This window comes from Corallococcus sp. EGB (assembly GCF_019968905.1).
GTDB lineage: Bacteria > Myxococcota > Myxococcia > Myxococcales > Myxococcaceae > Corallococcus.
The window spans coordinates 3934849-3992519 of the sequence record NZ_CP079946.1 but is presented as its reverse complement, the minus strand read 5'-3'; the positions used below and the strand labels follow the sequence as shown (position 1 = coordinate 3992519).

General features: G+C 66.6%; 52 protein-coding genes. 15 read left to right on the top strand and 37 right to left on the bottom strand.

The window, feature by feature from the left end; genetic code table 11:
• Positions 1-18 precede the first annotated feature (18 nt).
• The 5 genes from KYK13_RS16855 to KYK13_RS16835 form a co-directional block, all read right to left on the bottom strand.
• Positions 19-2421, bottom strand: a complete 2403-nt coding sequence (locus KYK13_RS16855; protein ID WP_223645545.1) for a fibronectin type III domain-containing protein — start codon at positions 2419-2421, stop codon at positions 19-21.
• Between the two features lie 3 nt (positions 2422-2424).
• Positions 2425-2613: a hypothetical protein gene (locus KYK13_RS16850; RefSeq protein WP_223645544.1), complete on the bottom strand. Its 189-nt coding sequence runs from the start codon at positions 2611-2613 to the stop codon at positions 2425-2427.
• A gap of 231 nt (positions 2614-2844) precedes the next feature.
• Positions 2845-3228, bottom strand: coding sequence for a phage tail protein (locus KYK13_RS16845; protein ID WP_223645543.1), 384 nt, complete (start codon positions 3226-3228; stop codon positions 2845-2847).
• 34 nt (positions 3229-3262) lie between these two features.
• Positions 3263-3688 (bottom strand): phage tail tube protein, encoded by a 426-nt coding sequence (locus KYK13_RS16840; protein WP_223645542.1) that lies wholly within the window; start codon positions 3686-3688, stop codon positions 3263-3265.
• 14 nt (positions 3689-3702) lie between these two features.
• The gene (locus tag KYK13_RS16835; RefSeq protein WP_223645541.1) at positions 3703-4101 is read right to left on the bottom strand and encodes a hypothetical protein; all 399 of its coding nucleotides are present in this window, start codon (positions 4099-4101) and stop codon (positions 3703-3705) included.
• A 120-nt stretch (positions 4102-4221) separates the two neighbouring features.
• Between KYK13_RS16835 and KYK13_RS16830 the strand changes: the two genes are divergently transcribed.
• A complete protein-coding gene (locus KYK13_RS16830) occupies positions 4222-5451 on the top strand; it encodes a serine/threonine-protein kinase (protein WP_223645540.1) in 1230 nt (409 codons plus the stop codon).
• 81 nt (positions 5452-5532) lie between these two features.
• Here KYK13_RS16830 and KYK13_RS16825 read toward each other — a convergent pair whose 3' ends face one another.
• Positions 5533-5928: a minor capsid protein gene (locus KYK13_RS16825; RefSeq protein ID WP_370645423.1), complete on the bottom strand. Its 396-nt coding sequence runs from the start codon at positions 5926-5928 to the stop codon at positions 5533-5535.
• Between the two features lie 80 nt (positions 5929-6008).
• Between KYK13_RS16825 and KYK13_RS16820 the strand changes: the two genes are divergently transcribed.
• From KYK13_RS16820 to KYK13_RS16810, 3 genes are read left to right on the top strand one after another with little or no spacing between them, the layout of a single operon-like run.
• On the top strand, positions 6009-6323 hold the full coding sequence (locus KYK13_RS16820) for an IS66 family insertion sequence element accessory protein TnpB (protein WP_223644095.1): 315 nt from the start codon (positions 6009-6011) through the stop codon (positions 6321-6323).
• A 4-nt stretch (positions 6324-6327) separates the two neighbouring features.
• The gene (tnpB, locus tag KYK13_RS16815) at positions 6328-6693 is read left to right on the top strand and encodes an IS66 family insertion sequence element accessory protein TnpB (protein WP_223644096.1); all 366 of its coding nucleotides are present in this window, start codon (positions 6328-6330) and stop codon (positions 6691-6693) included.
• A 46-nt stretch (positions 6694-6739) separates the two neighbouring features.
• Positions 6740-8260, top strand: coding sequence for an IS66 family transposase (locus tag KYK13_RS16810; protein ID WP_223644097.1), 1521 nt, complete (start codon positions 6740-6742; stop codon positions 8258-8260).
• 113 nt (positions 8261-8373) lie between these two features.
• On the opposite strand, the gene KYK13_RS16805 is transcribed toward KYK13_RS16810, so the two are convergent.
• From KYK13_RS16805 to KYK13_RS16750, 12 genes are all read right to left on the bottom strand, one after another.
• Positions 8374-8697, bottom strand: a complete 324-nt coding sequence (locus KYK13_RS16805; RefSeq protein ID WP_223645537.1) for a hypothetical protein — start codon at positions 8695-8697, stop codon at positions 8374-8376.
• Positions 8697-9356 (bottom strand): hypothetical protein, encoded by a 660-nt coding sequence (locus KYK13_RS16800; RefSeq protein ID WP_223645535.1) that lies wholly within the window; start codon positions 9354-9356, stop codon positions 8697-8699. The genes KYK13_RS16805 and KYK13_RS16800 overlap by 1 nt, the downstream gene beginning before the upstream one ends.
• A 4-nt stretch (positions 9357-9360) precedes the next feature.
• On the bottom strand, positions 9361-9795 hold the full coding sequence (locus KYK13_RS16795) for a hypothetical protein (protein WP_223645533.1): 435 nt from the start codon (positions 9793-9795) through the stop codon (positions 9361-9363).
• A 32-nt stretch (positions 9796-9827) separates the two neighbouring features.
• The gene (locus KYK13_RS16790; RefSeq protein ID WP_223645531.1) at positions 9828-11048 is read right to left on the bottom strand and encodes a phage major capsid protein; all 1221 of its coding nucleotides are present in this window, start codon (positions 11046-11048) and stop codon (positions 9828-9830) included.
• Positions 11045-11731 (bottom strand): HK97 family phage prohead protease, encoded by a 687-nt coding sequence (locus KYK13_RS16785; protein WP_223645529.1) that lies wholly within the window; start codon positions 11729-11731, stop codon positions 11045-11047. Before KYK13_RS16785 ends, KYK13_RS16790 begins: the two co-directional genes overlap by 4 nt.
• A gap of 78 nt (positions 11732-11809) precedes the next feature.
• A complete protein-coding gene (locus KYK13_RS16780; protein WP_223645527.1) occupies positions 11810-13132 on the bottom strand; it encodes a hypothetical protein in 1323 nt (440 codons plus the stop codon).
• A 175-nt stretch (positions 13133-13307) separates the two neighbouring features.
• Positions 13308-14606, bottom strand: coding sequence for a phage portal protein (locus tag KYK13_RS16775; protein ID WP_223645525.1), 1299 nt, complete (start codon positions 14604-14606; stop codon positions 13308-13310).
• Positions 14607-14617: 11 nt separating this feature from the next.
• Complete coding sequence (locus KYK13_RS16770; RefSeq protein ID WP_223645524.1) at positions 14618-15493, bottom strand: hypothetical protein; 876 nt, start codon at positions 15491-15493, stop codon at positions 14618-14620.
• A gap of 9 nt (positions 15494-15502) precedes the next feature.
• Complete coding sequence (locus KYK13_RS16765; protein WP_223645523.1) at positions 15503-16027, bottom strand: terminase large subunit domain-containing protein; 525 nt, start codon at positions 16025-16027, stop codon at positions 15503-15505.
• Positions 16017-16472, bottom strand: a complete 456-nt coding sequence (locus KYK13_RS16760) for a hypothetical protein (protein ID WP_223645522.1) — start codon at positions 16470-16472, stop codon at positions 16017-16019. The genes KYK13_RS16765 and KYK13_RS16760 overlap by 11 nt, the downstream gene beginning before the upstream one ends.
• Positions 16473-16635: 163 nt before the next feature.
• Complete coding sequence (locus KYK13_RS16755) at positions 16636-16947, bottom strand: hypothetical protein (RefSeq protein WP_223645521.1); 312 nt, start codon at positions 16945-16947, stop codon at positions 16636-16638.
• A complete protein-coding gene (locus KYK13_RS16750; RefSeq protein WP_223646635.1) occupies positions 16947-17612 on the bottom strand; it encodes a sigma-70 family RNA polymerase sigma factor in 666 nt (221 codons plus the stop codon). Before KYK13_RS16750 ends, KYK13_RS16755 begins: the two co-directional genes overlap by 1 nt.
• A gap of 780 nt (positions 17613-18392) precedes the next feature.
• Between KYK13_RS16750 and KYK13_RS16745 the strand changes: the two genes are divergently transcribed.
• Positions 18393-20735, top strand: a complete 2343-nt coding sequence (locus KYK13_RS16745) for a virulence-associated E family protein (protein ID WP_223645520.1) — start codon at positions 18393-18395, stop codon at positions 20733-20735.
• 245 nt (positions 20736-20980) lie between these two features.
• Here KYK13_RS16745 and KYK13_RS16740 read toward each other — a convergent pair whose 3' ends face one another.
• The 3 genes from KYK13_RS16740 to KYK13_RS16730 are packed head-to-tail and all read right to left on the bottom strand — an operon-like array spanning position 20981 to position 23210.
• Positions 20981-22480 (bottom strand): IS66 family transposase, encoded by a 1500-nt coding sequence (locus KYK13_RS16740; protein WP_223645519.1) that lies wholly within the window; start codon positions 22478-22480, stop codon positions 20981-20983.
• 46 nt (positions 22481-22526) lie between these two features.
• Positions 22527-22892: an IS66 family insertion sequence element accessory protein TnpB gene (gene tnpB / locus KYK13_RS16735; RefSeq protein ID WP_223645518.1), complete on the bottom strand. Its 366-nt coding sequence runs from the start codon at positions 22890-22892 to the stop codon at positions 22527-22529.
• Between the two features lie 3 nt (positions 22893-22895).
• Positions 22896-23210 (bottom strand): IS66 family insertion sequence element accessory protein TnpB, encoded by a 315-nt coding sequence (locus KYK13_RS16730; RefSeq protein ID WP_223644095.1) that lies wholly within the window; start codon positions 23208-23210, stop codon positions 22896-22898.
• A gap of 867 nt (positions 23211-24077) precedes the next feature.
• Here KYK13_RS16730 and KYK13_RS16725 point away from each other — a divergent pair.
• Both KYK13_RS16725 and KYK13_RS16720 read left to right on the top strand, forming a co-directional pair.
• The gene (locus KYK13_RS16725; protein ID WP_223645516.1) at positions 24078-25391 is read left to right on the top strand and encodes a PD-(D/E)XK nuclease family protein; all 1314 of its coding nucleotides are present in this window, start codon (positions 24078-24080) and stop codon (positions 25389-25391) included.
• 2 nt (positions 25392-25393) lie between these two features.
• Positions 25394-27385 carry a helicase gene (locus KYK13_RS16720; protein ID WP_223645514.1) on the top strand — a complete coding sequence of 664 codons (1992 nt, stop codon included), beginning with the start codon at positions 25394-25396 and terminating at the stop codon, positions 27383-27385.
• Here the strand turns inward: KYK13_RS16720 and KYK13_RS16715 are convergent.
• Positions 27270-28361, bottom strand: coding sequence for a hypothetical protein (locus tag KYK13_RS16715; protein WP_223645513.1), 1092 nt, complete (start codon positions 28359-28361; stop codon positions 27270-27272). The two genes, KYK13_RS16720 and KYK13_RS16715, sit on opposite strands and share 116 nt — an antisense overlap.
• Positions 28362-28639: 278 nt before the next feature.
• Between KYK13_RS16715 and KYK13_RS16710 the strand changes: the two genes are divergently transcribed.
• The 4 genes from KYK13_RS16710 (at position 28640) to KYK13_RS16695 (ending at position 32775) form a co-directional block, all read left to right on the top strand.
• Positions 28640-29170, top strand: coding sequence for a hypothetical protein (locus tag KYK13_RS16710; RefSeq protein ID WP_223645512.1), 531 nt, complete (start codon positions 28640-28642; stop codon positions 29168-29170).
• 86 nt (positions 29171-29256) lie between these two features.
• Positions 29257-31260: a DNA polymerase gene (locus KYK13_RS16705; protein ID WP_223645511.1), complete on the top strand. Its 2004-nt coding sequence runs from the start codon at positions 29257-29259 to the stop codon at positions 31258-31260.
• 98 nt (positions 31261-31358) lie between these two features.
• Positions 31359-32162, top strand: coding sequence for a hypothetical protein (locus tag KYK13_RS16700; protein WP_223645510.1), 804 nt, complete (start codon positions 31359-31361; stop codon positions 32160-32162).
• Between the two features lie 67 nt (positions 32163-32229).
• The gene (locus KYK13_RS16695; RefSeq protein ID WP_223645509.1) at positions 32230-32775 is read left to right on the top strand and encodes a hypothetical protein; all 546 of its coding nucleotides are present in this window, start codon (positions 32230-32232) and stop codon (positions 32773-32775) included.
• 162 nt (positions 32776-32937) lie between these two features.
• On the opposite strand, the gene KYK13_RS16690 is transcribed toward KYK13_RS16695, so the two are convergent.
• Together KYK13_RS16690 and KYK13_RS16685 are read right to left on the bottom strand one after the other, a co-directional pair.
• The gene (locus tag KYK13_RS16690; protein ID WP_223645507.1) at positions 32938-34089 is read right to left on the bottom strand and encodes a site-specific integrase; all 1152 of its coding nucleotides are present in this window, start codon (positions 34087-34089) and stop codon (positions 32938-32940) included.
• A 277-nt stretch (positions 34090-34366) separates the two neighbouring features.
• Complete coding sequence (locus tag KYK13_RS16685; protein ID WP_370645378.1) at positions 34367-35020, bottom strand: hypothetical protein; 654 nt, start codon at positions 35018-35020, stop codon at positions 34367-34369.
• Positions 35021-35250: 230 nt separating this feature from the next.
• Between KYK13_RS16685 and KYK13_RS16680 the strand changes: the two genes are divergently transcribed.
• Positions 35251-36285: an urea transporter gene (locus KYK13_RS16680; protein ID WP_223645503.1), complete on the top strand. Its 1035-nt coding sequence runs from the start codon at positions 35251-35253 to the stop codon at positions 36283-36285.
• A 4-nt stretch (positions 36286-36289) separates the two neighbouring features.
• Here the strand turns inward: KYK13_RS16680 and ureG are convergent, their stop codons facing one another.
• The 8 genes from ureG to serC all read right to left on the bottom strand — a co-directional run bounded on the left by ureG (position 36290) and on the right by serC (position 43479).
• Positions 36290-37024 (bottom strand): urease accessory protein UreG, encoded by a 735-nt coding sequence (gene ureG, locus KYK13_RS16675; RefSeq protein WP_223645501.1) that lies wholly within the window; start codon positions 37022-37024, stop codon positions 36290-36292.
• A gap of 8 nt (positions 37025-37032) precedes the next feature.
• A complete protein-coding gene (locus KYK13_RS16670; RefSeq protein WP_223645500.1) occupies positions 37033-37695 on the bottom strand; it encodes an urease accessory protein UreF in 663 nt (220 codons plus the stop codon).
• A 9-nt stretch (positions 37696-37704) separates the two neighbouring features.
• On the bottom strand, positions 37705-39420 hold the full coding sequence (gene ureC, locus KYK13_RS16665) for an urease subunit alpha (protein ID WP_223645499.1): 1716 nt from the start codon (positions 39418-39420) through the stop codon (positions 37705-37707).
• On the bottom strand, positions 39417-40181 hold the full coding sequence (gene ureA / locus KYK13_RS16660) for an urease subunit gamma (protein WP_223645498.1): 765 nt from the start codon (positions 40179-40181) through the stop codon (positions 39417-39419). The genes ureC and ureA overlap by 4 nt, the downstream gene beginning before the upstream one ends.
• 183 nt (positions 40182-40364) lie before the next feature.
• Positions 40365-41228 (bottom strand): urease accessory protein UreD, encoded by an 864-nt coding sequence (locus KYK13_RS16655; protein WP_223645497.1) that lies wholly within the window; start codon positions 41226-41228, stop codon positions 40365-40367.
• Between the two features lie 236 nt (positions 41229-41464).
• Positions 41465-41800, bottom strand: coding sequence for a hypothetical protein (locus tag KYK13_RS16650; RefSeq protein WP_223645496.1), 336 nt, complete (start codon positions 41798-41800; stop codon positions 41465-41467).
• A 186-nt stretch (positions 41801-41986) separates the two neighbouring features.
• A complete protein-coding gene (locus tag KYK13_RS16645) occupies positions 41987-42202 on the bottom strand; it encodes a hypothetical protein (protein ID WP_223645495.1) in 216 nt (71 codons plus the stop codon).
• 188 nt (positions 42203-42390) lie between these two features.
• Entirely contained in the window at positions 42391-43479 is a 1089-nt protein-coding gene (gene serC, locus KYK13_RS16640) for a 3-phosphoserine/phosphohydroxythreonine transaminase (RefSeq protein ID WP_223645494.1), read from the bottom strand.
• Between the two features lie 472 nt (positions 43480-43951).
• On the opposite strand from serC, the gene KYK13_RS16635 reads away from it, so the two are divergent.
• Positions 43952-44173, top strand: coding sequence for a hypothetical protein (locus tag KYK13_RS16635; protein ID WP_223645493.1), 222 nt, complete (start codon positions 43952-43954; stop codon positions 44171-44173).
• Between the two features lie 472 nt (positions 44174-44645).
• Here KYK13_RS16635 and KYK13_RS16630 read toward each other — a convergent pair whose 3' ends face one another.
• The 3 genes from KYK13_RS16630 to KYK13_RS16620 form a co-directional block, all read right to left on the bottom strand.
• On the bottom strand, positions 44646-45230 hold the full coding sequence (locus KYK13_RS16630) for a superoxide dismutase (RefSeq protein ID WP_223645492.1): 585 nt from the start codon (positions 45228-45230) through the stop codon (positions 44646-44648).
• Positions 45231-45273: 43 nt separating this feature from the next.
• On the bottom strand, positions 45274-45774 hold the full coding sequence (locus KYK13_RS16625; RefSeq protein WP_223645491.1) for a flavin reductase family protein: 501 nt from the start codon (positions 45772-45774) through the stop codon (positions 45274-45276).
• A 136-nt stretch (positions 45775-45910) separates the two neighbouring features.
• Positions 45911-47800, bottom strand: a complete 1890-nt coding sequence (locus tag KYK13_RS16620; RefSeq protein WP_223645490.1) for a hypothetical protein — start codon at positions 47798-47800, stop codon at positions 45911-45913.
• 302 nt (positions 47801-48102) lie between these two features.
• Between KYK13_RS16620 and KYK13_RS16615 the strand changes: the two genes are divergently transcribed.
• The gene (locus KYK13_RS16615; protein WP_223645489.1) at positions 48103-48477 is read left to right on the top strand and encodes a DUF1622 domain-containing protein; all 375 of its coding nucleotides are present in this window, start codon (positions 48103-48105) and stop codon (positions 48475-48477) included.
• A 220-nt stretch (positions 48478-48697) separates the two neighbouring features.
• Positions 48698-51019 carry a PAS domain S-box protein gene (locus KYK13_RS16610; RefSeq protein ID WP_223645488.1) on the top strand — a complete coding sequence of 774 codons (2322 nt, stop codon included), beginning with the start codon at positions 48698-48700 and terminating at the stop codon, positions 51017-51019.
• A gap of 48 nt (positions 51020-51067) precedes the next feature.
• Here KYK13_RS16610 and KYK13_RS16605 read toward each other — a convergent pair whose 3' ends face one another.
• Together KYK13_RS16605 and KYK13_RS16600 are read right to left on the bottom strand one after the other, a co-directional pair.
• A complete protein-coding gene (locus KYK13_RS16605; protein WP_223645486.1) occupies positions 51068-51424 on the bottom strand; it encodes a hypothetical protein in 357 nt (118 codons plus the stop codon).
• Entirely contained in the window at positions 51421-57519 is a 6099-nt protein-coding gene (locus KYK13_RS16600; protein ID WP_223645484.1) for an RHS repeat-associated core domain-containing protein, read from the bottom strand. Before KYK13_RS16600 ends, KYK13_RS16605 begins: the two co-directional genes overlap by 4 nt.
• Positions 57520-57671 lie beyond the last annotated feature (152 nt).

The window sequence follows — 57671 nt, the reverse complement described above, 5'->3', positions numbered from 1 at the left end:
TTCCCGCCGTGGCGCGCGCTACCCCTCCGCCCGGAAGCGCACCGCGTCCAGGCTCACCCAGGCCGTGCCCGTGGGCAGGCTGAAAACCTGGAGGCCTCCGTCCACGTTGAGCTGCGCCATGCCGAAGCCGTGGCTGGTGGGAAGCGCGAGAATCCGGTTGGTGCTGGGCCGGTAGCCAACCGGGAATCGGTACGCGTTCACGTAGCCCACCGTCCCAGGCCTCAGCAGACCGCGCGCCGCCACCTCGTTGTCTGCGCCCTTGTAGAAACCCAGCGGCCACGCCGCCGCGTCCCAGGCCGTCCACCCATTCGTGAGGTCCGAAATCTGCCCGGTGCGGATGGCCGCCCATGGCTCGACGAGTCCGCCCACGCGCTCCAACCGCACCGAATCGACGTAAACCCACGGCGCGCCCTGGGTGACGAGGGCCACGAGGCGCACCTGGACGTAGCGCGTGCTGGCCGGCGCGGTGTGGAAGCCCGTGAGGCGCTCCCAACCACTCGCGGAGAGGGCCTGCGTGGTGCTCGCGGTGGCCAGGACGTTGAAGGCCCCGTCGTACCAGACGAGCTGCACGGAGAGGCCCGCGCCCAGCTGCGTGGACTTCGCCAGGGCATCCACGCTGTACCTGTCCCCCGGCCGGGCTGTCATGGCCTGCGAGTCCAGCCGCGTGCCGTTCGCCACCAGCCGGACGGCACGCGCGCCTGTGTACGCGTCCGTCGTCACCTGCGCGTGCGCGCCCCAGAGGCCCACGCCCATCGTCCAGGCGTCTGGCGGCAGCTCCTCGAAGGATTGCGCCTCGAAGTCGGGGTTGGGAGGTGACTCGCCGAAGGCCACGCTGGGCTGCATGGCGGCGGGCGTGACGTAGCCCGTCGTCACCGCCACTTCCGCCGAGGGAGCGCCCAGGTTGCCCGAGGCGTCCCGGCCCACCACCCGGCAGAAGTACGTGGCACCGGGGCGCAGCTCGGACAGCTGGAAGCGCGTGGCCGAGGCGCGGCCCTGGAAGGTGGACTCCGAGGGCTGGAAGCCCGGCGCGCGCGAGGCATGCACCTCGTACTCGTCCCAGGCCGGGCCCGAGACGGCGGGCGTCCACGTCAGGCTGAAGCCCGCCACGCCCGGCACCGCCCGTACCGCCTGCGGAGCGGCCGGGCCCGTGAAGGGCGCGCTGGGGGCGACTCCGGGCCGGCTGTCCCGCTCCAACCACTCGCGCACGGAGGTGGACGGCTGCCCGCGCAGCACCAACCGCATGCGCGCCGTGCCGTCCGTAGCGCACTGGTGCTCCAGTTCCTGCACCGCCAGCCGCTGCGCCGTGTCCAGGCGCACGCCGTCCGGCTCCACGAGCACCAGGTCCGCGAGTTCCAGGCCCGGGTGCGGGTCCACCAGCAGCGACACCGTCAGGGGCGAGACGGAGAGGTCCGCGATGGCCGCGTCCGCGAGTCGCTGGGCCTCGGCCTGGGTGTCGATGTTGCCGGTGGAGTCCTCCGTCAGCTGCATCCAGCGGCGGCCCACCTGGGCACGCGCCGTGGGGTTGCTGGCCGTCACTTTCTTACGCTTCGCCACGCCCGAGGCGTCCAAGTCAAACTTGTCGCTGTAGACGACTTCCACGTCCGTGCGGATGTCCGCCAGCTGCCGCGTCACCGCGTCGAGGTTGCCGTACTCGTCCGGGCCATAGGCCCAGTTCTCCTCCACCTGGAGGCGGTTGGGCGCCGCCAAGGTGAGCGCGAAGGCCCCGGCCGCTGGCTGCCAGCGCATGCGGCAGTCCCATCCAATCTGCTGCGCGAGGGCTCGCGCCGCGTCCAGCACCGGCTCCACCTTCTGCACGTACCGGCCGCGCTGCGACATGGGGTCCACGGGCGTGAAGAGGGCGAAGGAGGAGAGGCCGTTGTCGTCCAAGAGGGACTGGATGATGGACTGCACGGCCACGCCCGCCGTGTCGTTGCCGTATTCGCGCTCCACCTCGATGAAGGTGTCCTGCAACAGGCCGCCCAAGTCGCGGCCCACGACGCGCAGCTCCTCGGGCCCTGCGTCCACCTCGTCAATGCGGCCCCAGAAGACCTCGAAGAAGTCCTCCTCCTTCGGAGCCATGGCCAGCGGTGCGAGGCCGAGTTCCACACGGAAGGAGGCGCCCTCCACCAGCAGCGGCGCGAAGCCACCCGAAGCGGATGTGTTGGCGAGGGACTGCACCACCAGCGGAGAGAGGGAGAGGCGCGCCCCAGCGGCGCCGCTGCGCACCAGGGACACCTCGGCCTCGGCCACGGGCGCGTCCAGCTTCTCGTTGATGCGCACGCCCAGCACCCAGTCGAAGCCCAGGAGGGTGCGCAGGTTTCGCCACTCCCCTGCCCCGTCGCGTACCCAGACGCGCGGGTGGGTGGAGTAGCCGGAAGGACTGCCCAGGAGGGCCGCCTGGAAGGAAGTGAGAGGCCTCATGCGTCAACGCTCCTGCAACTGGAAGTCGAACTCCTGCCCGAGGACGACGACTCCGCCCTCCCACCACTGCACCGCGCGCCCCGTGCCCACCCGGCCCAGCACCGGCAGCGGCTCGTAGAGGGCGGCGCCCGAGGCCCGGTGGTACGGGTACGACGCGCCGAAGGGCTCCCCAGCGGCGTGCCAGGGCGCCACCCACGACGCGGGCACCACCTCGGGAGGCCATGCGTCACCTCTTGCGCTTCCTGAAAACGGTTGTCGTCGTCGTTGGGCCGGCATGGGAGGCAGGGCCAGGGGCGCGCGAGGCGCGCACCTCCTCGGCCTCCAGCGCGCAGTGGGCCAGGAGGTGGACGACGTCCTCCCAGTCCCAGCCGCGCACCGCCTCGGGCGACTGGCCCGTCAGCTTCACCACCCCGTGCAACGCCCTCAGCTCGGGGTGGCCTCGGAGTTTCCCTTCGCGTCCTCCAGCGTCGGGCCCGCGAAGGCCTGGGCGAGCGCCCCCTGAATCTCCTCCAGCCAGGGCTCGTTCTTCACCTCGGCCACGTCGCCCTCAGCGAAGACGCGCGTGGCCGTGCCCGGGTGGTAGAGGCAGGCCACCGCGATGCGGGCAATCATCATCATCCCGGCGGACTCGTTGACGGGCTGCCTGTCCGGGCCCAGCTCGCCAGCGGCGCGCGCGGCGGAGAGGACGTCCAGCTTCTCGCCCAGCGTGGGACGGCAGACGTCGAAGTCCGCGCCGTCCAGGGTGACGCGCTGGTGGAGTGTGCGGCGGGTGCCCAGGGGCTTTCGGTGCGTGGTGGGTGCGGTCATGGTGGTGCCTCGGGTGTGAGTGGAAGGGGCCCGGCTACACAGGGACGGGTGCGCCCTGGCCGGAGAGGGTGGCGGAGAAGGTGACGACGTCCGAAGCGCTGCGGCCCTCCTCGTAGGACGTCACCTTCACCGGGTAGCGGTAGCCCTGCTCACCCGTGGGCGCCGTCTCGTCCTCGATGAGGGTGAAGAACACCGTGGCGTCGCTCTCGAAGCCGACGCGCAGCACCTGCTGGGGCGCGCTGCCCTTGAAGACGTGTCCCGACAGGGGAATGGAGAAGGACTTCCAGGTGCCCTTGGTGCGCTTGTAGCCGTCACCGCCGAAGTAGTTGGCGTCCACGGTGTCCTTCGCGCGGTTGACGGGTGCCTCCAGGACGCCGTCCAGCGCGTCCGCCTCCACGGGCGCGGTGTCCGTGGCGCGGATGTAGAGCTTGTCGAAGAAGGCCTCTCGGGGTTCGGGCATGGGTGCGACTCCAGTCATTGGGAGGGGAAGCGCTGCGCCAGGAAGTCCTTCAGGACGGCGGCCACGCGGCGGCGGCCAGTGCCTCGGGCGCGGCGGAAGGACTTGCGGAGGAAGTGCGGGGGCGACTGAAAGACTTTCGCGCCCCAGTGCCAACCCTCATGAATGGGGCCAGCGGCCGGGTGCTCGTAGCCCGCCGTCCACGTCGTGGAGAGGCGCGCCATGTTGTGGAGGGGGCCGCTCAGGAAGGCGGAGTCGCGCAGTCCTCCGTCCTCCACCGGCACGAGGAAGAGGGAGTAGTCCAGGGCGCGGCGGGCGATGTCCCGGCATGGGGCATCCAGCGCGCGCAACACCTCGACGGGCGAGCGGCGCAGGCGCTCCAGATTCAGGACATCGACTTTGACTCGAAGAGGCATTCACCTCTTCAATGGGGGCAAGGCGCGGGCTTGGCCTGGGACGTATAGGGCTTAGCCCTTACCCGCAGGCAGGCGCCATTAATCCAAATTAATCCAAGCGAAGAAGGAAACAGGATTCCAATGCCATTGAAATTCCCTGCCGAATGGCGTTTTGAGTCAGGACCAAACACCCCCAAAGTGCCTCCAGATCTCGTCAGTGAACTCCATACTCTGGCGATCGACATCGCCAATCAGCATGAATTCCCAAAGAGCATCATCGAATCCTTCAAAGCACGATTCGGGAGCCCATCCATCAGCTCATCGACAGACTGGGCAATTTCGGACCTAGACTCAGCAATGACCGAAAAATCGCCCAACGCGCCCGCCTTCATCGCATCGTTTTGGCAAGGACTGGAGGACGCACAAGCCGAGCAACTGGACATCCCCACGCCAAAGCAAGTCAATGCAATTCTAAGGAAGCACAAAGTGCCGTTCGAAATCCGACCCCCAAAAATCATAGCCACCGACGAATCACTAATCTTCGACACCAATGAATCCAAAACAACAGACAACCAAGACGGTCAATCCATCCACGCATACAAACTAGGAGAACGCATAGGCCAAGGCGGCTTTGGCTCAGTCTATATCGCAACAAGAAAGACCAGCATTGGCGAGTTTGAGTTCGCAATTAAAATCCTAGATCCAAGTCCACTCGGAGAGAACGACCCCGAGAAACTTCGCATCCGATTCCGACGCGAAATCAAATCAATACAAAAACTTCAGCATCGCGGAATCGTTCCATACTTCGATGCCGGCCTCGACCCAGGCGGACGACCGTACCTCGTGATGCCTCGCATTCACGGCAAAAACATTCGAGACGCAGCCATGTCAAAACCGTTCCGGACGCGAGTCAAACTGATGTCCGATGTTCTACTGGCCGTCGACTATGCCCACCAAAACAAAGTACTCCACAGAGACATAAAGCCGAGCAACATCATCGTCCGAAGCTCCGACGAACAGCCCATTATTGTTGACTTTGGAGCCTCCTACATTCTTGACAATCTCGATCGCGAATCAATCACCACAAGAAATATTGGTTCCCAAGGCTACATTCCTCCAGAAGTAATCGCGCTCCCTAAGACGCGAAACACGCTTCACGACATCTACTCCTGCGCCGTAATAACCTACGAAATCATCTCGGGACAGCTACCAAATCCTATTGAATACAGACCGCTGGCCTTAATCAACCCAGGCCTTGAACTACTTGACCCTGTGCTCATCCGGGCTCTGGGGCCTTCATCCAAGAGGCATCAATCAGCACTTGATCTTCGAGAGCACCTAAACTCCGTGATCAAGAAGCTAGAAGTCTAAACGAAAGTTCACGATTCTCGATCGGCAGGTAGCGGCCGTGGCCGGAAATTCGGCCTCAGCAGCAGACCAGACGACCGGGGCTCATGGTCTCTGGCTTAGACATCCGATCAGAAGGTTAATCATCCAGCAGTGTCGGTCCGCTCCATCCGTCCCCAGGTAGGCCGGTGCGCTCTCCTCCTCCGCGCGCACCACGGCGTAAGGGACGAGGGCCGACTGGTTGAGGGCCGCGAAGACGGCATGGGCGAGCTGCTGTCCGCCCTCGAAGTCCTCGCGCGCCGAGCGGACTCTCACCTGACAGCCCGGCGAGAGGTACGCCGCGCGCTCCTGGCCCACGTAGGGCTGGGGCCCCGCGCCGCCCGTCACCACCAGCGCCACGGCTCGGTTCGGCACGCCGCCGTCTGCCTCAGGCATGGGCGCCGTGAAGAGGTTGGCGTCTGGAGCAGGAGGACGCACCAGCCCAAGGCCCGCGCCCTCCAGCAGCTCCGCCGTAACCGTCCGGCCAACGACGTGCCGTGAGGGATTGCCGGGGTAGCGGGGCGCGGCGGACGCTGCTGGGCATGGCGAAGCAGGTGGAGAAGCCGGAGTGGGCGCGCATCGCGGAGGCCTTTGAGGCGAGCGGGCAGACGCAGCGGGAGTTCGCGTTGGCGCACGGCATGCGGCTGAGCACGTTGCAGTCGTGGGTGTACCGGCATCGGCGGTCCGCTCCATCGCGAGCGGAAGCCGTGCGGCTGTTGCCGGTGCGAGTGGCGAGCGCCCCCGCGGCGCCGGAGTCCCTGCTGGAGGTGGTGGCCACGAGCGGAGCGCGGGTGCGATTCGCGGTAGGCACCGACGTCGGTTACGTGGCCCGGCTCGTCGCCGCGTTGGGGCGCTGAAGCGATGTTCGCCCTGCCTGCGTCGGTGCGCGTGGTGCTGGCGATGGAGCCGGTGGACATGCGCAAGTCGATTGACGGCCTCATGGCGCTGGTGCGCACGGCGTGGGGCGAGGACGTCTACTCGGGGCACCTCTTCGCCTTCGTCTCCAGGCGAGGCGACCGCATCAAGGTGCTGACGTGGAGCCGGGGCGGCTTCGTGCTTCTCTACAAGCGGCTGGAGACGGGCCGCTTCCGGCTGCCGCCGGTGGACGCGGGCGCGCAGGCAGTGACGCTGGACGCCACGCAGTTGGCGATGCTGCTGGACGGCATCGACGTGGCCCAGGTGAGGCGCCAGCCCGCCTGGGCACCTCCCGGGCGTACGGGCAGCTGACGTGCCCGGCTCGGGACGCGGCGTGGCGCAGGCGTGTTGAGGTTGGGTGCCGCGCGAACTCCCTCAGGACCACTTCTGCCCCTGGCGTGAGGAAGCCGAGGAGCTCAAGGCCGAGGTGAGCCGCATTGGCGGGGAGGTGGACGCCCTCAAGGGGCAGCTTGCGGCCCTGCAGCGCCACGTCTTCGGCAAGAGGGCGGAGAAGCTGCCGACGGTGGCGGCTGAGTTGCGAGGGGACGCGGATTCGACGGCGGCCCAGGCCGAGGCCGCGAAAGAGAAGCGGCAAGAGAGAGCCGCCCGCAAGGCCGAGGGGGCCCCGGCGCGGGAGATTCGCCACGCGGTGCCGGCCGAGGAGCGCCACTGCCCGGCGTGCGGCAGCGAGGACTTGAGGCCCCTGGGCAAGGGCAAAACCTCGGTGGTGTACGAGTACGTGCCCGCCCGCTTCGAGAAGCAGGTGCACGTGCAGGAGGTGCTGGCGTGCGCGTGCGGCCGGGGCGTCGTCACCGCCCCGCCTCCGGCCCGGGTGGTGGACAGGGGCGAGTACGGCCCGGGCTTCCTCTCCCACGTGGTGACGTCGAAGTGCGCGGACGCCATGCCGCTGCACCGACTCGCCCAGCGGGTGGAGAGAAGCGGCGTGCCCATGAGTCGCAGCACCCTGACGGACCTCTTCCACCAGGCCGCCTCGGTGCTGCTGCCTCTTTCGCAGCACCTCCTGCAGTGCATTGCGTCCGCGGACGTGGTGTGGGCCGACGAGACGCCCATGCGCGTGCTGGACGTGAAGAAGACACGCCAGGGCTACCTCTGGACTTTCCTCACCCAGACGCCCGAAGGGCAGTGGCTCCTGGGCTACCGCTTCAGCCTCGGCCGGGCCAGCACGACGCCCAAGGACGTGCTGGGCGGCACCCGGGGCGCCCTCGTCGTGGATGCCTATACCGGCTACAACGCGGTGACGCTGCCCGAAGGGCGCGTCCGCGTCGGGTGTTGGGCGCATGTGCGGCGCCGCTTCTTCGAGGCGCTCCCCACCGCGCCCGAGGCCCGCGAGGCCTTGGACTTCATTCTGGCCCTCTACCGGGTGGAGGCGCTGGCCCGCGACGCGGGCGTCGTGCGCACGGACGCGCACCAAGCGCTGCGCCAGCAGCAGAGCCTCCCCGTCCTCTCGGCGCTGCGTGCGTGGATGGAAGCGCAGACTTCGCGCCATCTGCCCAAGGGGCCCATGGGCCAGGCCCTCTCCTACGCGCTGAAGCAGTGGGACGCCCTGACGCGCTTCTCTTCCGACGCGCGTCTGCCCTTGGACAACAACCGCTCCGAGGCGGCGCTGCGCAAGGCCGCCCTGGGCCGGAAGAATTTCCTCTTCGTCGGCCACGAGGCCGCAGGGCAGAACCTCGCCGGCCTCTACGCTCTCGTCGCCACCTGCGAGGCCAACCAGGTCAATCCCGAGGCGTACCTCGCGGATGTCCTGCTGCGGGTGCAGACGCACCCGAATGCGCGCATCGGTGAGTTGCTACCTCACGAGTGGAAGCGGCGACGCGCCGCTGACCCGCCCGAGTCACCCCTCCAGCCCAGTCCCTGACCAACTCGCTCCTCGCGGCGCCCGCTGAGCACGGTCGTGGTCCGTCTTCAATCCTTCCGGCACGTCACTGGCCGGACGGTTACGCTCCGCCAGCTCCGAAGCGATGTCCCGCATCAGAACCACACCTTCCGGAAGCGCACGGTCCCGGAGCCATCCACGAATTCGTCCACCGCCACCGGACGCCGAGCACGGTTGAAGTCCGCCACGTCCTCGCCCGGCAGCCAGACGCGGTGTTGCAGCGTCAAAGGCGCGTCCGTGTAGACGACGTGCGCGGACAGGTGCTCGTTGCCGTTGGCGTCGCGGATGAGGCGCCGCGAGGGCTGCACGCGCGCCCGTGCCGTCCCCACGGGCCCGAGCGCTGGCTTCCCGTGTGCGTCGCGGCCCGTCAGCACCGCGAAGGCAATGGACTGACGGAAGGTGTCCGAGGGCGACGCCATCAGCTCACCCGATGAATGACGTAGGGCGCGAGCAACGCCTGCGCGACACCGGGGATGGGGCTCTTCCCCTCTGCCTTCGCAGCGAAGTAGCTCACGGACCAATCGCCAATCGACTCACTGGCCACCATCGCGTCCACGCCGCGCGAGCGGTACAGCTGCACCGCCGTGAGGATGGCGGCCTCCTGCACGTCCTCCGGGAGCGTCACCACGCGCGAGGCGTCCAGGGCCCGCTGCCCCGGCGTCACGAAGCCCCCGTCGTAGACGACGCGGAGGCCGTCCTCGCTGCCCTGGAAGCTGTCCACTGTCTCCACCACCAGCCCGCCCGAGCGCGCCGTCATCCGCCACACGCCGTGCTTGCGGTACAGCATGCCGGCGTCCGCCAGCCTCCCATGGCTCTCGTACTCCTCGGCCGGCACGAAGGCCCCACCCTCCCAGACGCCCACCACCAGGACGACGGGCGGGCGCTCCAGGAGAAGCAGCGGGCGTCCGTAACCGGCCGGGTACTCCACGAGGCCCTGGCCGTACTCGAAGACTCGGCCGCAGTAGCCGGCAACAGCCCGGCTCGCCGCCGTGACGAGGGACTCCAGGCGCGGCGTCACCGCCACGCCCAGGTCCTCCGCCACGGTGGCGGCAAGGCAGAGGTCCGCAGGGTTCGCCATGGCCTCACACCGGCAGCGTCAGCGCGCCGCCGAAGACAACGAAGGCGCACGCCTGGAGGCTGGGCGTCGTCCCGCCCGTCAGCGCCGTGGCCTCTGCCACGCGGATGAACTGCTTCGCCGCGCCGAGGTCCACGTCTTTCTCCGCGAAGGCGTTGGGCGCCGTCAGCTGCACGGAGGCCGAGCCCGGCCCGGCTGGCACGTAGTCCGCCCAAGCGTCGGAGGCGCCGTTGTCGCTGGAGTGCTGGAGCTTCACCTCGTAGCCCTGCGCGGTGGGGCCGCCCGTCACCGCGCCCGTGGCCGCGACGAGGACGCAGCTCTCCCCGAGGGTGAGCCTGTCGTAGCCCGAGCCCTGGCGAGCCCCGGCAGGCAGCGCGGCAGGAGGGGTGCCCAGCCGGACCGCGACGTAGGCGCCAATCTGGCCAATGTGTGGAGCGCTCATGGTGTCCTTCCTTTCGTGGGGCACTGCCCCAATCAGTTGCTGCCCCAGCTCAAGTCCTTCACCACCACGCCCGCCTGCCGGTGCCGCATGGCCAGGTCGTGCTTGGTGATGGCCCGCAGCACCGTCTGGTCCGTGGAGATGCCGGACACCAGCTGGCCGCCGCGCGTGAAGGCCCCGTTGGGGAAGACTTCGATTTCCAGCGCCATGGACTCGCCGATGAGCACCTCGGACATGTCCACGAGGTAGAGCTCCGAACGGGCGTTGCCCGCGCCGAGCGTCTCGGGAATCTGGTTGGAGATGAAGAAGGGCAGGCCGCGCAGCGTCCCGCGCTCCACCATCTCCCGCTCCAGGGCGTTGTAGCCCTCGCCGCCAGGGCCCACCGCATCCAGGATGGCAGTCTCCGCGCCCGGGGCCATCAGCCACACGGGCTGCACCATGGGCACGTTGGCCTTCTTCAGCTTGCGCTTCGCCTTGTTCAGCTCCTTCTTCATCTCCAGCAGCGTGGGCGAGCCCGCCGTGGCCACCGTCTCCGCGTAGACGTGGGCCGTGTCCAACTGGTTGCGGATGCCCCGGGGCTCCAGCTGCGTGCCGCTGCCCCGGAGGAAGGCCGCGTCCTCCCGCAGCGCCATGACGTTGAGCAAGTCGTTGCGGATGAACTCCTCCGCGTTGATGGAGGCGTTGCGGATGAGGTCGTTGGGCACCGCCGTCAGCGCCGTGAGCTTCTTCTCCGAGAGGGAGACGGAGTCCGTGCCCGGCTCGGACTCCTGAATGGCGGACGTCTCGCCGCCGTAGAAGGCCGTGCCCGTGCTGGACTGCCTGTCGAAGGTGAGGGACGCGCCGATGGGAATCACCCGCGCCCCGGCCTGCCGCACCACGGCCTTGTTGCGCAAAAGCTCGATGAACTCGGACGCGAACTGGGGATGCACCAGGGAACCGAGGCCGGAGTAATTGCCCTGGGAGAGGGCCTTACTCACCACCTCGTCGCCCCAGCCCTTCAGCACGTCCACCACGTTTCGGCCTTCCATGCGCGCGACGGCCTTCGCCTTCACGAAGCGGATGAGGTTCAGGCCCGTGCCCTCCGTCATGTGCTTGCCGGTAATCGGCGCGCGGCGGGGCTCCTCGGGCGCCGCATCCGCCTTCGGGGCCAGGAGTGGGGCGTACCCGTCCCGGTGTCCCTTGGACCGCTCCACCAACTGCGAGGCCACCAGCGGGCCCAGCGTCTTCGCCATCTCTTTCATCTCTTCGGGGGTCATGCTTTCTCCTGGAGGTGCTGCAAGAGGGCCCGCGCCGTGTGAGCGGCAAGGGCGTGGGTGTCTGACTCGGACAAGGAGGGAGGTGCAGCAGGTGGCGCGGCCTTGCGCTTCTTCCGGGCCTTGCGGCCCAGGGCCTTCACCACCGCCTGGGCGATGTCGCGGATGAGGGTGGCGCGCTCGTCGGCGTGCTTCTTCATCCGAACCGCGCGCTGGTTCCCGGGAATCGTGACGACGGAGATTTCGAGAAGCTCCTGCTCGTCGCAGTCGAAGCCGCCGCGCTCGTTCTCGTGGTAGCGCAGCATGCGGTAGCGCACGCTCACCGCGTTAAGGATGCCCTTCTCCACCTTGCGCTCGACGCGCCGGGCAAACTCGTCGTCCTGGTCGAACGCGATGTCCACCAGGAGGGCGTCGCTCTGGACGTAGGCGCGGCCCTTGCCGATGGGGAGAACGTCCGTGCGGCCCGCACCGAACATCCCACCGGAACCGTCGTCGTGCATGTAGAGGACGACGGGGTTCGCGGCGTAGGCGTCCAGCCGCCAGCCCTGGACGGACAGGCGGTCGTTGTAGCGGTCGAAGTCAGCGTCGTTGGCGCGGAAGGTGAAGACCTTCGGACGCCCCTCAACGGGGGACGGGGCGTCCTTCCGTGCGACGAGGCGACGGGTTCTTTGAAGAGGCTTGTGCATTCACCTCTTCAATGGGGGCAACCTCCGCAACTGGCCGACAAAAAATCCGATATGCTCAGACAATCCAACAAGGAACAACTACTGGTTCTTGGCGATTGGGGGAGCCCCCTCAGCAGCCGGCCTTGCCGCGGAGAAGGTTGCAATATTCTGAGCCTTCAATGTATTATGTATCTCAAGCTGCCATGTATAGAAAGACATAATCATATCGTCAGACAGACCTGACGGGAGAAATATTTTCGCAACCCGCTGTGAGTCATAAATCCCCAAGACACCAACGGCCTGACCTCCATAGGCTGCCCCCCGAGTCTCAAAGGCGCGTGCCCACTGCCCAAACGACTCCTGCCATTGAGCGTCGCCGCGAGATGTTCGCATTGACTCGCAAATCTTCGCAATCTTCAGGTATTCCCCGATCGCAAAATTCGCCTGCGCATCGATTGTCTTCTGTTTCTCCATCAAACCAGCAACAGCCGCCGTCTCCCTCAGCATCGCACCGAAACCGCTCCTATCCGCTGCCGTGTCGGGTCCATTGATAGCAGCATCAATATCCTTCAGCCTGTCCGCCAAAACCTGAGGAAGAATAGGAGTCGTATCCTTTGTGAAATACAGACGCACCAGTCCGGAGTATTTCGCCTCACTCGGCTTAATAATCCTCTTCCCAGAAACAAAGAGAGCCGAAGAATTTATCAGAGAGCCTACCTTCCCCATGACAGAGTCGTCGGGCAGCGGCGTGCCCCCGCCCAAAGCAATTGCGTACACCTTGTTATTCAAGAGCAGAGGAATCACATTGTCATCCCGGATCTTGGCGTTCTCAAAGGCATTTGCCGGAACATACAGATCGGCAGAAAACACAAGCCAGTTCTTTCGATTCTCATCCACCGCCACCGTATCAACAAGCTTGTCAAGCGCCTGAACTGCACTAGGGAGAGCAACCGCCACATTCAGCAGCGGCCCAACTGCATCAAAAAACTGCCTATAATTGTCCCGGACCTTAACAAGCCTAACTTCAACATGGACATTGTTTGTATCTGATAGAATCTGATTTCCGCCGAGCGCCTTGTCCGAAAGGCTCAGCTTGATTTGCTTGTTCTTGTCAACGGTCGAGATTACATCATCAAACAGAACGCGTATCTCTTTCTTGGTCACCGCGTTTACGCCGCCAAGCGGAAGTTCCTGGAAGGCGATGCTCAAAATGACAATATATTGTCCTTCGCGAACCTCACTAAAATAGAAGTCGCTCAGATACACGCCGCATGAGTTTTGCCGCGTCAGCATTTCGTCATAGTATTTCTGCACGAAAATGCCTCCTTCTCCCTGATCGAAGACCTTTGAAATCTTGATCTGGGCGGATGCAGCAAGTGGTCCAACTAGAAGCACCGCAAGCAGCAGGGCCTTGAGATTCATTCCGTTCCCCCGTTCTGGAAAAACTACGCGATAGGCTAATCGTTTCGCGGCAGTCCGTGCAAGTTGCCCTGCGAACAGAGGCAATTCTTGGAAGTGCCGATAATCGGTGGGATGCGGTGTGTTCTGAACTCGGGGGCGGGTCTTCTTTGACTATCTTGGACTCTCGTGGGAGTTGTCATTCCTGTGACATTCGCACACGCAGCCCATTCAGTACCTGTCCTGGCATCGGCAGTGGATACCCCTGCCGGTTAGGGTCCGGCTTGAAGCCCGCAAGGTCTCGCCACTCGTCATAGCTAAATGCCTCCGGCATGGTGCCCGTGACACGGAGTTGGTGCTCGCGGTCGGCCGGCACGGGGCTGTCGTAATCGAGAATAGCCTCTGCGTCGCCGAACAGTGGCATCAACCGTGTCTGGTACTCGGTGCGGAGGAATTCCATGCGAGGGAACGTCGCCTGTTCGGCGAGGTTCTCCCGCGCCGCGAAGGCCGTTGCCTTGTTTGAGCTGGAGATGTCGCCCACGATTTCGGGCGGCACCCGGTACGTCATCCGCACGAAGTTCATCAGGAACTTCCGCAGCTCCACCAACTGCATGTCGCGAAAGCTGGTGTCCAGGCGCGCGAACGTCACCCGGCCGCTGGTGAGGAGCAGCTTCCCCGCCTTGTCCGGGCCCTGGTGCTCACGCGCCAGTGATTCCTTGAAGGCCTTCGCACCCGCGCTGTTCGCATCCGTCAGGCCCTCAATCGACGCGATGGCGGGTGGCAGCATGTTGTTCCAGAAGGATGCACGGAGGAACCGCGCCACGAACTCGTCCGTGTCCAGCTCATCCCCCAGCGCGAAGGCCGGGCCGACTCCGCGACCGAGCGGATCCTCCGGGTCCAGGTTGCGCAGGTGGAGCACGTCCGCTGCTGGAATCTCCCTCGTCACGCCGCCCACAGCGACGGTGGAGGTCCGCTGCTCGCGCGGCACGTCCATCGCGGGTAGGCGGATGACGAGGTTCGGAGGCACCGGCCAGAATCCCACCGGGAAGCCCGCCACGCGCTCCAACACCAGGAAGGCCTCTCCGACGAGGTCCAGGTACACCTGCACCAGCTTCGTCACGGAGCGGCCCGTCAGGTAGTCGTTCGGGTCCGCGAGCATCCGCAGAATGGGATGGTCCGGCACCTCCTGGACTTCCCCCGCGTCCACCATGGCCTTCAGCCGCATGGCGCGGACCTCCCGCGTCGCGCTGCGCAGGGCGTAGTCCTTCACCGGGTGGCCGTCCCGCGAGACGCGGCGGTACACGCGCCAGTTCACCCCGGCCACTGAATCCGCGACCACGTCAACGACGGCCCGGAGCCAGGGCATCTCGCGGTACGCCGCCAGCAGTTGCGCCGTGCCCCGGCGCGGCGGCGCCTGCTGCCAGCGCGCCAGCTCCAGCCCTGTCCCCTGTCGCGGGGGACGCACCACCGCCGACTTCATCCGCTCCCACAAACCCATGGCGTCCACCCTCAAAAGCAGAAGAACGAATCCGCGAACACCAGCTCGTGGACGCCCCACAAAAGTGCGTCCACGCGGTCATCGCGGCGTCCGTTGATGCCGCTGAACTTGGCGAGCTGCGCCTCCAGCTTCGGGAAGCTGCCCACCAGCTCAATGCGGCCGGTCTCCGCCAGGGCGCTCACCGGCTCCGCTCGCTTCGACTTCGCTTCCCGCGCACGTACCGGCTTCACGTTCACCTGGACGCCCATCTCCGAGGCCACCGTCTGGATGGTCGTCTCCACCATCTCCCCGCCCGAGTTCACCTCTGCCACCAGGGCGTCGCAGCCGAAGGCCAGGTACTCGCGGATGGCGGCGGCGGCCCACTCGCGCGGCGAGCCCCGGAGGCTCGCGTCCTTCAGCACGGAGATGCGCTTGAGGGGCGCTCCATCCGTCCCGGCAAGCGGACTGCTTCTCACGCCCTGGACGACGATGCCCGTCTCGTCCGACCCCGTCTCGCTGGTGGGCGCCGGGTCCACAGACACGATGCGCCGGTCCAGGCCCCGCGCGTACTCGTGGGCATCCGCCTCCACGCGGCCCCACTTCGCCGAGCCGAAGATGGCGCCGGGCACGTCCATCAGCAGCCGCCCCAGGACCTCCTGCTGGCCCCAGCGCGTGTTCATGAGCGCGCGCATGGTGGCGACGGCGCTGGGCGCGAGGTTGGCGCGATTGGCCAGCGAGGAGCCCGTGCGCAGCACGACGCCCGGCCGCAGCGCCTTCGCTTCCGCGTTGGAGAACAGCAGCTCCTCCAGCTTCTTCAGCGGGCGGGGCGTTCCAGTGAGCAGCAGCTGGGGCGGGTGCGTGGCGCTGCCAATGCGCAGCACCATGGGGAGTTGGTCGAGGGCCGCCATCTCGTGCTTCTAGGAGGCCGGCTCATCGCCCCAGGCCCAGCCGCAGTTCGGGCCGCGCAGCCGGTCCGGCTTATCCGCCGAGTAGCAGATGGCATAGACGCCGTTGGGCCACGTCACACGGCGCTTGCTGGGCTCGTACACCGGCATGAACCACGGAGGGGACAACGCCAGGATGCCACTGGAGCCGCGAATCATGGTGTCGCGCACGTCAGCCGCCGTGGGGCCGATGAGGGCCCCAATCGTCTTCGCCTCGCGGGCCTTCTGAATCACCCACCGGGCGCCGCTCCAGGTCTTCCCGAAGCCCCGGCCCGCCATGATGAAGCAGGTGGAGAAGGACGCCGGGGGCACCTGCTCGCGCCGCGCCCAGAAGTCCAAGTCATGAACGAGGGTCTCCACCTCGGGCTGGGTGAGCTTCCCGAAGAGGCGCGCGAGGCCCTGGCGCGTGCCCGCGTGCTTCACGAGGTACTCGGCGGGGGACTCGTCCGGGGAGAGCTTCTCCAGCATCCCCGAGAAGCCGAAGGCGTCACGGCGCATCGTCGCCTCCAGCGCCGCTGGCATCCGGCGTGGCCTCGGAGGCGTCCGGCAGGAAGCGGCCCAGCCGCTCCATCAGCAGCTCGCGCAGGGCCACCTCGTCAGCGGCCCTATCCTCGGGCGGCTTCTCCTCGACGTTGTCGCGTCGGCCGTACAGCTCCGGGAATCGCCGCGACAGCAACCACTGGACGTGTCGCGGGTTGTTGGCCGCTGTCGCCAGCAGCATCTCCGTGGAGGACTGCATGAAGCGCGCTTCGGCCGCGCTCACCGCCAGGAAGAAGTCCCGGTAAAGGCCTCGCTCCTCTCCCGCGCCCCGGTGGAACCAGCGAGAGAGGGTCTGATCATCAACGCCAACAAGGGCAGCCACGGCGCGACGGAAGAGGCCGCGCTCCAGGTGAGCGCAGATAGCGGCCTGAATCTCGGGTGTCAGCTTGGTTGGGCGTGCCATTCCCCTCTTCAATGGGGGCAATTTCTGGCGGTGTTTTTCTCCAACTCATGCATCACGCCCGTCAAAACCCGCCCGGCGCGATTTTTTCGAAGTTTTGTCCAGCGTGGGGGCGCGCCGAGCAAGGCAGGAAAAGGACGACCGTCCCAAATCTGGACCCGGGGGGCTATGTGCTGGATGCCGCCGCGATGCGCTCGTGGCAGGCCAGGAAGTCCACGCAGGACACCGCCCAGCGCCGCGTAAACGCCCCGCCTTCGCACGTTTCCGTGACGGACAGGGCTCCGGCGCCCCTCGGCACCTGGACGCTGCACAGGACGCAAGGCGCGGCGTGCTGGTTGCGGCGCAGCTCCGGTAGCCTGTCCGCGCACGCGAGGTGACGCGGCCCCGTCCCTAGCGTGTAGTCGATGCGCTCGCCCTTCAGCACGAGCGCGCCGCACGCGGCACAGGGGCCGCCACGCTGGGCGACGAGGACGGGCATCAGCGCGCCTTCGTCCCCAGCCGCTCGCGGAGATGCTCGTGGGCGCGGGCCAACATGGCGTCCAGCTGACCTCGCGGCTCGCTCCACTCCAGGGCCACCTGCCGCACGCTGCGCGACTCCCGCCCGAGGCCGTGGACGCGCGACACCAACTCCCGCAGCTTCGGGTCCAGCCGCAGCACCTCGTGCCGCAGCCGGGCGCACTCCTCGCGCAGCATGAAGAGGTCCTCGATGGTGGCCGCCTCCAGCGCCAGGGCCGCGTCGTGCATCTTCGTCAACGAGCACGGCAGCGCCTCGGCCGGGTCATCGCGACTCACCAACGGGGACGCCCTTGGCGCCTTCCCCTGCCCCTTGCGTCCGCGCTGCGCGGCGTCCGAGGGGCGCACGTCCGCGCTGTGCATCCGAATCTGGTCCATGATGGCGCGCCGGGCCCGCCACTCCACCCACGTCGAGAAGGTCTGCTTGCCGCGCTTCTCCGGACGGTAGGTGCTGATGGCCTTGAGGACTTCCAGGAGGGCCACCTGCACGAGGTCATCTTCCTGCACCGAGCCGCGCAGCTTCTCGTAGCGGCGCGCCTGTCGGCGCAGCTGGGGCTCCATGAGGCGCAGCAGCGCTTCTGTCAGCCGCCGAGCCCGCGCGGACTCTCCCGCCGAGCGAATCTCGCGCACCAAGGCGTCCGGGCATTCCCGCGACACAGCTCCCCGTGAAACATGCGGCTCGTCCTTCGACACCCGTCGTCGCATCATCCCCCGTGCCTCCCCTGCGTTGAGAAAGCCGCCGTCGCCCCAGCGACAGCGCGCGCGGCTCCAAGCAAGACGCCAGCCATGTCACACTCTGCGGAATGTCTCCCTCGCGGAGTGAAACACCCATTTCGTGAGACATGCCGAGACGGCGCGCGGCTCGCGCCCGGGGGTTCGGCCCCCCTCTGCACCGGGTGCGGGCGGGCGCCAGGGGACGCAGTGCGGGCCGCCGCACTGACACGTTGTTTCACGAACTCGGGGATTTGAGCAGTCGTAGCCATTCCCCCACTCAATGGGGGCAGCGCCAGCACGGTGTGGAGGATTCGTGCGAGGCCATGGGCGGCACAGGCATTCACAACCCAGAAACGGCCCTCCCAACTCTTACGCGCGATGATGTGGGATATCCCTTCGCGCGCGTGTATTCCTCCTTCTCCTATATTCCTACCTCATCTCTCTAAGGGTTCTAGGAGAAGGGGAAGAGGGGAGTGCCATGCCGGGCACGGCAGCCTTCTCCGCGTCACGGCAAGAACGTGCCCCCATTGAAGGAGGGTGATTCCATCGTCCGCCCAGGCACAGCGACTTTCCTCGCGCCACGGCGAGAACGTGCCCCCATTGAAGGGGTGTGACTCCATCGCATGCCCGATTCCCGCCCTACCCTGCCGCCCCCTCCCCGCTCGGCCGACCCGCGCGCGCGTCCGAGGAGGCCTCATGCTGATTGCATTCTTCGACACCGTCACGGACACCCAGCCCAAACCCCAGGACGTCACCTGGGAGGAGTTGAAGCGGCTTCTCACCACGCACACCGTGTCGGCCTGCGCCCCATGCGTCGGCCACAAGTGCCCGGTGAAGCTGGAGCAGCGAGGCTGGGCCCCGGTGGACATCGGCCCCATTCGCCGCAGTGAGCACGTCCGTGCCGTCACGGCGGCCGTCTTCGACCTGGACGGGCTCTCCGACGAGGGACTCTCGGCCCTGCCCCAGCGACTCGACGGGTACGCGGCGGCAGTCCATTCCACCCACGGACACCGCCCGGGGAACAACAGCCTGCGTGTCGTCGTGCCGCTGACTCGCCCCGCCCTGCGCTCCGAGTGGCCAGCGGTGCGCGCCGCCGCCGTGCGCCTCCTCGACCTGCCGGCGGACCCGAGCACCAAAGACTTGGGGCGCATGTACTTCCTGCCGAATCACTCCGGGGAGCACCCCACCGTCGCCTGGACGCGCGAAGGCCACGCCCTCGACGTGGACGCGCTCCTCGTGCATTCGCGCGCCCCCTCCCAGTCCGCGCCAGCCACCATGGGCGCGGCAGCGGATCTCTTCGACTTGCGGGCCCTCCTGCGCTGCGTCCGCAAGCCCGAGCACCGGGAGCTCATCCGCCGCACCCTCGCGGGTGAGCCCCTCGCCGAGCGCGGCGCCCAGGACACCACCCTCAACACGCTGATGAGCTGCTGCGCCTTCGTCCTGCCCCTGGAGACGCCCGAAGACGTCGTCCTGGAGCTGTTCCGCGACTGCTTCGCGGCCACGGACTGGGGCGAGGGCACGGAGCACCTGCGCGAGCAGGCTCGCCTCAAGCTGCGCCGCCACCGGGCCCGCCGCACGGAGGCCGACGCGAAGCGGCTCGCGGAGAATGAGGCCATCTGGCGTGCGCTCGGCACCCGCCCTCCAACCGCCCAGGCCCCCGGCCTGGCCCCGGAGGAAGGCGAGGAGGACCCGGAGGCATGGGGCCGCAACCTCATCATGGACATCAGCAGCAAGGGCGACAGCCGCCTCCGCAACTGCGAGGCCAACGTCTTCACCGTCCTGCTGTCGTCCCCGGAGTGGCGGGGCGTGCTGCGCTTCAACGAAGTCAGCAAGCGCCTGGAGGTGGTGGGCGGTCCGCTGCCTCCAGGCCTCGACCCGGAGACGCTCGACGTCGAAATCGCCAACTGGCTCCAGCAAAGCGAGTACGGGCGCCTCGGCCTCCAGCCCAAGGCCGCCGTCGTCGCGCCGCAGATTCTCGCCGTGGCCAAGCGCAACCGTTACGACCCTGTCGCCGACTACCTCCAAGCGCTGGAGTGGGACGGAGTGCCGCGCCTCGCGGGCATGCTCGCGCGCTACTTTGGCGCCGAGGGAGACGTCGCCCACCTGCGCACCATCGGCGAGAAGTTCGCCATCGGCGCCGTGGCGCGGGCGCTGCGGCCGGGCTGCAAGGTGGACACCGTCCTCATCCTGGAGGGGCCCCAGGGGCTGCGGAAGTCCACGGCGCTGCGTGTCCTGGCTGGAGACTGGTTCAGCGACGCGCCTATCGACGTCCACAACAAGGACTCGGCCATGCTCGCGTCCCAGTTCTGGTTCATCGAAATGGCGGAACTCTCAACGCTTCGCCGTGCGGAAAACCAACCCTTCAAGGGCTTCATCAGCCGCACCGAGGACACCTACCGGCCACCCTACGGGCGCGCCAACGTGAAGACGCCCCGGCGCTGCATCTTCGTCGGAACCACGAATGACGACGCCTACCTGAAGGACCCGACGGGGCACCGCCGCTACTGGCCGGTGCACTGCACCCGCATCGACATCGAGGCGCTGCGCCAGGACAGGAACCACCTCTGGGCGGAGGCCGTGGTGCGTTTCCAGCGGGGCGAGCCCTGGTGGCTGTCCGAGGAGGAGGCCCAGCGCGCGGAGGCCCAGGCGGCGCTTCGCGCCGAGGGCGCGGGAGACGGGCGCGGGGAGGCCATCGTCCAGTGGTTCCTGCGCACGCCGAAGGAGCGGCGGCCCGCCGAGGTGTCCATTCTCCAGGTGGCCACGGACGCGCTGGGCATGCCTGTCGCACAGGTGGACCACCGGGCCTCCACGGAGGTGGGCACCTGCCTCGTCGCGCTCGGCTTCACCAAGCACCAGCGCCGAGGTGCGGACGGGCGCAGGCCTCGCATGTACCGCACGCCGGAGGACTTGCTGACCGCGCATCAGGAGGCGCGGCAGTCCTACATGCCGACGTCACCCGCCGCGCCTCCCACGTCACTGGGTGGTCGGCCACTCCACAACCCTTCCCTCGCAGTACCCCACAAGGTGGTTCAGCCATGACGAAGCCTGAATGTGTCACCGTGGTCCGCATCCCTGGCGCAATGCCGGAGCACGTCTCCGTGCGTGCCGAACTCGGCCCCTTCCGAGGCGACAGCACGCGGACGGAAATCCAGCTCTCGTTCGAGGCCGGAAGCCCGCCCGAGGTGGAGGTGAGCGAGAACCGTAACCGTCCGGCCAACGACGTGCCGGAAGGATTGAAGACGGACCGCGACCGTGCTCGGCGAGCGCCGCGAGGAGCGAGTTGGTCAGGGACTGGGCTGGAGGGGTGACTCGGGCGGGTCAGCGGCGCGTCGCCGCTTCCACTCGTGAGGTAGCAACTCACCGATGCGCGCATTCGGGTGCGTCTGCACCCGCAGCAGGACATCCGCGAGGTACGCCTCGGGATTGACCTGGTTGGCCTCGCAGGTGGCGACGAGAGCGTAGAGGCCGGCGAGGTTCTGCCCTGCGGCCTCGTGGCCGACGAAGAGGAAATTCTTCCGGCCCAGGGCGGCCTTGCGCAGCGCCGCCTCGGAGCGGTTGTTGTCCAAGGGCAGACGCGCGTCGGAAGAGAAGCGCGTCAGGGCGTCCCACTGCTTCAGCGCGTAGGAGAGGGCCTGGCCCATGGGCCCCTTGGGCAGATGGCGCGAAGTCTGCGCTTCCATCCACGCACGCAGCGCCGAGAGGACGGGGAGGCTCTGCTGCTGGCGCAGCGCTTGGTGCGCGTCCGTGCGCACGACGCCCGCGTCGCGGGCCAGCGCCTCCACCCGGTAGAGGGCCAGAATGAAGTCCAAGGCCTCGCGGGCCTCGGGCGCGGTGGGGAGCGCCTCGAAGAAGCGGCGCCGCACATGCGCCCAACACCCGACGCGGACGCGCCCTTCGGGCAGCGTCACCGCGTTGTAGCCGGTATAGGCATCCACCACGAGGACGCCCCGGGTGCCGCCCAGCACGTCCTTGGGCGTCGTGCTGGCCCGGCCGAGGCTGAAGCGGTAGCCGATGAGCCACTCGCCCGTGGGCGTCTGGGTGAGGAAGGTCCAGAGGTAGCCCTGGCGTGTCTTCTTCACGTCCAGCACGCGCATGGGCGTCTCGTCGGCCCACACCACGTCCGCGGACGCAATGCACTGCAGGAGGTGCTGCGAAAGAGGAAGCAGCACCGAGGCGGCCTGGTGGAAGAGGTCCGTCAGCGTGCTGCGACTCATGGGCGCGCCGCTTCTCTCCACCCGCTGGGCGAGTCGGTGCAAGGGCATGGCGTCCGCGCACTTCGACGTCGCCACGTGGGAGAGGAAGCCCGGGCCGTACTCGCCCCTGTCCACCACCTTGGCTGGAGGCGGGGCGGTGACGACGCCCCGGCCGCACGCGCACGCCAGCACCTCCTGCACGTGCACCTGCTTCTCGAAGCGGGCGGGCACGTACTCGTACACCACCGAGGTGCGGCCCTGGCCCAGCGGCTTCAAGTCCTCGCCGCCGCACGCCGGGCAGTGGCGCTCCTCGGCCGGCACCGCGTGGCGAATCTCCCGCGCCGGGGCCCCCTCGGCCTTGCGGGCGGCTCTCTCTTGCCGCTTCTCTTTCGCGGCCTCGGCCCGGGCCGCCGTCGAGTCCGTGGCTCCACGCAACTCGGCGGCCACCGTCGGCAGCTTCTCCGTCCTCTTGCCGAAGACGTGACGCTCCAGCGCCGCCATCTTCGCCTCCAGCGACGTCAGGCGCTCCTTGAGCTCTTCGGCCTCTTCGCGCCAGGGGCAGAAGTGGTCTTGGGGAAGCTCACGGGGCACCGGGCTTCAACACCCCGCCGCCGCGCCGTGTCCCGGGCCGGGCACGTCAGGTGCCCGGACGCCCGGGAGGTGCCCAGGCGGGCTGGCGCCTCACCTGGGCCACGTCGATGCCGTCCAGCAGCATGGCCAACTGCGTGGCGTCCAGCGTCACCGCCTGCGCGCCCGCGTCCACCGGCGGCAGCCGGAAGCGGCCCGTCTCCAGCCGCTTGTACAGCAGCACGAAGCCGCCCCGGCTCCACGTCAGTACCTTGATGCGGTCGCCCCGCCTGGAGACGAAGGCGAAGAGGTGCCCCGAGTAGACGTCCTCGCCCCACGCCGTGCGCACCAGCGCCATGAGGCCGTCAATCGACTTGCGCATGTCCACCGGCTCCATCGCCAGCACCACGCGCACCGACGCAGGCAGGGCGAACACGACTTACCGCCCCAGCGCCGCGACGAGCCGGGCCACGTAACCGACGTCGGTGCCTACCGCGAATCGCACCCGCGCTCCGCTCGTGGCCACCACCTCCAGCAGGGACTCCGGCGCCGCGGGGGCGCTCGCCACTCGCACCGGCAACAGCCGCACGGCTTCCGCTCGCGATGGAGCGGACCGCCGATGCCGGTACACCCACGACTGCAACGTGCTCAGCCGCATGCCGTGCGCCAACGCGAACTCCCGCTGCGTCTGCCCGCTCGCCTCAAAGGCCTCCGCGATGCGCGCCCACTCCGGCTTCTCCACCTGCTTCGCCATGCCCAGCAGCGTCCGCCGCGCCCCGCTACCCCGGCAATCCCTCACGGCACGTCGTTGGCCGGACGGTTACCGAGAACCACGCTTCCACCCGGGTGCGCCTCCGAATTGCCGGCCAGTGGGAGCGAGAGGGGCTCGCCGATGCGTTCATCGCCCTCGGCCAAGAGTTGAAGAGGGCATCGTAGCCTCTCCGAAAAACGCCGCCGCACCCGAGAGGCGGCTCCTCAATGGGGGGCTCTCATTCATCAACGGCTCCAGCAGGACACGAAAGGATACGTCCTGCTGGAGCATTGGCCGCACCAAGCACGCGACCAGACTCCTGCGAGGGAGCCACATGCACATCCCCTGAAAGCAATTTCACAAATCAGCCACCCTCCCCACCTCACACCAGAATATAGCCATCCCCATTCCACGACACATGGTGCTCAACAGCATCGAGCAATTCCTCATCACTCGTCGCCTTTGCAATCTCTGCACACCTAGAGAAATCACAAAGGGCCTCTCGCTTCATCCCAAGCTGCTCATGCGCCCAGCCACGATTGTAATAGTTGCCCCCGCATTCCTGTTCCAACTCAATCGCTCGCCCGAAATCAGCAAGGGCGCCCTGTCCGTCTCCCGCCAGCAACTTAATATGCGCCCGTATTGAAACAAGCCGCACATCCCCCCAAGTCGACGCCTCCGCATCAAGCGCGACTAGTGCCTCCTGGCACCTTCGCCGGTCAAGCACAGCGGCACTATACAAATCATCAAACCTATCCCGATATCTCCCCATCGCACACCTCCTATGAAACGAGAGTCCACCACACATAGGGGACACTGACGAGCGATACTAACCAAGCTCCGGAGCCAAGCCGCCCCCATTGAATAGGGGTGAGTCCAGCCCACGAAGCACCGGAGTCCCACGCCGTTGAGGACGGCGTCCTCCGCCACCTGTCCGTCTCGCAGTTGCGGAAGTTCGCTCTCTGCGAGCGCGCGTGGTTCTTCTCCAAGGTGCTCCGACTTCCCGAGCGGACTTCAAAGGCTCGGGACGTCGGCACCATCACGCACGCGCAGTTGGAGCACTACCTGCGCACGGGCGAGGACGTGCTGGGGCCCATCGCGGCGGCCGGCAAGAACCTGCTGCCCGCGCCGGGACCGGACCTGCTGGTGGAGGAGCACTTCGGCGAACCCTCGCCCCTCTTCGCGGATGGCGTCCCGCTCACCGGATTCATCGACCTCGTCAACCCGCGACAGCTCGCCGAGGGCGTGCTGCGCGTCACGGACCACAAGACGACGTCCTCCATCACCCGCTACGCCGCGACGCCCGAGCAGCTCGCCACCGCCGCGCATGACGCCGGCATCCAGATGGTGGGTTACGGCTACTGGGCCGTCCTCGCCGCCAAGCGCTTTCCGGGGCTGAAGCGGCTGGAGTTGGAGCACCTCTACTTCCAGACGCGCGGTGCGCGGGAGACCCGCTCCGTCGTCGCGACCGTCAGCGCCGAGCATGTCCGCGACGAGTGGCACGCGCACGTCGAGCCGATGGCGCGCCTCATGCGCGACGTCGCGCGGGCCACGTCCCCCAACCAGGTGAAGCCCAACTGGAGCGCCTGCCAGAAGTACGGCGGGTGCCCCTTCCAGGCGCAGTGTCTCAACACGCAGTCCCAAGGAAAGCCGCTCATGACCATCGCCAATCGCTTCATGAAGTCCCCCGAGTCCGCCGCGTCCACCGCGCCGACCCCGGCCGCTCCCGAGCAGGAGCTCGCCGCCGTGCTGCCTCCCGATGCGCCCAAGAGCGATCCGGCGCTCGCTTCCGTCACCGCGCCCGAGGCCACCGCGCCGGCCAGCGACGAGGCGCCGCGCCGCAAGCGTCGGACGAAGGCGGAGATGGAGGCCGCGCACGGCTTGTCCCTGTTCGTGGACTGCGTGCCCAACTGCCCCGCCGAGCTTCTCTCCGGCTACGTCGGCCGCGTGGTGGCGAGGATTGAGCAGGAGTGCGGCGTCGTGGATATCCGCGTCGCCCCCAATGACTCGCCCCTGGCCTATGGGAAGTGGAAGGGCGTCCTGGCCGCCACCATCCGCGCCGAGCCTCCCGAGCCCGGCACCTACGCCGCGCTGGGCGTGGCGGGCAGCGAGTTGATGCAGGTGGCCGTGGAAGCCCTGGAGCCCCTCTGCGGCCCGGGGCACTTCGTCCGAGGCGTCCGGTAGCCGTGGGCCGCCTCCAGCGCTTCGGCGTCACGGCACGGCCGTCCACGCCCCCGGGCGACGTGCCCCAGGTTGCCGAGCACTCCTCGCGCACCGGCCGCTCGCCCGTGGGTTGGTCGTCGGACCTCTCGCGCATTCTCGCGCTACCGCGCCGCGACCTCGCCACGTCCGACGCGGCGGCGGACCTCGAAGCGCTGGAGTCCCAGCTGCGCGCGCCTCCGGGGCCGTGCAACTGCGCGCCGCGTCCGTGCCCCTCGCGGCTCCGGCACATCCAGTCCCTGGCACTGCTGGAGGCTTCGCGCGTGGGCGGGTTGCTGGGGCCCATCGGCACCGGCCATGGAAAGGAGCTGACCACCTTCCTCATGCCCATGGTGATGCCGAGTTGCCGCGTGGCCTGCCTCTTCATCCCCGCCAGCCTCCTGCCCCAGTTCAACGCGGAGTGGGACTACTACGGCGCGCACTGGCGCTTGCCCAACCTCGCGGGCGGACGGTGGTTCTGGCCCGGCCGGCCGGTGCTGCACGTCATCACCAACAACAAGCTCTCCAGCCAGGAAGCCACGAACCTCCTGGAGCGCATCCGCCCGGACCTCGTGATTCTCAACGAGGCGCACAACCTCAAGGACCCGAAGGCTTCCCGCACCGGGCGCTTCCTCCGCTACTTCGAGAAGCGCCCGGAGACGAGGCTCGTAGCCCTGTCCGGCACGTTCGCGTCCAAGAGCATCAAGGACTACGCGCACCTGTCGCGGCTGGCGCTGCGCGAAGGGTCGCCCTTGCCGCTGGCTCATCACGTCGTGGAGGAGTGGGGCACGGCGCTGGACCCGGCCAAGGTGGTAGCCCCGCCCGGAGCCCTGGAGCGGTTGTGCGAGCCCGACGAGCACGTCCGCGAAGGCTTCCGGCGCCGCCGCAACGACACGCGCGGCGTCGTCGCCACGGATGAGAGCGCCCTGGACAAGCCCCTCATCATCCGCCCGCGCCAACTGGGCCCGGTGCCGGCCGAGGTGCTGGCCTTCATCAAGCTGGCGCACGCGGGGGAGCGTCCGGACGGGGAGCAGTTCCAGGAGCAGCTCCAGGCCATGGCCTGCGCGCGGCAGCTGTCGGCCGGCTTCTTCCACCGCTGGCGCTACCCGAGGGGCGAGCCACCGGAGCTGGTGGAGAAGTGGTTCGCGCGGCGGAAGGCGTGGAACAAAGAAGTGTGGGAGGAGCTGAAGGGCAAGCGGCGCGAGCACCTGGACTCACCGGGGTTGCTCACCAAGGCCGCCATCCGCGCGCACCTGTCACCGCCCTACGAGGGCGACAAGCCCATCTGGGAAGCGGAGACATGGCGGGACTGGGCGGAGATTCACGATGCGGTCCAGCCCGAGCCCGAGGCCGTCTGGGTGTCGGACTTCCTGGTGCAGGACGCGGCGGAGTGGGCGCGCTCGCGGGTGGGCATCGTCTGGGTGGAGTTCCCGGAGCTGGGGGAGCGGATCGCCCGTACGGCTGGCGTGCCGTACTACGGCGGAGGCCGGGCCGCGTCCGAGGCCATCCTCATGGAGCACGGCCGGCGCTCCATCGTCGCGAGCATCAAGGCGCATGCGACGGGGAAGAACCTTCAGCAGTTCTCCCGAAACCTCGTGGTGACGCCGCCCTCGGACGGTGCCCTGTGGGAGCAGCTCCTCGCGCGCACGCATCGCCCTGGGCAGCAGGCGGGAGGCGTCGAGGTGGAGGTGTGCCTCCATACGAAGGACTACGCGGCGGCCTTTACAACGGCGCAGGAGCGGGCGCTGTTCATCCAGCAGACGGATGGGCAGCCACAAAAGGCCCTTGCATACACACACTACACGGGAAACGACATGTCAATAGTCGTTTCAGCTCACGAGAAAATTAACACATCTCAAACACCTAAAATTTACACACAAGCCGCTGCTTTGCGACAAACAACCATGACATCGTGTGCTTCTTTAGCACGTCACGTCGCGCGCCGCGATAATGATTCCACGCACCCACCAGTGGAATAATTCCAACCCCTACTCGCAGCGCTAGCGCCGCGAGTCCGTCAATCGGCTCAGTAACTCCTCCCTTTGCCAAGATAGTAGACACGATTACACTCCCAGAAATAAGCGTATTTCTTCCAGCAACCTTAAGCTCACACATCAAATCCGAAAAATCCTGCTCCACATCATCCCGAAACTGCCTGTCCAGTTCTTGTAAATCAGCTTCCGACCTAGCCTCCTTCATGATTCTTGCCACATGCGCGGCCAGCGTCTTTGAGTAGCGATGGCGCATCGCCCTGTAGTCACCAGTGCGGCCATTGGCTTCACGCTTACGCATATCAACAAGCTCACGAAGCCCGATATTCTGACCACCCACCACACCGAGAGACAGAGCAACAAGCCGATCAAGCTCGGGCTCAACTTGACACAAATTCACCCCCGTAACATATTGGCTACCAAGAATCCCGGCCCTCTGCTTAGCCAGCCATGCATATGCCTCAGCGTGATCTGTTATCATCTGAATTTGCGTGCCCGCGCATATATCAGACAAGACCGACATCAGCAACAAACCAATGGCCGGCGGCACTTCGCGATCGCGCCTCAGGCCACTCCAATGCACGATTTTACGCCGCCGCAACATATCCCATGTCTCATGGAGAAATTTATCGGAGTCCACAGAAAATAAAACGCCATTCTCTTCAGGGAGTTTCTTCTGGGCTAGCGCTGCAAGCTCCCCAGTATTGGCCATCTCCTCCAATGCCTTGTGAGCTTTCACTTGCTCTTCACCCGTAGGAATCCTGGGGCTTACGACCAAGTCCTCAGCCTCTCGCAATAGTTTGATTTCCTCTTTAGACTCAGAGGGCCATGTCCTCTCAAAACGGCGCAAAGAGACATACAAAGACGGGACAATGACCTCCACCTTGTCCCACAGCAAAAGAGCATTCTTCAGAACATCCCTACTGCCAATGCTCATATATGGATAATACAGTGCGCTCAGCATTGTGCCTCCTATCGCTTTCTCTTGGGGCGTCGCCTTTTCAATCCTGCCCGAACCGTGTGGCCGCTGTAAAGCCGGAGTGGTCGTGACAAAGCTACACGACCATCCTTTTTAGTTCCTGCCAGCCCTTCTTGTTCATTCCCCCTTATCCCCCGTTGATCCTATGTGAAACGCATTGGGGCGTGCCCGAGAGAACTTCTTGAGCCACTTCCAGAAATTGCCCCCATTGAAGCAGGTGAGGACGTCCTTCCGACGTCCCACCCTCAATGGAGCAACGGGACATGAACAACGCAGCCCTCGCACGCATCGTCAGCGCCCAGGCGCAGCTCGGCGCGCAGTACCTCAAGGCCGGCCGCTACCGCCTGGAGGTGCAGTCCATCCGCACCAAGGACGGCTTCAAGGGCCTGTCTGCCATCGCGGAGCTGAAGGTGGTGTCCGCCGAGCGGACGCAGCCCGCCACCGAGCCCAACCGCGTCGGGGCTGTCATCTCCTACGTGGAGAACCTCTCCGACGTGAAGAAGAACGGTGGAGGGCGCTTCAAGGCCTTCGTCATGGCCCTGGCTGGCGCCGAGGAGGCGGAGCTTTCCTTGGAGCAGCTCGCCAAGTTCACGGGCGACTTGCAGGCCGGCGCCTTCCTGCCCATCGACTGCGAAGTCTTCCCCAAGGTGCTGCCCGAGAAGGATGGCAAGCCCGGGAAGGTCATCGAGGGCTACCGCTGGAGCACCGTCACGCCCACTGACGCGGAGCTGTCCGCCCTCGACGAGAAGCGCGCCGCCGCGAAGCTGCCGACTCTCGCGAACGCCCTGGCGTAGCCCGCAGTCCTTCCTTCCATCGCTGACACGTTTGGCGCGTCCCCCAACGCGCCACGGCTGGCCCACGACACGGGCCTTTCGGTGTTGTGCCCACCCTCTTCAGCTTCGACACCGAGACGCACCTGATTCAACCCGGCCTCCTCGCCCCGCCGCTCGTCTGCGCCTCCGTAGCGGACGCGGCCCCGGGGAGCGAGCGCCTCCTCTCCGCCGCCCAGGCACGCAAGTGGTTCCGCGAGGCCATCGCATCCCCAGGCGTCCACCTCACGGGCGCGAACCTCGCCTACGACCTGGGCGTCATGTGCGCGGACGACGCGCGGCTCGTGGACGCTGTCTTCGACGCCGCCGACGCCGGGCGCCTGCATGACGTCGCCATCCGCGAGGCCCTCCTGGACATCGCCCGAGGACTCCACGGCGTTGACCCCGAGACAGGCCGCCCCCTGGACGACGACGAGGGAGCCCGCTACCCGCTGGCCCTCCTGGTGAAGCGCCACCTGGGACTCGACATCAGCGCGGAGAAGCACGCCCCGGACGCATGGCGCTTGCGGTACGCGCAGCTCGACGGCGTCCCCTTGGAGGAGTGGCCCCCTGCCGCCGTGGACTACCCGAAGCGCGACGCTCGCTTCACGCTCGACGTCCACCACGCCCAGGAACGCGCCGCCACCGACAGCCCCACCGGCGGCAACCTCCACGCGGAAGGGCACCAGGTCCGCGCCGCCCTGGCGCTGCACTTCGCCTCCCTCTGGGGCCTGCGCACCAATGGTGGGCGCGTCGCCCAGCTGCGCCAGCGCGTGGAGGCGGAGTGGAGCGCCAACCGCGCCCGCTTCCTCGCGGCGGGCATCTTCCGGCCCGATGGCACCAAGGACTCGAAGCGCCTCTCCGCCCTCGTGTCCGCCGCCTACAACGGCCTGCCGCCCGTCACCTCGCCCACGGAGCGCTTCCCGGACGGGCAGGTGGCTACCGACAGGGACACGCTCCTCGACTCGGGGGACCCGCTGCTGGAGGAGCTGGGCAAGGCAGGCAAGGTGGACAAGTACCGCTCCACCTACCTGGGCAAGCTGGAGGCTGGCGTCACGCGCCCCCTCAACCCGCGCTTCAACGTGCTGGTGTCCACGACGCGCGTCTCCAGCGACTACCAGCAGCTGCCCCAGCGCGGCGGCGTCCGCGAGTGCCACGAGGCCCGCCCTGGCTTCGTCTACTGCTCCGTGGACTACGCCGGCCTGGAGCTGCGCACCATGGCCCAGCGGGCCATCTGGGACGTGGGCTGGTCGCGCATGGCCGAGGCCCTGCTGGCGCAGGAGGACGTCCACACCTCCGCCGCAGCGACGTTCCTCGGCGAGAGCTACGCGGCCCTGCGGCCTCGCGTGAAGGCGAAGGAGGCCACGGCCACGTCCTTCCGTGCGCTCGCCAAGGTCTTCAATTTCGGCAAGGGCGGCGGCATGGGCGCGGGCGCCATGGCCTACCACGCGCGAGCGAAGGACGACGTCCGCTTCTGCCTGCTGGCCAAGGTGGCGGAGGCATGCGGAATCGAGCGCGTGCCGGTGCGTGTCCAGGGCAAGGTGAAAATGGTCTGCGCCGCGTGCGTGGAAGTCTCCCAACGCTACGGCGACAGGTGGCTGGACGCATGGCCCGAGCAACGGGAGCTGTTCTCCCGCGCCAGCCGGCTCACCTACGGCGGGCAGTTCGTGGACGTGCTCACTCCCGGGGCCAACATCCTCCGGGGAGGCTGCGGCTACACGCAGTGGCTCAACACGCCTTTTCAGGCCCTCGGCGCCGTGGGGGCGAAGCTGGCCACCTGGCGCGTCGCCCGCGAGATGTATACGGCCCGGCGCTCCCCTCTCTGGGGCTCGCGGCTCGTCCTCATGGTGCACGATGAGCTGGTGGCGGAGCTGCGCGCGGACTGCCCCAACCGCCTCCACGACGCGGCGGAGCGCATGGCGCACCTCATGCGGCAGGCCATGCGCGAGACGACCCCGGACCTCGCCGATGCCATTGAGGCGGAGCCCGCCCTATCGCGGGTGCTGTCGAAGAACGCAGCCACGGTGCGCGACGCGGCAGGCCGATTGCTGGTGTGGGAACCCACCCACTTCTGAGCACGAACTTCCCGGACAGGCACGACATTCATTGGGTCCGCAAGGACACCACGTTCAGATCTTCTCCACCATGGGTCCGACAGCCATAAGATGGAGCTATGAAGCTATTAGCCGAGGCAATCGAGAATCCGGAGGCTCCGCAGATTGGTGAGGCGCTTAGTCTCATGCGGGACTCCGTTCGCGCCTGGAATAAATCCCCAACGTGGGCGCAGTTCGAGCCCCCGCCTATAGCCGAAAAACTGCATGAACGCTGTGAGCGCGTCTGCTGGCTTCTAGAGACCACCGAGATCAATAGCTACTCGGCCGATATCCGCCGTGCGTGGATGCGAACAGCCGCAGGAATCATTGAGGACGTAAGACGCGCTTCAGATGGGAGACAGCAGTTCCTTCATCCGCTTGCGACTGAGCAGCGCCGAAACATGTGCATGTATGTCGTCGAGTTCCATCTCGAAAAAGCATACAACGCAGCCAAAGAACTCGCCCGTGAACTAGAGCGGGACCGACTAATCAAGAAGAGAAGCCTCCCCAAGGGTTCTCAGCAAGCACCAGCCATACGAGCATTAAAGAGGGCCATTCTGGTTCTAGGCCACCAAGAGAACTGGTGCAAGGACGCCTTCGCCAAGGACCGAAACAAGAGAAAGACAACATGGGACAGCCCCAAGGCATATGCGTTTAGCATCGTTGGCGCACTCCATGCCGCAACACAAGCCCTGGACGCAGACCAGCAGCGCATGGTCTTCCATTGCGTCGGGACCACACTTACCTGCAAGGACATTCAAGAACTCCAAGACTGGAACGACAAAATTGGCACATCGCATGCCGATATCGTTCAGGCACTTCAGTCAGCCATCACCCTTCTGGAAAAGGGCGGACCTCCAAGGCAGCACTCTTTCAATCTTTAGATTTGAGCCCCATCCAGTCGCTTGAACCTGCCCCCATTGCTGGGTAGTGAACTCCAACCCCAGCACTATGAGCGGCGAGCCCTGTACGAGGCTCGTTTCCATCGACCCGGGGCTGCGCCACTGCGGCGTGGCACTCTTCGACGTCCCCTCCGCGTCCCTGATCTGCGCTGGGCTCCCGAAGAACCCCGCGCCGGCCCACGGCGTGCTGTCCCTGTCCTCCTGGGCATCCATGGCCAGCGCCGTCCAGGAGTGGCTCTGGCCGCGCGTCGGCGACGTGGCCTTCCACCTCGTCATCGAGCTGCCGCGCGTCTACGCCGCTGCGCACCAGAAGGGCGATCAGAACGACCTCATCCAGCTTGCCGGCATCGTCGGCACGCTAGGCGGGGCTCTGGCGCAAGTCGCAGACCGCCGCAGCGTCTACCCGCGCGACTGGAAGGGCACCCTCGACGCGGACGCCTTCATCGAGCGCATCAAACAGCGCCTCGACGCGGGCGAGCACCTGCGCGTGGAGCTGCCCGCCGCGCGTGACCTCCACCACAACGTCTGGGACGCCATCGGCATCGGGCTGCACGCCCTTGGCCGGCTCGCCCCCCGTCGCGTCCTCCCGAGGTGAGCATGGCCCTTCAACTGACCGGCCCTGGACTCGATGGCCCCGCCGTCACCGTGGAGCGCGCTGCGGAGCTGCTGCATTGCAGTCGGGCTCGCATCTTCGCGCTCTTGAAAGAGGGGCGCCTTGTTCGCGCCCCTCGATTTGGACGGCGGACAACCGTCCTCGCTACATCCGTGCTGTCCGTCTTGCGGCTTGGGTCGCCTCCTCCCGAGCCCGCCCGACGCCGGGCGGTGCGCTCCGAGCACCGGGCAGCTGTACTCCGAGCCGTCCCCTTGGACGGCCACGCCGGGCGGCCTGCTGGGCCTCCGGAATGACCACGACGGGGTCCTCGGGATGAACCAGCCGAAGCGGGAACACAATCATCGGAGGCACTTGGACTCCCTCGTAGAACAGCTTGGTCGTCCGAGTACTCAGGTGCCCCATGACGGCGGCGACCATCTCAAGGGCAACGCCACCCGAAGTGGGCTTCACTACCCGACCGCACTCCGAGGACCACGTCGCGAAGCAGTGTCGCAGCTCGCCAGGGTGAATGGGCGCGACGCGCCCCTCCGGAGAGCGCTTCGTGAGTCGGGCAGCTGTTGCCCCAAGACACTCATGAACGGTGCTTCGGCTCGGAGACTTCTTCCGGGCCTGGAGTCGCTGCGCTGCCGTGAACGCCTGCGCATCCAAGCTGACAACGTGTACACGCCCATTCTTATGACGGAAGCAAGCTGTCCCCCGGATGCCGCATGGGTCGTTCACATCGCGTAGTTCCCCATCACCCGAGGCTATCCGCGCAATCTCCGAGTCGTGCATGCCCGTCTTCGCACGCAGGCACAACACGTCTCGGACGGACTGGCTTTTGATAGCAGAGTAGAAACTCTCAACCACTGCCATCGGGTAGCCTTTTTTCCTCCGTCCCTTCTCCGCAACGGAGGGCGGCACCTTGAGTTCCAGCGTCGGGTCCTCGGACGGCTTGAGCTGGTCATCCTCACGGAGCCACGCAGTCAGCGTCTTCAACGCGATGATGCGGCCCTTGCGAGCTGTCTTCCAGTCAGCGAGGTGCTTGCGCAACTCTCGAAGCTGGACCTTCCGCAGGTCCCGCCCACCAAGGGCTTCGGCCCACGCCGCGAGGTAGTTCCGAACGTCACGCCGGTAGTCCTTGCTGCGTCCCTTCTCGGTGAGATGCGCCATCAGGCCGGACAAGGCCTCCTCATCGATCCGAACCGGCGCATCGTCAGCCGCCGACTGTCGTCGCGTGCGATAGCCGTCCGGGTTGCGCTCCCAGAGAGCCAACTCCGCCAGGGCCTCACGCTCGCTGGCGGCATCGAGGGCCACTACCCGGCGTTGTCGCTCAATGACCCAAACTTGGCGTCCTCGGGCCTCACGGACCCTTCCCCCTGCCCACTTCCCGATCCACTTCGGAGCTGCTCCCAATTCGGTCCTCGGTCGTTAGCGCGTCGTTAGCGCGTGCCTTCCGAGTCCTAAATGGGGGCGTTTTCCCTCTGTGGCGCTGGCGGCGCGAACTCGCCTTCAAAACCGGTGAGGGGCTGCGAGAGCAGTCCCTGGCGAGTTCGATTCCCGTGCCCTACCGCCATCTGCCTGCGGCCCGAAGTCAGAGCCGCAGCCGCGAGCCAATCCAGAACAGGCCCAGCGCTCCGGACCCCAGCGCCACGGCGCGATGGAGCCAGGCGCCGAGGCGCTGGTTCATCCGCGAGTAGCCCTCGGCGAAGAGCAGCCCCACGGCCCCCATGCCCAGGAGGATTCCCAGGGCGAAGCCCGGCAGGTACGTCCAGCCGGCCGTGCTCAGGCTGCCTCCCACCAGTAGCGGCGGAAGTGCCAGCAGCAGTGAGCGCACACCTGAAACCGCCATGAGCGCACCGGCCGCGGTGCTGACGTGGCCGGAGGCATGGGTGTGCAGGTGCGGCTCCCGGTCATGACCGGGCAGGTGTGGATGGCCGTGCCCCACGCTGTTCGGATAGAGCAGCGCCGTGACAGCGAGGGCGATGAGCACCCCGCCCCCGAATATCTCCGCCCAGCGCTCGAACGCCTCGGAGAGGCCCACGCCCGCCAACAGACATACGCCCGCCACACCGGCCAACATGGCCGCATGTCCCAGGGCGAAGCGCAGGGCCGTCAGGAGCGCCGCCCGGCGACGGCCACCTCCCAGCGCGCCGAGCGTGGCCATGGCCGCACAGTGGTCAGGCCCCACCGCGTGGAGCAATCCCTGCCCCAGCCCCACTGTGAATGCGAAGAGAAGAGGAGGCACGCGGACAAGCCCATAGCCGGGCTCGCGCTCACAAGCCATCCCCCGGGAGGGCGGCTGTCTGCTTTCCATTGCTTCGGGCCTCCCAGTCGCGCCCCTCGCCCCTGCAAGGCCTTGCCTGACTCATTCCAGACATTGGCCTTCTCTGCCAAGCGGAAGTATCCACGCCCTATCGCATGCAGACAGACCCGACCGAACCCCTCTCGCGCACGCGGTTCCCCTGGAATGGCGTGATGCCACGCTTTGGCGAGCGTGCGGACCGCAGTACCTTGCTCGCCTTCATCGACTCCTGCCTGCGAGGCGTTGGCCAAATCCTCTTCGCGAACAACCCGGTGAGCGGCCTGCTCATCCTCTGCGGCATCTTCGCCGCCTCTGCCTGGCTCGGCGTCGCCACCCTGGTCGGCGTGGTCGCCTCCACCGCGACCGCCCACCTCCTGCGACTCGACCGCTCCCGCATTCGCGCGGGCCTGTATGGATACAACGGCGCGCTCGTCGGCGGTGCCCTGGCGACGTTCCTCCTTCCGGCGTGGAGCCCGAGCCTCCTCCTCTACGCCGTCGTCGCCTCGGCCATGAGCACCCTCGTCATGGTCGCCGTCTCGCTCGTCCTGGTGGACCAGCTCCACCTGCCGCCCCTGACGCTGCCCTTCAACCTCGTCACCCTGCCATGCCTCCTCGTCAGCTTCACGACCACCCATCTCCACCACAGCCCGATGCTCGTCCGGCACGTGGAGGGGCCCATCAACACCGCCCTGCGCGAGGGCGCCTCCGGCGTCGCTGGCAGCCAGGTGGGAGCCCTGCTCGAGGCCGTGCTCCGCGGCGTCGGGCAGATCGTCTTCGCCGATGTTCCCCTGGCCGGCGTGCTCATCCTGCTCGGCCTCCTCGTGTGGTCCCGCATCGGAGCCCTCTTCGCGCTCGTGGGCTCGGTGGTGGGACTCATCGTGGGCATGCTGCTCGGCGGCGATGGGCACGACGCCTACCACGGGCTGTGGGGCTACAACGCCATGGTGGCCGCCGAGGCCCTGGCGGGCGTCTTCCTCGTGTGGGACTGGAAGACCGCCCTCTATGGCGTCGTGGGCGCCGCTGCCGCGACCGGGCTCTATGCCGGACTCGCGGCGCTGTTCGGCCCGCTGGGACTTCCCGCGCTGACGCTCCCCTTCTGTCTCGCCACGCTCGTCTTCCTCGCCCTGCAGCACGCCAGCCCGGTGTTCCGGGCCGTCCCGCTCCCCAAGGTCACGAGTCCGGAGGAGCACCTCCCGCTGCGTCGCTGAACCTTCAGCTCCGGAGCTTGGCGCCCGTGGCCTTGCGCCACGCTGCGAGCAGGTGGTCGATGACCTCCTGCAGCCCCACGCCCTTCGTCACCTGCGTGAAGACGAACGGGCCGTCGCCTCGCATCTTCTTCGCGTCGCGGTCCATGACGCCCAGGTCCGCGCCCACGTGCGGAGCCAGGTCCGTCTTGTTGATGATGAGCAGGTCCGACTGGGTAATCCCCGGCCCGCCCTTGCGCGGCACCTTGTCCCCGCCCGCCACGTCGATGACGTAGACCGTGTAGTCCGCCAGCTCCCGGCTGTACTGCGCCGCCAGGTTGTCGCCCCCGCTCTCCACGATGAGGAGCTCCGGCTTGAGTTCCTCCATCAGGTTCTCGAGCGCCAGCAGGTTGTGGCTGATGTCCTCGCGGATGGCCGCGTGCGGGCACCCGCCCGTCTCCACCGCCTTGATGCGCTCGGGCGCGAGCGCCTTGTTCCGGGTGAGGAACTCCGCGTCCTCCTTCGTGAAGATGTCGTTCGTCACCACGCCCAGCCGGTACGTGTCGCGCAGCGCCTTGCACAGCGCCAGCACCAGGGCCGTCTTCCCGCTCCCCACCGGCCCGCCAATGCCGATGGTGAAGGCCCTCGCGGAGTAGTCGCGCGTCCGTGGCACCTCCCGCTCGTGGTAGTGCCCCGGATGATCCCACTCCTCATGGGTGTGGTTGTCGTCGTCATGGCCGTGGCCGCGATGGTCGTCGTGCATGGTTCACCTCAGGAGAGAAAGAGCCTCGAGTAGAGCCGGTCGTGCGTCGCGCCGAAGAGGTCCAGCAGCGGCGCCGTCTGGGCCAGCGACTCCGGCCCCAGCCCGGCACACGCCTCCAGCACCTCGTCGAGCAACGGCGCGCACTGGTGCTGCAACTGGTGCGACTCGTGCGTCCCCACGATGCCGATTCGCACCGCCGCGGACAGCGCTCCCCTCAGCGTCAGGGAGAGCAGGAGCTGCTGCGCGTCGGACAGCTCGACCTCCAGCGCGCGCAGCACCGCGCCGAAGAGGGGCGCGTGGTGGAAGCGCAGCCCCGCCGCCCGCGCCTTCTCCCGCAGGGGCCCCACCTGCCCGGGGAAGATGCGGGCGCACGTGTCCAGGAAGGCACGCCCCTGCGTGCGGCTGGCCCGGTTGGCCACGTGGTTGGTGAGGAAGGACTCCGCGCGCGCGTCCAGCGCCTCCAGCGTGGCGGGCTCACGCCAGGCCGCCCCCAGCAGCGGGAGCGCCCCGTGCCCCGTCTGCCAGAGCAGCTCCCGAGCGAAGCGCGCCAGCCCCTCGCGCTCGCGCACCTCGCCCTGCTGCACCGCCGCCTCCAACCCGCCCGAGTGCGCGAAGCCCCCGGTGGGGAACGCCGAGTCGCCCAGCTGCAGCACCCTCCACGCCAAGCCCATGGCCGTCCCTCAGAAGAGCGAGTAGAGCTGCGCCAGCGGCAGCCGGGCGGCGGGCTCGCACACGAGCAGCTCCCCGTCCGCGCGGACCTCATACGACTCCGGATCCACCGTGAGCTCGGGCAAGGCGTCGTTCAGCTTCATGTCGCGCTTGCCAATGCCCCGGCACCGGCGCACCGCGGAGAGCTGCTTGGTCAGGCCCATCTCCCGCACCAGCCCGTCCGCCAGCGCGCGCCCCGACACGAAGGTGATGCTCGTGGCCCCCAGGGCTCGCCCCCGCGCCCCGAACATCGGCCGCATGTAGTACGGCTGCGGCGTGGGGATGGATCCATTGGCGTCGCCCATCTGCGCCCAGGCGATGAGGCCGCCCTTCACCACCAGCTCCGGACGCATGCCGAAGAACGCCGGCCGCCACAGCACCAGGTCCGCCAGCTTCCCCACCTCCACCGAGCCGACCTCGTGTGCCAGTCCGTGGGCGATGGCCGGGTTGATGGTGTACTTGGCCACGTAGCGGCGGATGCGGAGGTTGTCGTTGTCCCCGCGCTCCTCGCGCAGGCGCCCGCGCTGGTCGCGCATCTTGTGCGCCGTCTGCCACGTGCGGGTGATGACCTCGCCCACGCGCCCCATGGCCTGGCTGTCCGAGGACATCATGCTGATGGCCCCCAGGTCATGGAGGATGTCCTCCGCCGCGATGGTGCTGCCCCGGATGCGGCTCTCCGCGAAGGCCACGTCCTCGGGGATCTCCCGGTCCAGGTGGTGACACACCATGAGCATGTCCAGGTGCTCATCCAGCGTGTTGACGGTGTACGGGCGCGTAGGGTTCGTCGAGCTGGGCAGCACGTTGGGCGCGCCGCACACGCGGATGATGTCCGGGGCGTGCCCTCCGCCCGCGCCCTCCGAATGATACGTGTGGATGGTGCGGCCCTTGAACGCCGCCAGCGAGTCGTCCACGTAGCCGGACTCGTTCAGCGTGTCCGTGTGGATGGTGACCTGCACATCCTCGCCGTCGGCCACCGTCAGGCAGGTGTCGATGGCGGCCGGCGTGGTGCCCCAGTCCTCGTGCAGTTTCAGGCCGACGGCCCCGGCGGCGATCTGCTCCAGCAGCCCCTCCGGGCGCGAGGTGTTGCCCTTGCCGGTGAGGCCGATGTTGAGCGGCAGGCTGTCCGTGGCCTGCAGCATGCGCCGGATGTTCCACGCGCCCGACGTGCAGGTGGTGGCCTTGGTGCCGGTGGCCGGTCCCGTGCCACCGCCCACCCAGGTGGTGACTCCGCTGGCGATGGCCTCGTCCGCCTGCTGCGGGCAGATGAAATGGATATGCGTGTCCAGGCCGCCCGCGGTGACGATGTGTCCCTCGCCGGCGATGACCTCCGTCGTGACGCCCACCACCATGCCCGGCGTCACCCCGGCCATGACGTCCGGGTTGCCCGCCTTGCCAATGCCGATGATGCGCCCGGACTTGATGCCGATGTCCGCCTTGTAGATGCCCGTCCAGTCGAGGATGAGCGCGTTGGTGATGACGACGTCCAGCGCCTCGGCGTCCCCCACGCCTGCCTTCTGGCCCATGCCGTCGCGCAGCACCTTGCCGCCACCGAACTTGCACTCGTCTCCGTAGACGGTCAGGTCCTTCTCCACCTCGGCCACCAGGCCCGTGTCGCCCAGGCGCACGCGGTCTCCCGTGGTGGGACCGAACATGTCCGCGTAGTGACGGCGATCCAGCTTCCGGCTCATGCGCCCTCCTCGTGACCGAAGCCCCGCGCGGCCACCTCGGCAAGCGCCCGCTGCTCGTTCTCCGGCGTCACCGGGCCGTTGCCCAAGGCGTTGCCGCCCCACACCACCCGCGCTCCGGCAATGGACACCAGGGACACCGTCTTCTTCTCGCCGGGCTCGAAGCGCACCGCCGTGCCCGCGGGGATGTCCAACCGGCGCCCGTACGCCTTCGCGCGGTTGAACACGAGCGCCCGGTTCGTCTCGAAGAACGGGTAGTGGCTGCCCACCTGGATGGGACGGTCGCCCCGGTTCGTCACCTCCAGGGTGACGGCGTCGCGGCCCTCATTGAGCAGCACCTCGCCCGGCTTCACCCACAGCTCGCCCGGCTTCACCTCGTCCTGCGGCGAGCGCGCGAAGCGCTCCAGCGGCGGCACCGGCAGGAAGCTGCCGTGGAGCGCCAGGGACAGGTCCCCGTGCTCGGCCTCGACGGGGTGGTGCACTGTCACCAGCTTCGTGCCGTCCGGGAAGGTGCCTTCCACCTGCACCTCCACCACCATCTCCGGCACGCCCTCCATCACCTGGGCGCGCCCCAGGAGCTTCCGCCCCAGGTCCATCAGCTCGGCGACGCCGCGGCCGTCGCGGATGAACTCCAGGAGCTGGGTGGCAATCAATGCCACCGTCTCCGGGTAGTTGAGCCGAACTCCTCGCGCCAGTCGTTTCTGGGCCAGGAAGCCAGCGCCGTGCAGCAAGAGCTTGTCAATCTCTCTCGGCGAGAGGTGCATGTTCAGACTCCGGGTGGCCCCAGGCAGGCACCTGACGGGCCGGCGCCCGAGCTACACGGGATTGGCCAGACGCAGCGAGCGGGAAGCCCATGGAGCGTTTCCAGGGGACGTCACCGGCAGCGCTACGAACAATTCCAAACATAACCACTGACCTCGGGGGCATCTCCTGTCAGTACTGAACACTCATGCCCGCCGCGTCCAGGGGTCGTCTCCCAGCAGCGGGGTAAGAAATGACAGCCATTCGCGGGCCGTCCTCAGCAGACCTTCCGCCGAGGTGGACGCGGCCCGCACCAGCAGCCCCTCCGCGCCCAGGGGACTGGCGGAGCAGACCTGCCCCGCGCGCGGGGAGAGGGGCATCGCGCCAATGCGCGCCGCCAGCGCCTCACGGGCCGAGGCCAGAGCAGGTCCCACCAGCAGGACGGTGCCGAGCGCGTCGAAGCGGCCCAGCCGCTCGGGAAGCGCCCCATGGGCGGGGTCCAGGAGCCAGCGCTCGTCCACCAGGGCCCTGCCCTCCCGGTGGACGTGCAGGGTGGAGGCGTACCGGGTGAAGGCCCAACGCTCCCCGTTGGCGCTGCGGCCGGCGACGACCAGGTCCATCACGACGAGCGAGGCGTCCGGGGCGAGGTGGATCTCCTGGTGCTGCGTGTACCGGGCTCCAGCGAAGCACATGGTGGGGTCTGGCACGAGCGCGAGGAACGCCCCCGCCCCCACGCGCGCCGACAGGTCGCTGCGGCAGCCGTGGGGCGAGCGGTAGACGCGGTGGGCGCCCTGACTGGACAGCAGCGCGGCGGCGCCCCCGGCCACGTCCATGTCCAGGGAGAGGTGGTCACCATCCACGAGTCCGCCACCCAGCGAGCTCGTGTAGACCCAGGCGGCGTGTCCGTGGTTGCGCGGCGTGAGCAGCCGCAAGGGACTGTGTGCGAGCGCGCTGCGCACCACGGTGCGGGCGCCGACCCGCTCGAAGGCGAGCCGCGCGACTCCCGCACGCCCCCGCCGCGCCGCCCCGGAGGCCCCGGGGTGATGCTGCAACTCTTTACCTGGCGTCATGGGGCGAAGTATCCCGCCTCGACCCACACGATTCCGCCCCCTCCAGTGGGAACTGACTCCCAACTGTCATCTTCCGTGAGTGTCATTCCCTCGCATGGGTCTGGCAGCCTGCTGCGAGTCAGTGGCAGATGCCCCTGGGAAGCGGATGCAGCAGGCTCGGGGCGGTAACGAAGAAGAATCTTTGGAACTGCAGCTCCCTCGGAGCAGCGGGGTGTGGTGGAAGGTGAAGGTTGTGGCTACGAGTCACCGGACTCGCTGGCCGCTCGCATTTCTCGGATCCTCTGGCACCTTGCGGACAGGTCGGGCCACTTGGACGAAATCCAGCTCAGAACCTCATCCATTTTCTTCGAATCATTGAACGGGAACGTCTCATCCATGGCGAGAGCGATCGCCACCCGGCCGCGATCATCTGACGAAAGCCAGTCCTCTCCGACCTGGAGCAGTGCAGCGCCCTCGTCGTCCAGACACCAGAGCATCCTGTTAAAGATCTCGGCGAGGGCATGCGCAGGAAGCGCCGGAGCCCTGTGCGCGTAAAGGGTGTCAATGATGCGTGTCATCTCCTCGGCGGTCACGGCGGACTCCTGTAGATCGTGGTGGTCGAGGTCGCAGTGTTGAGCTGTGCCTTGAAAGACAGCCGCTGCACGCCGGAGTTATGCATATCGACCAGCAGGGTTGTCTCCACGAACTCGAATCCGGCAGCCTGATGCGAACGGCAGGACACTCGCGTCAACGAGCCAGAAGCCGATTGAATCCGCCATTCACTCCAGATTGATGAACGCATCGTTATCCCAGTAGAAGTTGAAGGCCGCCACGAACTCCGCCGGAGTGGCCTTCGCCTTTTGGAGCCGGGCGTTCGAGACGATTTGTTGTGCGGCAGAGATGGAGAGCGTCTCGCTCAACCCGTGCATGCGTGCGAACTCAGGGAGCTCGTCCGAGTAGAAATCCCGCTCCAGAACAATCGTGCGGGTCCGCACGCTCAGCGGAGGCTTCCCCTGGACCTAGAGTCCATGTGTCCGCTCCGGCAAGCTGTCGATTCGGGCGAGGACATTCGCGAGCCATTCGAAGGACTCCACGCGTCGTCCCCCCTCTTTCCGTCAGAGCCGCCGTGATTCAAGGCCGGGGCGCTGGTGATCGCCCCGGCCTGCCTGGGAGGACGCTGGAGCTACCCGTTCCGCTTCGCGAAGTCGTCCATGAAGGACACCAGCGTCTTCACGTGGTCCACGGTCACCGCATTGTACAGCGACACGCGGATGCCGCCCGTGATGCGGTGGCCCTTCATTCCCACCATGCCAGCCTTGGCGCCTTCGGCCACGAAGGCCTCTTCCAGCTTTTCGTCACGCAGGCGGAAGACGACGTTCATGTACGAGCGTGACGCCTTCTCCACCGGGGCCCGGTAGAAGCCCGCGTTGCGGTCGATGGCCGAGTACAGCAAATCGCCCTTCTCGCGGTTCCAGGCCTCCACCTGCTTCAGGCCGCCCACGCCCTTGATCCACGCGAGCACGTTGCGGCACAGGTAGATGGAGAAGGTCGGGGGCGTGTTGTAGAGCGAGTTGTTCTCCGCGTAGGTCGTGTAGCGGAAGATCTTCGGGATGTCCTTCCGGCCCTTCGCCATGAACGCCTTGTCCACCAGCACCAGGACAATGCCTGACGGCCCGATGTTCTTCTGCGCTCCCGCGTAGATGAGCGCGAAGCGCCTGACGTCAATGGGCTTCCACAGGATGTCAGAGCTCATGTCCGCCACCAGCGGCACCTGCCCCACGTCCGGGAACGTGTGCCATTGCGTCCCGAAGAGCGTGTTGTTGCTCGTCATGTGGACGTAGGCGGCCTTCGGATCGAGCTGGAGTTCCGCCTGCGTGGGCACGCGCGTGAAGCGCTTGTCCTTGTCCATCGTGTTCGCGGCGATGCGCGGCGTGCCGTAGTAGCGCGCCTCGTCCACCGCCTTCTCGCTCCAGCCTCCCGTCACCACGTAGTCCGCGGAGGCGTCCCGGGTGAGGAAGTTCATGGGCACCTGCGCGAACTGCTGCGAGGCGCCGCCCTGGAGGAAGAGGACCTCATGGGTGTCCGGAACGGCGAGCAGCTCCCTGACCAGGCCAATGGCCTCGTTGTGGACCGCCTCGAAGGCCTTGCCCCGGTGGCTGTGCTCGATGATCGACATCCCGGTGCCCTGGAAGTCGAGCAGCTCGTCCCGGGCTCGCTCCAGCGCTGTTGTGGGGAGGCCCGCGGGGCCGGGATTGAAGTTGATGACGCGCATGGCCGTTTCCTCTGGAAGGTGAACCGCGCCGGCATTCTTGCCCGCGGAACAGATGGGGGTCACCAGCAACGTGGGCTCCGCCGACGATGGTGAACGGGTGGTAGCGTTCCAGGCGTGTCCTCCCTTCCCACACCGCTGGCCTCCGCCTTCCTCGCGGCCTCTGGCTGTGCCCCGGGTTCGCTTCCGGAGCCCGCTCGACTGGAGGCCCTGCTCGCCTCGGCGGTGGACCGCGCCCGGTTGCACTGGCCCGGGCTGGAGCTGGACCCTTCCGCCTTCGCGGCCTTTGTCGCGGAGCGGCTGACGTCCCCCTCCACGCTCCTGGACGTCCTGAGCGGGGCCTCCCCTGCCCTCCTGGAGCTGTACCTGACCTTCGGATGTCTGCGGCACGACCACGCCGCGCTCCAGTGCTTCGAGGACCACTACCTCCGCGACGTTGGCGCGTTCGTGTCCGGGGTGGATCGCTCGCCCCCACGTGGAGGCGCTGTCCCTGGAGGCCATCGCGGCGCTCTACCGCGTGCCCATGTCCACCGTGTCGCGCTGGCTCAGCCGCACACGGGAACAGGTGGCGGAGGCCACGACGCGGCAGCTCTGCGAACGCCTGGGGGTCAGCGCCGCATCGGTGGACAGCATCGCCGCGCGGGTCTTGAGCCAGGTGGACCTCAGCCTGGCGCGGCTGCTCGGTCCGGCCCGCTGAACTTTCGCTGCAAGGATTTTCCCGGCCGGTGTCAGGGCGTCGAAAGGCCCCGTCCTTGCCTCACCGAGGAAAGCCCACGCGCGTCCTGTCCCGGCTCGCCGCCGCCGTCTCCGCCTGCGAGTCGTCCCCTGAAGACAAACCCTCCATCCCGACTGTTTCTTGTGGAGGGATTGACGGGAGCCGGCCTTCATCACACTGACAGTGTTGGATTGCCATTGCGGTCCGACCCCAACCGGAGGTCGTGATGAAGCTCAAGATGGCGCTGGCGGCAGGTCCTTGTGCGAACTGTATCGACAGCAAGGTTGCGTGCATGCACAGCGCGACGACGCCGGCGTAGGAAGAGGCCTGCTACGCCCAGGGCCAGAAGCGCCGCATCGACTGGTGCGAGCCTCACTGACCGCATCCGAGAACCGCGCCGCTCCGGACCGTGCCGAGCCGGGCCGCGCGGTTCCCGTGACTTCACCGCTTCACATCAGGGGTTCTTGAAGTTCTGGGCCACGAAGTCCCAGTTCACGAGGCTGTTGAGGAAGGTCTCGATGAACTTGGGGCGCGCGTTGCGGTAGTCGATGTAATAGGCGTGCTCCCACACGTCGATGGTGAGCAGCGCCTTCTTGCCGTGCTTCATCGGCAGGTCCGCGTTGGACGTCTTCATGACGGCCAGCTTGTTGCCATCCTTCACCAGCCAGGCCCAACCGGAGCCGAACTGCGTGGCGGCGGCGTCGGAGAACTGCTTCTTGAACTCGTCGAAGGAGCCGAAGTCGCGGTTGATGGCGTCCGCCAGCTCACCCGTCGGCTTGCCGCCGCCGGCCGGCTTCATGCAGTTCCAGAAGAACGTGTGGTTCCACACCTGGGCCGCGTTGTTGAACACGGGACCGTCGCTGCTGAGGATGACCTCCTCCAGCGACTTGCTGGCCTCGGGCTTGCCGGCGGTCAGCTCGTTCAGCTTGTTCACGTACGTCGCGTGGTGCTTGTCGTGGTGGTACTCCAGCGTCTCCGCGCTCATGTGCGGGGCCAGCGCGTCCTTCTTGTAGGGGAGCTCGGGCAGCGTGAAGGGCATCGGGTGCGTCCTTTCTGGATACAGTGAGGTTCGTCTACGTTCGCTACTTCGGGGCGGGCCCTGGCTCCGGATGCGCCGTCAGCGCGCGATACGCCCGGTTCCAGTAGAGCAGCGGTTCTCCGTCCACTCCCCGCTGGATGCGCTCCACGCGGCCCACCAGCAACAGGTGATCGCCGTAACGGTGCACATCCAACAGAGCGCACGCCAGACCCACCAGGCTGTCCTGCACGAAGGCCTCTTCGTCGAACACCCGGCCTTCGGCCTCTCCCTTCGCGCATTGGACGGACACGTCGCGTTGGGTGGTGGACAGCACGCTCACACTGAAGCGACGGGCAACCTCCACCCGCTTGAGCGTGCGGGAGGACTGCTGCAGCGCCAGGACAATCAGCGGAGGCGTCAGGGAGAGGGAGCTGAAGGAGCTGACCGTCGTCGCCGCGATCCCGTCCGCGTCACGGACGGACACCACGGCCACCCCGCTCGCCCACCGGGACATCGCCTCCCGGAAGTCCGGGGCCGACACCCCTTCAGTGCCGCTCTGAGTCATGTGGCGGTCTCTACCACCCGGCCCGCCACCCGGTCAGCACTTCCTCCAATCCATTGGCGGAATACCAATGGGGTGGCAGGGAGCCGCCCGGCCCCGGTTGGAGGCGCGTCGACTCTCCGACACCTTGGACCTGGCCTTACGTGGCCGGGCGCGCCTTGCCGAGCTTCTTGCTGAGCCGGTTGTTGATCACGAAGTCCTCCGACACGAGCCCCAGCAAGGCCAGCGTCAGCGCGTGGGGCGAGCGCAGCTCCCCGTCCACTTCCGGCGAAGGGAGGATGGAGCGCAGGAACTCCGAGTGCGCGATCTTCGCGATGGCGACCTCCTCGTAGACGCCGAGCACCTCCGTCTCCACGTCACTCGCGAAGTGATCCGGATACTGCGCCTGATGGTGCGCGATCTGCTTCAGCAGGACGGGGTGCTCCACGTTCAGGAGCACGACCCCGTTGGGGCACTCGGGGTCGCGGGGCTGCCAGACCGCGAGGTAGCCCGGCTTCTCCATTACGTCCTTCTTCACCCGTCGACAGTGCGGCAGACCGCCGCCGACGCGGGCGCTCCGGGCGGACACGGGCCCGGACATGGCGCCGAGGTTGTCCGGGCCTCTCGCGCCTCTTCGAGGCGAGGTGGTCTCCGGGCGCGGGCGCCGTGAGGCACTCGGCGTTCCAGGCAGCGCCAGCTGTCCGCCCTTCTGGACGGGGCTCACGTTCTCGGAGCCTTCCTTCTTGGCCGAGAGCCGGGTCATCTTCCAGCGGGCCCCGAAGCGTTCAATCAGGCGTTCCCGCCAGGCTTCGTCCTCGATGCTGCGGGCCTCGCCCGTCCGCGCCTCCGCGAGCGCCTTCCGGATGGGCTCCGGCATCCTGTCCGCGAACTCGATGGCCCACTCGTTCAACGGCAGGTCGTCGTTCGAGCCCGGCCCGCCCCGCATCTTCAAGGAGTTCCGGTCGGTGGTGGGGAAGACACCGGCGCGGCCCTCTGCGTCGAGCTCCGGCGGCCGGAACACAATCCAGAGCCGCTGCCGGACCTGCGTGGCGCTCACGCCCAGTGACCGGTAGACCGAGTGGTGGGTCTGGTAGTTGTAAAGCTCGTTGCGATAGAGCGCCGCGATGTAGCCGGTCTGCGCGGCATAGCCGTGGATGTTGGGGCGCTCGCCGGACCACAGGAACCAATCCGCGTGGGTTCCGTCGCTGAGCGTGAGGGAGCCCGAATCCGACAGCGCTCCTCCGTCGTGCCCCCGTTTGAAAACAATCCAATGTCTGGCGCCGTGGACCTTGCGAACAATCGTTGGATGGAGGCCTCGAGGACGCGAATCCTGGAAGTTGCGCGGCCAGTTCTCCTTGGCGTCACTCTGGAGGACATCCACGGAGACGGAGACGGTTTCTGGAATCTCCCAGAAGCGGTGGTTGAGGTACTTCGGGATTCCATGGACGGTCTTCTCATCCCGGCCTGGATCGCCCAACACCGTGTCTTCCGTCGGTGAATTTCCAAGGAGGACAATGACGGTTCCATGGTTCTCGAGCCACTCCGGCTTGATGGCCTCCCAGTCACAGCCATGCTCTTCATCGTTGAACGGGTAGCACACCGTTTCGATGCGACCGCTGTCATCCTCGTCCTCCGCAGGGAGTTCCCAGTACTTCAGGCCGTATTCGCCTGTGTCCGGATCCTGCTTGAGCCAGACCATGGAGGGCTCACCGTCAACCCAGGACACGACCACCATCCCGTAGCGGTTCCACGGCAGCAACGACGTCTTCGAGCCGACGCCGAAGTTCTCCGTCACGCCGCCAATCGGCTTGCCGCCTCCACCGAAGGTGTTGAAGAACTCGACGAGCTCGTCGCGGCGCATGCCCTTGCCATTGTCGGCGATGACGCGCCGGTAGACGCCTCGGCGTTCGACGGCCTGCCATTCAATCGTGTACTCGACGCGGGTGGCTCCGGCCTCCATGGCATTCACCAGCGTCTCTCGAACCCATTGGAACTGCCCTCCTTCCCGGTACGTCCGCTCAATGAAGTGGTGCGTACCTTTGGACTGCATCGCATGGATCAAGCTCGATGATTTCCTGGCGGACATCGGCACTCCTTGCACGGCACGTCGGGGAACAAGGGTTGGCGCGCAACCCTTCACATGGCCGCCCTGGCAGGTTCGCGCCTGAATTCATTCATTAGCGCACCTCCTCCGCCTTGCCTCTCCCCTGAAGGAGGTATGCCCGAGCGGCATGAAGCCACGCGCGATGCCGCCGGCCCGCACGTGCGACGGAAGGCTTGCCCCGCGGGGAAACCGGGACGGGGTGGCTGGCCGCGTTGGCGCATCGCACCTTCTGGGGAAGGGAGCGGCGGATGCGATTCGTGGACTTCGTGAGCCTGGCCGCCCAGCTGTTCGAGGCCTCGGGCGTGATCGTGATGGTGGTGGGGGCGGCGGTCTCCGTGGCTTTCGTCGTCCGGGACGCACGGGGGGCACGCCAGGCGAACCCCTACCGCCAGCTGCGCCAGTATCTGGGCCGCGCCATCCTGTTGGGGCTGGAGCTGCTCGTCGCGGCGGACATCATCCGCACGGTCGCCGAGGCGCCCACGCTCAGGCAGGTGTTCATCCTGGGCCTCATCGTCCTCATCCGGACCTTCCTCAGCTTCACGCTGGAGGTGGAGATCGACGGACGCTGGCCCTGGCAGCAACGCCCCCGCGCCGAGGACAGGGCCGGCCCGCCACGCGTCTGATGGTGCGGAAGGCATGCGCCGGAAGAGAGGGCCCGGCTCCCTGCCATATCCGTCATTGGGTGACAGCCGGACAACGGCTGCGTCTCCGGGTGGGCACGGGCTGACCGCATGAGACCGGGATGCACACCCTCCAGGTCAGGCCACTTCCATGAGGGGAAGCGGCGTCACGAGGCCCTGCCTCCAAGCTCGCCAGGAAGGGTCGGTGCCAGAGGAGGCGTGCGTGGAGAGCCCCAGCGCAAGCTTCGACCGGGAGGACTCCGAGGCGCGCACCGATGCGCACTCCCGGCTGCTCCTCGAGACGCTGGTCGCCAGCACGCCCGTGGGGCTTGCCGTGGTGGACCTGGAGCAGCGCTTCGTCCAGGTCAACGACGCGCTGGCGGAGATCAACGGTGTCCCCCGCGCCGCCCACCTGGGCCGCAAGGTCCAGGAGATCGTCCCTGAGATGTGGCCGACGCTGCGGCCCCAGTACCAGCGCATCATGGACGGCGGGGCCGCGCAGACGGTGGAGGTCAGGGGTGTCACCGCCAAGGAGCTGGGCGTCGAGCGCCACTTCCTCGTCAGCTACTACCCGGTGCGCACGGGCGCGGGAGTCCTCCTGGGCATCGGCGTCATCGTGGTGGAGGTCACCGAGCAGCGCAGGGCCCATGACGCGCTGGTGGCCAGCGAGCAGCGCTACCGCTCGTTGGTGGAAGCCATGGCGCAGCCGGTGTGGACAACCAACGCTCGCGGCGAGGTGTTGGAGCCCGCGCCGCGCTGGATGGCCTTCACCGGCCAGACGCACACGGAGCACCTGGGGCTGGGCTGGCTCGCCGGCATCCACCCGGATGATCGAAAGCGCGTGGTGCGAGGCTGGGTGGAGTCCCTGCGCACGAAGAAGTCCTACCGGGGCGAGTTCCGCCTGCGCTTCCACGCGGGCGGCTATCGGGACGTGGTGGGCCGGGCCGTACCCGTGTTTGGTGACAAAGGCACCATCCGCGAATGGGTCGCCACGGCGGAGGACATCACCGAGCGCAAGCAGGCGGAGGCCCAGGCGGAGAACGAGCGCGCGAGGCTGCGCGCCGTGCTGACGAGCGCCCCGGCCTCCATCGCCATCCTCTCCGGCGAGCGCCAGGTCTTCACGCTGGTGAACCCCCTCTACAAGTCCCTGTCCGGGGGCGCGGACCTGATGGGCCTTTCCATCAAGGACTTCGACAGTGAGCGGGCGGTCGAGTACTCGCGGCTGCTGGACAAGGCCTACACCGAGGGAGAGCCGTTCGTGGAGAAAGAGGTCCCGGTCACCCTCAACCTCGAGGGTGATGGCATGAAGGCGACGCGGCAATTCGACGTGGCGTACCAGCCGCTGCGCGACGTGAAGGGCCACGTGGACTCCGTGCTGTCATTCGCCATCGACGTGACGGAGCGGGTGGAGGCGCGCAGGAAGCTGGAGGAGTGGGCCGCCTCGCTCAGCACCCAGCAGCAGTGGTTGGAGGCGGTGCTGGACCGCACGCCGGTGGCGATGATCCTGGTCGAGCCCTGGACCGGCCGCATCCTCTTCGCGAACCAGGCGGCCAGGCAGATGGCCGGTGGTGAAATTCCCGGTGGCCTGAGCGAGGAGACCTACAGCCAGGGTTCGCACCGTTTCACGGATGAAGCAGGCCGTGAGCTCCGCATGGATGAGATCCCCGGCATCCGCGCGGTGAAGGGCATCCCGGTGCACGGCGAGGCAGTCGTCTGGCATACGCCCACCGGGCACTACTCCCTGCTGGTGGAAGCGGCTCCCCTGCCCGCCCAGCACGGCCATCCGGACACGGTCCTCCTGGCGCTCCAGGACGTCACCGAGCTGCGCAAGACGCAGGCCCAGTTGCAGCACGCGGTGTCGCTCCGGGACGAATTCCTGACGGTGGCGTCCCACGAATTGAAGACGCCGCTGACACCGTTGCAGCTCAGGCTCCAATCCCTGGTGAGGGATGCACAGGCGGAGCAGACGCTGGAGGCGCTGCGGGAGCACGTGGTGAAGACGGCGGAGACCATCTCAGGGCAGATCCGGAAGATGACCACGCTGATCAACGACCTGTTGGAGGTGACACAGCTCACGGGCCCCTCCGCGCCGTTGCAGTTGGAGGACGTGGACCTGGCCGACGTGGTGCGCACCGTCGTGGAGCGTTTCCAGCCCCAGGCCGCGAAGGCGGGCTGTGAGTTCATCGTCGAAGCGCCCCCGGGCATCGTGGGCCGTTGGGACCGCCACCGGCTGGAGCAGGTGGCGAGCAGCCTGGTGTCCAACGCGCTGAAGTACGGCGCCGGGCACCCGGTGACGCTGCGTGTGGAGCGTCACCGGGGCCGGGCCAGGCTGAGCGTGAGGGACGAAGGCATCGGCATCGCGCCAGGAAGCCTCCAGGCCATCTTCGAGAAGTTCACCCGCGCCGTTTCCACCCGGCACTACGGTGGCTTGGGTTTGGGCCTCTTCATCACGAGGCAGATTGTCGAAGCCCACCACGGCACCCTGCGCGTGGACAGCCAACCCGGGCAGGGCGCGACGTTCATCGTGGAACTGCTAGTTCGATAGTCGGCCTGCCCTACCAGAGCCCGAATGCCGAACCAGGAGCCATCTGCACTAAATCTTCAGCAAAGCAGGGTCGAACCACACATCCTGATAGTCACCCGCCACAAGGAAGCGCCACCCAGGAGCAAGACCGAGGAATCGAACAATGCCTGGGCAAATGCGAGGCAAGTGCGCGACATGCATCGGCTTGAAAAAATCCGGATCATCTTGCGGAATGTCCCCCTTCCCAGCCCATATGTACCAGCCCGCAGTCCCATTCTCAATGGGATGCCTCAACCCATTAATTGGGAGAAGCCCGGACTTGACGTTATCAGCAATGCCAATCTTCATGTTCTCGGGGCTGTCAACAAATTCGGCACCATACTGATCGCAGACCGCAATCTGCTCACGCCTATCGATCTTGTTCATCGCTTGATCAATCTCCTCATCGCCATAGAGAACTGCCGCAAAATCCCTCCTTGCCGAGCCGAGCACGTAGGGCACTGTGGCCGAACAGCCTCAATCGTCCTCATCTTCTGCAGGTCAATCTTTCCGGTCTCGTAATGTTCCACAACGAGCGGCTTGATATGATCAGCCCTCTGGTTGGGAGTAACAGCACCACAATCAGCACATGGCTTTCCCTGAACGGACGCCCGCATCTCCGGTGTCGTTGCATTTGCGGGTCTCGCGTAAGGCTCAGTCGCAGGGGTTTCGGTCAATGGTGGCGCAACCGTCGTGTCGTTCGACGATGGCTGCGAGCCATCATTCGCCGACAACTCACCGGGATTTGCGAGGATCGTGAGTGCCACACCTGCCGCAAATGGCACTTGAACCTGCAATAGCGAAACCGATACGGCGTAGCTCGCCATGAACTCTGCGCATTGAGGATCTTTTGCGCACTCAGCCACTCCTTCCCCCTGGGCCGACGATGCCGAAGAAATATCTGTCTCACCGGCCTCATGAAGCCCAGTTGTGTCGACCATCACGACAGGAGAATTTGCTGCATATGCATATGCCCCCATAGAACGGCCTTTCTCCAAAGCCGCGATCATCAATACGGGCTCAGCTACAGCAGGGTCAGGAGCAAAGAACCTTCCAATGCTTGCGTCGTAGTACCGGTTCCAGTTTTCAAACAGCTCGGTTTCCGAATCATAATACTGTCCCGGGTAACGCAAAGGCAGCCACACCGGCTTAGTGGTGGGCTCATATCGGCGATACTCGAAGCCGCTGAGATAGGCCGTAGCATGAGTCTGGCTATCATTATCGAGCGCAATAACCACATAGAAGGTGCCATCCGAGGGGGTATTCACCCAGCCAGGCGTAAGCACATGCCCCCTGGTTCCCCCCACTAGCTGTCCATCCCCGCTGTTGGCGCCCTGCAAAGGAGTGCTCTGGGCATCAGAGAGATAAACACCCTCTTGGACCCCTACGGAAACCCACTCAAAGCGGCCTCGGACCTGGGTGACCAGCGCCGGGTTCGCCGGCGCCTGGAGCGTCGCCATGGAAGGGATGGGATCCTGAGCCGCAGCATATTGGGCAACGCGATTGACATGGCCGAATGGCTCGTAATCCCCCGTCCCGCTGATCCGTCCCTTTGAATCCAGCAGGAGAACGGGCTTCCCAATGCCATCCGTCACTGGGAAGTACGTGCCGCAGGGAACGTCCGACTCCACACTGAAACGCGCGCAGTCCTGGGTGTTATCCGCCATCCGCACGAACGATGTATGTTCGAAGCGGGACTTGATGATCGCCACGGGCCGACCATCCAGCCACACGTACTCGTCCAACACATAATCCGTCGTGCTCGGATTCGCGGAGATCTGCCCCACATCCACCAGCAATTGCGTGCCTGAGTAAAAGTACTCGTCTTCACGTCCGTCCCAACTGCGCTTCAGGCGCCGCCGACCTGCCGCGTCGTAGAAGTATTCGTAGTTGCTGCCCGAACCGCCCGTCTGAGTACTCGAAACCTGCCGGTAGACCGCCCCGAGGTCCACGGGGGAAGCCGTGGTCGCATTGAGCGTCAGCGAGTAGTACGGAGAAGGCGACGTCTGGGTGAGATACCAGGACGCATTGCTCATCCGGCCCGCCATGTCATGCTGATAGCGGGTCGTGATGCCGTAGCTCAGGCAGCCGACCTGCCCAGTCGGGCACGCGGGGGCCGAGTGCTTGCGGGTCACAAGCTGATCCACTCTGGGGAAGGCGCTTGTGTACTCGGACTGTACCGTGAAGTTGTTCTGAGTTTCGCTCGTCCGGTTGCCGCGCGCATCGTACGAATAAGACATAGTCCGATCCGTCACAGACATATTTCCGCCGACCCCATGCCCATTACGCACGCGGCGCAATTGGAGACGAGCATCATACCCTGGCTCTCCAGATGGCCCTGCGTAGTCCTGCGTGGCGGGCATCTGCGTGCTCGAGGTCTGAAGGATGCACGTGTCCTCTCCCAACAGTTGGTCGGCCTGGTAGCGGTAGGCCCGCTTGAAGACGTCTCCTGTGGTGCTCCGGGTAACGCTCAAACCTGAAAGCCGACCAAACGGAACGCCCGCGGAATCTACCGCCTGCGAGAAAGAAGCCGTGGAGCAGTCTGCAATCCCCGCGTTACTCCCCCCCTGGTGGTAGCGAACCTGGGCGGAAACCGGAATGCCCGACTCGCCTCGAGAATGCACCCGGTACGCCTTCAAGCCACCGTAGGGTTCCCACTCCACCGCAGTAATCAGGGGGTCCTGGCCCGAGCTGCCGTCGGGATACAGGTGAGCCGCATAGATGTCGCTGATCCGGTGAGGCATGCCCGTGCTGGCCGCGTAGTAGCGGTATTCGATACCCCGGCCATACGGGTAGATTTCACCCATCAACCGCCCAGCGTAGTCGTAGGAGTAGAAGTGGTTCGGGCTGTCCTTCCCAGAGAAGAAGGGAGACGTATTGCAGCCCTGCGACGGAGGGTGCGTCTGCGCGCCACGGACGCGGTACTTCGCGGTGACGCGCCCGAAGGCATCGTACTGGAACCAGGTCGATCCAAACGAATCCACCATGACGTGCTGCTGCCCGGGGAAGGCCGCCGGACACCCCGTGGGGACGCCAGGAACCTGCCCTGCGTACCAATACTGGTAGAGACGCTCGGACTGCGTGCTCCTCCGCGCGTCAGCCCAGAGCTGCCGACCGATGGCATCGTACTGATAGGCCGTCCAGCTCGCCGTCTGCGCCATGCTGGAGGTCTGCTTGACGATGGGGTTGCCCAGGGTGTCATAGGCGAACTGGATGACGCTGGGGCCCGCGGATGGCGTCTGACCCGGCGTGGCGGCCATGCCCCACGGGGCCTTCACCTCCAGCAGGTTGCCGAAGTCGTCATGCAGGTACTCAATGGCCGGCTGATTGGCGCAGGTATCCAGCGTGGTGCCGGCCGCGCAGCCCTGCTTGATGCTCCGGACGTTGCCCGCGCCGTCGTAGGCGACGTGGGTCGCCGTCGCCGCCGGACCACCCGCTGGGCCCGCCGCCTCCAGCATCGACACCAAGCGATTGAGCCGGTCGTACTCGAAGGCCCGGCACTCGGGAGGCAGGGTAGTCAACGCCCCGCTCGAATTGAAACCGCCGCAGAACGCAGCCGGACGGCCATAGCTGGCGAGGTACGGCAGCCCTTCACGGATGGGGTTGTTTTCAGAGTCAAAAAGCTTCGTGTAAGAGTACGTCGAGTTCCAGCTGGCTCCTTCGCCCCACTCTTCACCAAAGCCCTGGAAGGTCGGCCGCCCCAGCGGGTCCGCGTCATACGTGCGACGCGACCGGAGCACGCCGCCCGCCGCCAGCGTCTCCTCCTTGCTGAGCCGTCCCCAGCGATAGAAGTAGTTCACGCGCTCGCTGTAGTTCGCGCCCGAGGCAGAAGCGGCTGTCGCCTTCCACTGCAGCTTATCCGTCAGCGTCCCGCCCACGCAGCCACTACTTCCCGTCCCGGTCCGGTAGCACTGCACCTCGTAGCGCCCATCCGGGTGCCGGATGTAGTCGCCATGCAAGCCATTGTCATAGCCATAGTCCGTGACCAGGTCCGCCAGCAGCCCCGCCTTCACCGTCTTGCGGACCAACTTCCCCGCCGCATAGGCATAGCGCGTCTGGATGCCAGCAGAGTCCGTGCTCTGCAGCAGCCGGCCCGCGTCGTCGTAGGCGTCGTAGGTGGTGTCGAGATAGGGCGCCGTGCCACACTGCCCCGCACTGACAAGCTGCGTGAATACGCGCTTGCGCACCAGGTGCTGCTGCTGGCCGTTGGACGCCGTCGCCGCCCCGTAGAAGTAGTGCGTGACTGGCGCAGGACCATTGCAAGACGTCGCCGTCTCACTCGAGACCCAGCAGGGCCCTTCGATTTCCACAGCGCGCGCCTGCGGATCCGCGTTCGCCTGGGACTCCGCCGAGCATGAGCGATAGGTGCGATAGAAAGTCGCCAGGTGCTTCAGCGTGGGCGTACCAAAGCTGGTCGTGAAGTCCCAGGTGTACCCACTCCGAACCTTGGCCATCAGGCGGTTGGTCGTGGGCTCGTATTGATACGTCCACGTTGCCTGAGCACTGGGGCCCACCCGGCTGGCCATGGCGGAGGTCCCCGTCTCCGTCTTCAACTGCTGCTCATACCCCGGATAGGTGCCGGCACGGCCATACTCGTAGGAGTAGAACTTCGTGAGCAAAGCTCCATTGCCCGAGTAATCCAAAGCGCCGAATTCCGCCTTGCGCATCTCTCCTGGCTTCATGTAGAGGCCGAGAGGAATCTCCGCCCGGCTGCCGTTTCCATTCGTAGCCAGCGCATTGGTGTAGACGGAGTAGAAGCCGCGCGCGTCCTTCTGGTTCTTGGCCATTCCAGTCCAACGTTCATAGTAGGGGGCGTCCCCAAGGTACTCGGCGTTCCAGCCGCGCGGATGCTGCGGCGTCAGGCTGATGCCCACGCCCTTGCAGTATGGCTCATTGTAGAAGCCGTCCGTCCCACACTTGATTTCAGCGCCCGTGGTGGTGACACCATGGGTCCATGAGTTCGTCGCAATGAACGAACGCACCAGGTTGGCTCGGGACTGCTGAAAGCCATCTCCGGCACTCACCAACTCGTCGAAGCTCTGCTTCTGTGAGCTCGCACAGCTTCCGCTCAGCATTCCGGGGCCACACCATGGCCCCGTGACGGCATTCACTGCCGTAACCCACTGCTTCCTCCAGGAATCCTCGTCCTCTTTGACATAGAACCGCTGGCGGTCCAGAAGCTTGTTCGAGACGAGCACTCCGTCACGAAACACCTTCCACCGCACTGTTCCAAACGTGGCTCCCAGGTCCGACCAGATGTAGGTCATCTGCGTCGGCACCGGGGCCTCCGCGCCCGCGGGCACGTTTGGCGCCACGCCCACATAGTAGCGGGCGCCTCCCAACATGCCGGCGGGATTCGAAACCACCAGCCCGTTGATGTCGTGCATCGCGAAGTCGTAGGTCACCACATTGCGCGTCCCCAGTCCCGTCCCCGACGTGCCCTCCTCCAGGTCGACCTTGGAGAGGACACACTCGTGCGTGGAAGTCAGCGTCGTGTCCTGGGTCGGCAGGGCGGCGTACGAGAAGGCCAGCCGAGCGCCATTGGCCAGGTTGACATAGCGAACCATCGCTGTAGGCCTCGCGTAAGTTGTCGAGGGTGCCGTGCAGCCCGCCGGCGTCGCCGTGTGATACTGAAGCGACGCGATCAGGCGCCGGCCGGCATTTCCCGCAACCATGCTCGTGCCATAGGAGGTAGGCTCAATCTCCGTCAGGAAAAAGGCACTACTCCACCGCGTATGGGGAAGGGCAACCTGCGTCTGTCCCCCAACCAGGACGTCCTGAGTGTAGCGAAAACGGCCCTCGGGGCTGATGAGCGTGAAGCCGTCGCCGTCCCACCGGAGTTTGACGTGCTGATCACGCGTCGAATACGCGAACGTTCCCGGCGTCTCCAGGTCAAAGAGGTCGAAGCGGTAGGTGTTTCCGGATGGGGCCACCACCGTGGCGAAATTCCGTTCAACGACATCCGTTTCCGAGGGATCTTTCAACCTGTTCACCCCCATGAGGACGTAGCTGTAGAGATTGTGCGTCCAGCGGAAGGAATTACTCGTCCCGTTTGGACTCATCACACGCCCGAAGGGCGTGAGCATCCGCTTCTCCGGAATCCCCAGGTCGTTCGCCTCGGTGGACGCAGTGAAGGTGCGGGTGAATGCGAAGTCACCAATCGCCGAAGACAGGCTGAAGTCCGTCTCCGTGTATGTGGGACGCAGAGACCCGACAGGCACCGCGGCCTCCGTAGAGACCCCTGCGCTGCCTGGCCCCCCCAGCGGCGGCGCCGGACTGAGCGGAGCCTGATCCACACGCTGCTGTACCTGCTCATTGGTGTACTCGGTCGCCACCGCCACGCCGAGTCCCACCAATACCACGCCACTGACAATCAGGCCCCGGACGGCCCCTCTGCTCCATCTCTTTTTCATCACGGTTCCTGCGCCTACGTTGGGTTTTCCGTTGTCTTCCACGTTGCCTTCCTCTCGAAACTCACTCATTGCGCGGGTCCTTCGCCGGCTCCGCGGCCAGACGGGGCTGACACAATCCCTCACGCGTATTCGAATCCAGGATTGCGCAGGGCCAGCCCGCCGGGCATTCCTCGTTCTGCGAGCAAGCCTTTGTGCAGAAGTAGCCCTGCCCCAATCCCGCC

Bases quoted from the DNA above. Each gene is read 5' to 3' on its own strand.
- KYK13_RS16695 (WP_223645509.1), top strand. From the start codon at position 32,230: ATGAGCGGCGAGCCCTGTACGAGGCTCGTTTCCATCGACCCGGGGCTG.
- ureG (WP_223645501.1), bottom strand. From the start codon at position 37,024: ATGCACGACGACCATCGCGGCCACGGCCATGACGACGACAACCACACC.
- KYK13_RS16600 (WP_223645484.1), bottom strand. From the start codon at position 57,519: ATGAGTGAGTTTCGAGAGGAAGGCAACGTGGAAGACAACGGAAAACCC.
- KYK13_RS16620 (WP_223645490.1), bottom strand. From the start codon at position 47,800: ATGCAGTCCAAAGGTACGCACCACTTCATTGAGCGGACGTACCGGGAA.
- KYK13_RS16775 (WP_223645525.1), bottom strand. From the start codon at position 14,606: ATGGGTTTGTGGGAGCGGATGAAGTCGGCGGTGGTGCGTCCCCCGCGA.
- KYK13_RS16785 (WP_223645529.1), bottom strand. From the start codon at position 11,731: ATGCACAAGCCTCTTCAAAGAACCCGTCGCCTCGTCGCACGGAAGGAC.
- KYK13_RS16680 (WP_223645503.1), top strand. From the start codon at position 35,251: ATGCCACGCTTTGGCGAGCGTGCGGACCGCAGTACCTTGCTCGCCTTC.
- KYK13_RS16655 (WP_223645497.1), bottom strand. From the start codon at position 41,228: ATGACGCCAGGTAAAGAGTTGCAGCATCACCCCGGGGCCTCCGGGGCG.
- KYK13_RS16780 (WP_223645527.1), bottom strand. From the start codon at position 13,132: ATGAATCTCAAGGCCCTGCTGCTTGCGGTGCTTCTAGTTGGACCACTT.
- ureC (WP_223645499.1), bottom strand. From the start codon at position 39,420: ATGAGCCGGAAGCTGGATCGCCGTCACTACGCGGACATGTTCGGTCCC.
- tnpB (WP_223644096.1), top strand. From the start codon at position 6,328: ATGTTCGCCCTGCCTGCGTCGGTGCGCGTGGTGCTGGCGATGGAGCCG.
- KYK13_RS16845 (WP_223645543.1), bottom strand. From the start codon at position 3,228: ATGACCGCACCCACCACGCACCGAAAGCCCCTGGGCACCCGCCGCACA.
- KYK13_RS16605 (WP_223645486.1), bottom strand. From the start codon at position 51,424: ATGAACAAGATCGATAGGCGTGAGCAGATTGCGGTCTGCGATCAGTAT.
- KYK13_RS16710 (WP_223645512.1), top strand. From the start codon at position 28,640: ATGAACAACGCAGCCCTCGCACGCATCGTCAGCGCCCAGGCGCAGCTC.
- KYK13_RS16835 (WP_223645541.1), bottom strand. From the start codon at position 4,101: ATGCCTCTTCGAGTCAAAGTCGATGTCCTGAATCTGGAGCGCCTGCGC.
- KYK13_RS16630 (WP_223645492.1), bottom strand. From the start codon at position 45,230: ATGCCCTTCACGCTGCCCGAGCTCCCCTACAAGAAGGACGCGCTGGCC.
- KYK13_RS16820 (WP_223644095.1), top strand. From the start codon at position 6,009: ATGGCGAAGCAGGTGGAGAAGCCGGAGTGGGCGCGCATCGCGGAGGCC.
- KYK13_RS16770 (WP_223645524.1), bottom strand. From the start codon at position 15,493: ATGGCGGCCCTCGACCAACTCCCCATGGTGCTGCGCATTGGCAGCGCC.
- KYK13_RS16830 (WP_223645540.1), top strand. From the start codon at position 4,222: ATGCCATTGAAATTCCCTGCCGAATGGCGTTTTGAGTCAGGACCAAAC.
- KYK13_RS16745 (WP_223645520.1), top strand. From the start codon at position 18,393: ATGCTGATTGCATTCTTCGACACCGTCACGGACACCCAGCCCAAACCC.
- KYK13_RS16760 (WP_223645522.1), bottom strand. From the start codon at position 16,472: ATGGCACGCCCAACCAAGCTGACACCCGAGATTCAGGCCGCTATCTGC.
- KYK13_RS16800 (WP_223645535.1), bottom strand. From the start codon at position 9,356: ATGGCGAACCCTGCGGACCTCTGCCTTGCCGCCACCGTGGCGGAGGAC.
- KYK13_RS16805 (WP_223645537.1), bottom strand. From the start codon at position 8,697: ATGGCGTCGCCCTCGGACACCTTCCGTCAGTCCATTGCCTTCGCGGTG.
- KYK13_RS16670 (WP_223645500.1), bottom strand. From the start codon at position 37,695: ATGGGCTTGGCGTGGAGGGTGCTGCAGCTGGGCGACTCGGCGTTCCCC.
- KYK13_RS16700 (WP_223645510.1), top strand. From the start codon at position 31,359: ATGAAGCTATTAGCCGAGGCAATCGAGAATCCGGAGGCTCCGCAGATT.
- KYK13_RS16730 (WP_223644095.1), bottom strand. From the start codon at position 23,210: ATGGCGAAGCAGGTGGAGAAGCCGGAGTGGGCGCGCATCGCGGAGGCC.
- ureA (WP_223645498.1), bottom strand. From the start codon at position 40,181: ATGCACCTCTCGCCGAGAGAGATTGACAAGCTCTTGCTGCACGGCGCT.
- KYK13_RS16790 (WP_223645531.1), bottom strand. From the start codon at position 11,048: ATGACCCCCGAAGAGATGAAAGAGATGGCGAAGACGCTGGGCCCGCTG.
- serC (WP_223645494.1), bottom strand. From the start codon at position 43,479: ATGCGCGTCATCAACTTCAATCCCGGCCCCGCGGGCCTCCCCACAACA.
- KYK13_RS16855 (WP_223645545.1), bottom strand. From the start codon at position 2,421: ATGAGGCCTCTCACTTCCTTCCAGGCGGCCCTCCTGGGCAGTCCTTCC.
- KYK13_RS16715 (WP_223645513.1), bottom strand. From the start codon at position 28,361: ATGCTGAGCGCACTGTATTATCCATATATGAGCATTGGCAGTAGGGAT.
- KYK13_RS16615 (WP_223645489.1), top strand. From the start codon at position 48,103: ATGCGATTCGTGGACTTCGTGAGCCTGGCCGCCCAGCTGTTCGAGGCC.
- KYK13_RS16795 (WP_223645533.1), bottom strand. From the start codon at position 9,795: ATGAGCGCTCCACACATTGGCCAGATTGGCGCCTACGTCGCGGTCCGG.
- KYK13_RS16625 (WP_223645491.1), bottom strand. From the start codon at position 45,774: ATGACTCAGAGCGGCACTGAAGGGGTGTCGGCCCCGGACTTCCGGGAG.
- KYK13_RS16840 (WP_223645542.1), bottom strand. From the start codon at position 3,688: ATGCCCGAACCCCGAGAGGCCTTCTTCGACAAGCTCTACATCCGCGCC.
- KYK13_RS16765 (WP_223645523.1), bottom strand. From the start codon at position 16,027: ATGCGCCGTGACGCCTTCGGCTTCTCGGGGATGCTGGAGAAGCTCTCC.
- KYK13_RS16755 (WP_223645521.1), bottom strand. From the start codon at position 16,947: ATGCCCGTCCTCGTCGCCCAGCGTGGCGGCCCCTGTGCCGCGTGCGGC.